This is a genomic window from Tateyamaria sp., from assembly GCF_039940735.1.
Taxonomy (GTDB): domain Bacteria; phylum Pseudomonadota; class Alphaproteobacteria; order Rhodobacterales; family Rhodobacteraceae; genus Tateyamaria.
The window spans coordinates 110,608-161,451 of the sequence record NZ_JBDVGB010000084.1; the positions used below are offsets into that span (position 1 = coordinate 110,608).

Below are 50,844 nucleotides of genomic sequence, written 5' to 3' on the forward strand. Positions count from 1 at the left end.
CGATGGAACTGCTGCGCCGCGCACCCGATCGCATCACACGTTTGGCGCTTTTGGATACCACACCTTTGGCCGATACACCGCAAGCTGCCGCCGCACGAGAACCACAGATTGTGAAGGTGCGCTCGGGTCGGATGCATGCGGTTATCCGCGATGAATTGATACCAAGTTATCTGGGGCCGGGTCCGTATCGTAACGAGATTTCTGAATTGGTTATGGACATGGCGGATGCCTTAGGGCCGGACATGTTTGTGCGCCAATCGCGCGCTCTGCAACGCCGTCGCGACCAGCAGGGAACCTTGCGCAAATGCCGTGTCCCGACCTTGGTCTTGTGCGGAGAACATGATGTGTTGTGCCCTGTAAAACGCCATACATTCATGGCCGAATTGATCCATGGGGCGGAATTACGGGTCTTGCCAACGGCGGGCCATTTACCCACGCTCGAAGCGCCGGCCGAAACGACACAAGCCCTGCGTGACTGGCTGCGCCAACCGCTGATTTTACGTTAAGGTATTCGCCGTCTCGCGGCGCAAACAAACCGCGAAAAAGCTAGGCCGCGGTGGCTGCTTTGCGTTCATCTTTGCTAAGAACATAGATGTCGGCCACAGGTTTTAGCGTCTCAGCATCGAAAAACGGTGTGTTCTTCCATTTTCCGCTTATACGGCGCGACACGGCGCGGGATGCAAAGCGATAGATGAATGTCCCAAGCCGGTCGTGGCCGATTTTCCCGTTTGGTTTACGCACAAATGCGCGGGCAATAACCGGGCCAAGGGCATCGGGGTCCGTCAATCTGTCCGTGCGGATCGAGGCAAAAGGGATTTTGGGCGAGCGCATGGTGAAAAACATGATCGCTCCGCAGCATTTCGCCTGCCAACGCAGCAACCCTTTTTCTGATAAAGAGAACACGGCCAATTGTTCGTGGCCAGCATCGAAGCGAACCTGGTCAGGCATGGCTTGAAACAATTGCACCCCATTTGGGGCCGGATCGGGTTGGCGTGCATAGATTTCAGAGGCGCGGCAGTCGGCGCAGAAACATTCTGCACGCGTGCCCTCGGTTGCGGACGCCCCCACAAGGGCGCCGCGCACAGTGCCGCACGTACAGGCAAATGTCAGCTCAGGCGCAGCCATCGCGTTTACGCCGCTGCGTTTTTGTTAGCGGTTTTCTTGCGCGCCGGTTTCTTATCTGCCGTTTTGGGCGAATTTGCGTCGATGAAATCCAGCACCAAGGGGCGGATGTTGTTACGCCAGCTTTTGCCTGCAAAAATACCGTAGTGGCCGGCCCCGTCTTCGACATGGCTGGCCTTTTTTTCGTCGGGCAGGCCTGTGCACAGATCAAGGGCCGCGATACATTGGCCGGGGGCAGAAATGTCGTCGTTTGAACCTTCGACAGTTTTGACGGCCACCGTGGTGATCTTGCCGATATCAACCTGTTTGCCCGCAACGGTAAATTCGTTCTTCGCGATTTCGCCGTTCTTAAAGATGCGGTCGACGGTCGACAGATAGAATTCTGCCGTCATGTCCATAACGGCAAGGTATTCGTCATAGAACTTGTTGTGCTTGTCGTGATCGCCCGCTTCGCCTTTGGCGACGGCACTGATCTGGTTTTGGAACGCTTTGGCGTGTGTTTCGCCGTTCATCGACACAAAAGACGCCAGTTGCAGCAGACCGGGATAAACTTTGCGCCCAACACCGGGGTGTTTAAAGCCGACGCGTTGGATCATGGTCTCTTCGAGCTGGCCCATGGTGACGCGGTGACCAAAGTCGGTGACATCCGTTGCGTTGGCATCGGGATCAATTGGGCCACCAATCAGGGTCAGCGAGCGGGGCTGGGCCTGTGGGTCTTCTTCGGCCAGATAGGCAGTTGCCGCCAGCGTCAACGGTGCGGGTTGGCACACGGCGATCACGTGGGTGTCAGGCCCCATATGGCGCATATAATCAACAAGATAGAGAGTGTAATCTTCGACGTCGAACTTACCTGCGCTGACGGGAATGTCGCGGGCATTGTGCCAATCGGTAATATAGACTTCGCAATCGGGCAGCAGCGACATCACGGTTGAACGCAGCAATGTGGCGTAGTGGCCCGACATGGGCGCAACGACCAGCACTTTACGTGGGCGTTCCGGGCGACCGACCACATCAAAGTGGATCAGGTCGCCAAACGCGCCAGGAATGACCATTTCGACATTAACCGGGTGGTCTTTGCCGTCTTCTGCGGTGATGGAAGGGATGCCCCAATCGGGTTTGACCACCATGCGCTGGAACGTGCGTTCGGTGACTTCGCCCCATGCGCGCATCCATTCCATGCTTGGATTGGGGATCATCGAGAACGCAGGATAGCCGCCGATTGCTTGGGCCGTAGCGCCCAGCCATTGGTTCGTGGTTCGCATGGTTTCCATGAAGTCGTAACTGGCCATGTAACGCATTGCACTCTCCTTCGTTCTCATTATGGGGCGGGCGTAAATAAAATACCCGTATGGGACGGTGTGTCGCTTTGCCCCCAGAAACATGCGACAATATTAAGGGGCTAAAGTCAGCCTAAACCTAAATGCTGCATGTGCAAAGTCTACGAGGAACACGTTAATATGACAACCGCAGACACTACGGGTGGTGCTCCTACCGGCGAAAACCTCGATAAATTGACTGCAAACTTGCGTAAAGTCGAGGAACTGAGCCAACGTCTTACGAAAGTCATGACGCACCGCAGCATGCATAACGAAGCCTTGGATGGTCCGAATCAGGAATTGTTTCAAAAAGCTGCAAGTGCCTATTGGACCGAAGCCTTGCGTGATCCGGCCAAAGTGTTGGAACATCAGCTGCAATTCTGGTCCAAATCGGTCACCCACTTTGTCGAAGCCCAGCAAGCCTTGGCCAGCGGCAAGCTGACGGCACCCCCAGATCCCGGCCCGTCGGATCGTCGCTTTGCCAATCCGTTGTGGGACACGCATCCTTATTTCAACTTTGTCAAACAGCAATACTTGATCAATGCCGCCGCCGTGGAGCAGGCCATTGATGACGTCACGGAAATGGATGACCCTGAAAAGCGCCGCCTTGCATATTTCAGCCGTCAAATCCTTGATATGATGTCGCCGACGAACTTTTTGGCCACCAACCCGGATGCCTTGGAAAAAGCGGTGGCGACGGAAGGGGACAGCCTTGTTCAAGGGCTTGAGAACCTAATTTCCGATCTTGAGGCAAACAACGGCGAATTGATCGTTAAACTGGCTGATGACAGTGCCTTTGAGTTGGGGCGCAATATTGCTACTGCCCCCGGCAAGGTCGTGTTTCGCAACCGCATGATGGAACTGATCCAGTACACGCCCACCACCAAAACGGTACACAAAACTCCGCTGGTGCTTTTCCCGCCGTGGATCAACAAATACTACATCCTTGATCTAAAAGAACAGAACAGCATGGTGCGTTGGCTGGTGGATCAAGGGCACACGTTGTTTGTCGTGTCGTGGGTCAACCCGGACGCGGCGTATGCGGGTGTGGGTCTTGAGGACTATGTGCAAGATGGATATCTGGCCGCGATCGAAGCGGCCAAGGCCATTACGGACGAAAGTCAAGTCAACGCCATCGGGTACTGCATCGCAGGCACTACCCTGACTTTGACGTTAAGTTTGCTGAAACAACGTGGTGATACGTCGATCAAGTCCGCCACATTCTTTACCGCGCTCACAGATTTTGGCGATCAGGGGGAATTCCAGCCGTTCTTAACGGACGATTTCATTGATGGGATCGAAGCCGAATGCGCAGATAAGGGCATTCTGCCATCTATCATCATGGCGCGTACGTTTACGTTCTTGCGCAGCAATGATCTGGTCTATGGCCCTGCGATCAAAAGCTACATGATGGGGGAAACACCGCCAGCTTTTGATTTGCTGTATTGGAATGGCGACGGGGCGAACCTGCCAGCCAAGATGGCGATGCAGTATCTACGAGGCTTGTGCCAGCGCAACGAACTGGCGACCACTGGCTTTGATCTCATGGGGCATCACTTGACGCTTGGGGATGTCGACGTACCTTTGTGCGCCATCGCCTGCGAAACGGATCACATCGCACCGTGGAAAGACAGCTATCGCGGCATTCAGGCAATGGGGTCCAAGGACAAGACCTTTATTATGACCCAGTCGGGCCACATCGCGGGCATCGTCAATCCACCATCTCGCAACAAATACGGACACTATACCAATACCGACCTCAATCTTGACCACAAGGCGTGGGCTGAAGGCGCGGAATTCCACGACGGGTCGTGGTGGCCGCGGTGGGGCAAGTGGTTGAAATCGCGGGCAGGGGCGCAAATGCCAGCGCGAGACCCCGGTGATTCCGCGCATCCCGTGCTGTGTGATGCGCCAGGAACGTATGTTGCGATCAAAGCCAAACCTTAAGGTTTTGAAAAATTACACGTACTTACAGGTAGTTAGGAATTTATTGCTGCGCTGCGGCAGAAAAAACTTGAAATGCTGCGTCGCGGCATTTAGATAGGTGTCAGACGAGAAACGGTGGGGATGTCCCACAGAGAACCTGAAGGACTGACACAATGGCTAAGACACAAGATATGACCGCGATGCTGAAAGACGTAATGGGCGCATTCCCAGTGGACACAGCTTCCATGGAAGACGCATTCAAAACAGCCACATCGCTGAACGAAAAACTCAGCACTGTCGCCATCGACGCCGCTGAAAAATCCACTGAAATCTCCTCCAAGTGGACAAAAGAGACATTGGCCAAATTGACAGACATGTCCAAAGCCAAAACAGAGCCAGCTGACTATGCCAAAGCGATGACCGACTTTGCATCTTCTTATGCCGAAGTCACAGCCGAGCACATGGCCGCATTCGCCGAAGTTGCGAAAAGCGTTCAAATGGAAACAGTTGAACTGATGATGGCCGCAGGCAAAGACATCAGCGAAGACACATCCAAAGCCGTGAAAAAAGCCACTGGCGATATGACAGCTGCTGCCAAGAAAGCCGCAACTGCTAAGTAATCTTACGATTAACGAGTGTACTGACGTTAACGATTAAACTTAAAGAATATCGCGTTTCCTTCCTCCCAGAAATGATGCGATGACTTTGGCGGGCCCCTTTAAAGGCCCGCTTTTTTTGTTGTGCAAAGGTTGCAGCTTTGCGCTTTCGCCGCACTCGCTGCGTCATTGCTTTGTAAGCGACCGAATGAAGCTTGGGACATGTCGGGCGTCCACACATGCCTCGCGGACAAGCCAGTCAAAGTGATTTGAGAGTGACTTAACGCGTTCAACCTCACGAAATGCGAGGTAGCATTGTCCGATATATACGACCGCTAAATTTGGACCAAAAACGGTGACAGGGGAACTGAACACCCGATGCGCGTCAAATAAGAACACCCGAAGACGTGGAAACATCTGATCACATTGATCGGCAATGAAATTCAATTGCTCATGCCTGATGCCTTCATCAACACCCTTGTAATATGCGGTACCCGCCGCGCAGGCTTCGACTTCGTGAATGGGAATGGCTATTTCATAATCCGAAACGCCTGAAGACAACCATTCAAGCTGATCCTGCATCGCATCAAATGCTTCGGGTAAACGGCGTTCCCGTACGGATGCGTATTCCCACTTCAACATGCTTTTTGTCTTTAGAATATCTGGCAACGTTGCCGGCACATGGCGCACTTTGTATCCCGCTGCCTCACGATGCCATTCAAGAAGTTGTTCATCTGCCGACGTGCGTTCCGCAGGGCTAAGAGACAACGCCGCCGCAACGATATCGCCGGGTGTTTCCGGCCTATTTGTCAGACCAAGCAGCCAGTCTGTGCTCACGCCCAATGCATCTGCGGCATCGGCAGCCAATTGTGCGTTTGGCAGGCGCGGATGGTCGTCCTTAAGGAGTTGCCCAATCGTTGAACGATCCACTTTCGTTTCTCTGGACAACGCACTTTTGGACAAGCCCTTGCGCAACATCGCTTCCTCAAGGCGGTTTCGGAAAATGGTTGCGCGGTCCCGTTTGTCCACTGAAAATTCCTTTGCAGTTTAAAATCTACAGTAGAGAGCAAGCGCAGCAAATTCCCATAATGTCCATACATCCATATCCGCAGTAGCAAAGCCGCAGTTAAATACATCCCGAGGCACCCCCCCAATGGACAGCACAATCAGACTCTTTACCAAAGCCGTGACCTGGCAAGTCGCTGGGTTCTTCTCAATGATGTTGATTGGATTTCTGTTTACAGGATCAATTGCCGCAAGCGGTGGCATCGCCTTTGTCGGAGCCATCACCGGCTTTGCTGCATATTTTGTGCACGAGTTGGTCTGGTCAAGAATCCCTTGGGGCAGAGGCGTTGTCGATTCCGCTGGTAAATGATCACCAACCAAAACTTCTGCTTGGTTCAATTAGGTTTGGTTTACCAAGAACAAGCCGACCCTAGCCGTGAAGCCAAAATGTAGTAAGTAGAACGAATTCGATGCGACCAACGCCTTACACGTCACATGTGTCAGGACAGTTTGTGTGCTGCCAACAGATCACCAACCGGCGCAGGCAGCGTTTTGTGTAACGCGACTGCGACGGCCTCTGGTGCTGATGAATATGGTTGGAAGCTGCTCGATCTTACTGGCGAAATCGTGGCAAGTTTGACGCTTAAGGCTGTGCTTACCTTCGAAACGGTTACGCGCGTTGGCCCCCCTACTGATCCGCAGGGACCCAATCGGGCAAAGGCGTTCCGCCAGTATAGTGGTTTTCGGCCGGGTTTTCGCGAAACAGTACATAAAGATCGACGGGGTCAGAATTGAGTTCTTGTTGCAAAAGCACGGCAATTGCATCCGTAAGCGCCTTTTTACGCCCTGCGTCCCGGCCCGGGCGCAGGTCGACAGTGACCAGCGGTAAACCATCGCCCAATTCGCCAAATACTTCGCGCACGCCAACGTAGTCGTATTTGACCTCCTTGGGGGCAAGGGTGTCGAGAACGGCTTGTTTCACGCCGTCCCGAATGCGCCGTTTGGTGTCTTGGGGCGTGCCTTCGGGGACTTCAATGCGGATGACTGGCATGATCTACTCCTTTGACGGTGCTGCATATGGTTGTGAAATGTGGTTTCAATTTAACCGCTTAGGCGATCGAAACGCGATATCCCGCGCGTGGAAAGTGAACGCAAACAGTGCCGACGTCGTCGGTTGTCCGCTCGATCCCGATTGTGTCAGCATCGGCAAAGCGCACTTTGCCGTCAACAGGTTGCTCACCGCCATCAAGGTCGGGGCTGACGGTTACCATTGTCCCGACGTGCAGGTCTTGCGGATCGTGTGCAGCGACACCCGTAGGCGAAGCCGGTTCCAACAATTTGGCCCGTGCAATCGCTTCCTGAGCATCCATTGCGTTGGACGTTCCGTGGCCAATCGCTCGGACATTGTCTTCCCAGCGGACAAGGTCGGGAAACTCGGACAACATCGCCGCGCCGCCGCTCCAACGTCCGCGGATGAACCAGATATTGTGATACATCTGCGCATCGATCGCAGCCGGATCTGCGCCTAGCAAAAATGCGCGCCCGTCGCCCAGCTGATTGTTCATCCACGACAAGGGCGCACGCATTTGGGCAACAAGATGCGGAAGGTCTTCGTTGGCGCGTTTCAGCCCTTCAACCCAATCTTGGCCCAGATACAATCGCCCACGATCCTCGGCAAAATCGCTAGGCAGATCACTGCCGGCAGAGCCAAGAACAAGTTTCACAGCCAACGTGAACAGATCGCCATCGGTGTAACGGCTAAGGCACCACATTAAACCGGCCTCGGATGTCGGCATAAAGGACGGCTTGGGATTGCGGCGTTCAAGTTCGCGCAGAATGCACTGGCTGTCGCAATAGATGTCGGCACCGATTTGCATGACTGGGGTCCGTCGATAACCACCGGTCAGCGCCGTCAACATCGGTTTTGGCGGCAGACGCGGGATTTCAACATCACGCCAAGACACATTCTTGATGCCAAAAGCGACGCGCACTTTTTCTGCCACAGGGGATTGTGGGTAATTGTGAAAGACAATTTCTGTGGCTGGATCAGTCATGCTGTTTCTCTTTTTTCGGGGCTTGTTGAACATTGGACGCTATCGGAGGCACGTATGTGGTTCAACCAGGGTTGGCAATCTGCACGGTCAAACACTGATGGGCGTGATCGTTTGCTTTGGGCTCAGAACGTTGTGGTTCGTAGTGGAATGGCTTGCAAACGGGTCCGTATGTTTAGTGCGCAATTCTTCTTGAGTAGAACCCAGCGTTGCACCCTTTCTTTTTAAACGTACCCGTCCTAAGCTGCAATGCAGCACGCCGCATCGGGGAGATTAGGCACGTGACAGAGAAATCAGCACCACTTTTTATCAAACGCTATGCCAGCCGTCGGCTTTATAACACCGAAACCAGCGATTACGTGACGCTTGAGGACATCTCGGGGTTCATTCGTGATGGGCGCGAAGTTCAGATTGTCGACCTGAAAACCGGAGATGATCTGACCCGTCAATACCTGCTGCAAATCATTGCGGAACACGAAAGCCGGGGCGACAATGTCTTGCCAACGGATGTTCTGACGGACCTTGTGCGCAGCTATATGGGCGGTGGCGCGTCTGTTGTGCCGCAATTTCTTCAAACCTCGTTCGATATGTTGCGCGAAGGTCAAAGCAAGGTGATCGAGAACGTCTCGGCCATGAACCCGATGACCAAGATGCCCGGTTTTGAGATGATGCAAGCGCAACAAGAGGCGTTCATGAAGGCAATGACCGGCGGCATAACACCGGGCTGGAGCGCAAGCGAGGAGCCTGAACCTGAAACCAAGGAAGAAGCCGAAGATTTGGCCACGATCAAAAAGCAGTTGGCCGAATTGCAGGCGAAGCTTTCGAAAATGTCGTAACGCCTAGAGCGCGCGCATCTTCACCCGCGATCGACGAGCAGGCTTTAAACCTGCTCTGGGAGTGCGACGCTTGCGGCTGCGTTCAACAGAATGTCAGCTACCGCATTAAGGGTGTTCGTCGGTAAATGCGTCGGCAACCGCACATCGCATGCGCGCATCAACATGGCGCGGGTGTGCGGCAGTTCGGGCAAGTCGGGGATGAACTGCCAATTCCAGAAAGCGCGTGCGTTGTCGGCACTTGCCCCAAACACCTGTACTTTGACCCCAGCATCTGCGGCCTTTGCGACGAAGCGGGTGACTTGATCGTCGTTTAAGCCCGTAAGGTTAAATTGAATGCTGTCGGGTGCACGGATTTCACCGGGCAGGGGGGACGGCACTTGCATGTGCGGGCTTTGCTCTAGCCGGTCGGCCACAAGGTCATGGTTGCGCCGCCCGTCTGCCACACGTTGGTCAAGATGCTGAAGTTGCGGGCGAATTACGGCTGCCGACAGATTGGACATACGCAGGTTATAAAGCGGCAAGCGATTTTGGTGAGCGGCAAACGCGTCTTGCAGGACGGCATGCTTTTTCCAGTTATGTTCGTAAGCGCCCGACATGATGATGGCGCGCGCAATCAGGTCGGCGTCATCGCTGATCATGATCCCGCCTTCGCCGGCATTAATCATTTTGTAGGACTGAAACGAAAAACACCCCATCCGGCCCAACGTGCCGATTCTGCGCCCATTCCATGTGGTGCCCAATGAATGGGCTGCGTCTTCGATCATGGGGATATTGGCGGCGTCGCACATCTGCATGATCGCATCCATATCCGAAGTGTGGCCGCGCATGTGGCTGATGATCACCGCCTGAACGCCGGGCAGCTTGGCGGCGAAATCTTGCAGGTCGATGCGGTAGGTGTTGTCCACTTCGCACAAAACGGGCCGACAGTTGGCATGCAGCACCGCCGAAGGCACAGCGGCGAAGGTAAAGCCGGGGATCAGAACAGGTGCATCCGTCGGTAGGTTTAACGCTTTCAACGACAAGAAAAGCGCGGCCGAGCAGGATGACACAGCAAGCGCGAATTTTGCGCCCAAAAGCGCTGCAAATTCGGATTCAAGCAAGGATACAGGGGCTTCGCTTGCCGCAGTGTAGCGAAACAGGTCGCCAGAGTTGAGAAGGCGGTCAATTTCGACGCGCGCCGCTTCAGGGATCGCTTCAGAACTGTGCATATCAGGAAGGCTCATATTTCAGATTCCTTATGAATAGATTTCAGTTTTTTAAATCCATGTATCAAGAAAGCAAAGCTTTTTTGCGACGGCATGGTAAAATGCCGCCCATGTGATGTGCGAAATTTTGGAAAATCAAAGCCCGAGGCGGTCTCGCAATGCATACCACGTCATCGCCAACATCAAGAGAGGCGTGCGCATGCGTGGTCCGCCGGGAAAGGGTTGCGTTGGAATCGCAGCCATTGTGTCAAAGCCACGCGCATTGCCATCAATGGCCTGTGCCATCAATTTGCCAGCATGGGTTGCGGTGCCCACGCCGTGCCCAGAATAGCCCGACGCAGACAACACTCCCGGTGCAACCCGTGCCAGATAGGGCAGGCGTTTCATCGTGATACCTAAGGTTCCGCCCCACGCATAGTCGATGGGGACATCATGCAGATGCGGAAAAATCTGCGTCATCGGTTTGCGCACTTTGGCGGCGATGTCGCTTGGAAAGCGATAACCGTAACTTTCGCCGCCCCCGAACAGCAGGCGATTGTCGTGAGACAGGCGGAAATAGTTCACCACAAATCGGCTGTCGGCAACGGCCACGTTTTGGGCCAGCACCCGTTCGGGATTTTCTAACGGGGCTGTGGCGGCGATGAAGTTGTTGATGGGCATAACCCGGCGCGCAACACGTTGATCAAGCCCACCAAGATAGCCGTTACAGGCAAGGATCACATGATCGGCACGCACGTGGCCAGTGGTTGTGTGCACGGTGGTTTGCTGCGCGTTCTCAATACGCGTAACGGCGCTGCGTTCATGGATAGTCGCACCTGCGGCCTCGGCAGCACGGGCCAAGCCAAGGGCATAGCGCAAGGGATGCAAGTGGCCGCCGTCGTGGCACATAACGCCACCTTTGTAGGCGGGCGAGGGGCAGATGGCTTGCAATCCCGGCCCGTCCAACGCCTGCATTTCATAGCCGTAATGGCGGTGCATATGCTCGGCATAGGCGTGTAATTCGTCCACTTCGCCTGCACTTTCACCTGTCCACGCGATGCCGGGGCGTAGATGGCAGTCAATGTCATGTTCAGCGATCAGGGATTTGACCAAAGCCGTCGCGTCTTGCCCCAAGGCCCACAGGTCGCGCGCGCGCTCCATTCCGACCATTTTCTCAAGCCCGGGTTGTTCAACCCGTTGGCCCCAACCAAGTTGCCCGCCATTGCGCCCCGATGCCCCGAAACCCACGCGGTGTGCCTCTAGCACAATGACTTTGTGGCCCGCCTGCGCCAGATGCAAAGCGGCGGACAGGCCAGTGTAACCTGCGCCGACGATGCAAACGTCGGCCTGAATGTCACCAGCCAAGGGCGGGCGATCAGGTGAAATATCAGCCGTCGCCGCATACCAACTGTCGGGGTAAGCCCCCTCGCGATCGTTTGCGTAAAGAAGGTCCACGGATCAAACTCCTAAGCTTCATCTTGCCAAGAAAACCCGCCCCGCAGGGCCGGGTGCCAATTAGACGTTGATCAGCAAATGTTCGCGTTCCCAAGGGGAAATCACTTGCAAGAATTCGTCATATTCTGCCCGTTTCACGATGGCGTAAACGCGGGCAAATTCAGGGCCCAATACGTCATGCAAAGGTTGGCATTCCTCAAATAGACTAAGGGCAGAGCCCAGAACGCGGGGAATTTCGCCGTCGCCTTCATAGGCGTCGCCTTTGAACTGCGCCGAGGGGCGTTTTTCTTCCATCAGCCCCAGATAGCCGCACGCGAGCGACGTCGCGATTCCCAAGTAGGGATTGCAATCCATGCCTGCGATGCGGTTCTCGACCCGGCGGGCTTGGGGTTCGGACAGTGGCACGCGGATGCCAGTGGTACGATTGTCCCGCCCCCAAGCAAGGTTGATCGGGGCGGCGTGATCCTTGACGTAACGGCGATAGCTGTTGACGTAGGGCGCCATCACCGCCAAGGCCGCCGGCATGTAATTCTGAAGGCCTGCGATAAAATGAAAGAATGCGTCGGTGTCGCCTTCTTGTGGGCCGACAAAGATGTTTTGGCCGGTTTCCATATCCAGAATGGAATGGTGAATATGCATGGCTGACCCGGGTTCGTCTTCGATGGGCTTGGCCATGAAGGTGGCGAAACAATCGTGGCGCAGGGCGGCCTCGCGGATCAAACGTTTGAAGTAAAACACTTCGTCGGCAAGCTTTACCGGGTCGCCGTGCAAAAGGTTGATTTCCAGCTGACCGGCCCCGCCTTCTTGGGTGATGCCATCAATCTCGAATCCTTGGGCTTCTGCGAAATCATAGATGTCGTCGATCACGGGGCCAAATTCATCGACCGCCGTCATGGAATAAGCCTGGCGCGCAGCCGCCGGGCGACCCGAACGGCCGGTCATCGGCTTGATTTCTTGGGCAGGGTCCAGATTTCGCGCAATCAAAAAGAATTCCATTTCAGGCGCAACAATGGGTTCCCACCCCTGATCGTGATACAATTGCACAACGCGCTTTAGCACATTGCGCGGGGAAAACGGCACCGGCGCGCCATTGCGGTCAAAGGCGTCGTGGATCACTTGCAATGTCCAATCCCCGGTCCACGGGGCGGCCGTCGCGGTGGACATATCCGGGCGCAGGACCATGTCCTTTTCGATGAACCCTTCGTCGCCTGCCGCTTCGCCCCAACCGCCGGTGATGGTTTGATAAAAGATGCTATCGGGCAAGTGGAAATAGTCTTGCTTTGCGAACTTCGACGCAGGCACAGCCTTGCCACGCGCGATGCCGGGCAGGTCCGAGATGACGCATTCCACCTCATCCAGCCGCCGTCCTTCAAGGTACTGTTGGGCGGCGTCAGGCAAATTGTTTAACGTGGGGGTGTTGGCCATGGATTAGGACTCTTGCTTGAGGAAAGCGGCCATATCGGCTGCAACTGCGCTTTGATGCACGGGTTTAGACAGATCGGCGCGTGCCGCATCTAACACAGCATCCGGCACCACGCCGGGGCCACGGTGCGTGGCAAGCGCATCCACCACCGTTGCGTTGAATTCCGGATGGGGCTGAATAGTCCAAATGTGGTTGCCGTATAAAAGGGCGGCGTTTTCACAGGCGTCGTTTGAACCAACCACGCGGGCACCGGGGGGCAATTCGACCACCTGATCCTGATGCCATGCGTTGATGACCCGCGTTTCGTCACCAAAGTCATAAGTCTGTCGCCCGACGATCCAACCGCCATCAAATTTCACGACCTTGCCGCCCATTGCCTGCGCTATGATTTGGTGGCCAAAGCAAATCCCCACCATGGGGCGTTTGGTGTCGGCAACATTGCGGATCAAATCCTCAAGCGGGGGAATGAACGCCAGATCCTCATAAGCGCCGTGTTTGGAACCTGTGACGATCCACCCATCGCAGGTTTCGGCGTTCGCGGGGAACTCCATGTCGACCACATTATAGGTTTCGAACTCAAAGCCGTGCCCGCCCAGAAGCTGCGCAAACATGACGTCGTAATCGCCGATTTGCTCCAAAAGAACGTCAGGGGCGTGACCGGTTTGCAAAATGCCAATTTTCATAGATCACCTGAGGGTTACGCAGCAAAGCTAAAGCATGGCCTAAACTGTGTCGAGGTAGATTTCCGTTTGTTCTTCGGCGCTGAGATCGGCCATAGATCGCACTTCTTGCCGCTTGGTCATCACAAGATTACGGACAAGTTCTGCGTCAAAAATACGTTTGATGTGCGGATCAGTTTCAAAGGCATCAATGGCAGCGTCCCACGTCATTGGCACACTGCGCAGGTCCTGTGCATAGGCGTTTCCAGTGATCGGAGCGGGCGGTTCGATTGCGTCCTCGATACCATTCATGGCGGCACCCAAGACGGCGGCGATCGACAGGTAGGGGTTCACGTCGCCCCCAGCAAGACGGTGTTCGATGCGCCGCGCGGGCGCTGGCCCGGACGGAATGCGGATGGCGGCGGTGCGGTTTTCATAGGCCCAGGCAATGCCGGTGGGCGCGTGCGCGCCGGGCACGAACCGGGCATAGGAATTGGCATGCGGCGCAAAGACCAGCGTTGATCCGGCCATCCCGCTTAGGCACCCCTGCACCGCGTGGCGCAGCATGTCACTGCCAGTGTCCGACCCGTCGTCAAAGACATTTTCGCCGTTCGCGTTCAGCACGGAAAAGTGCATGTGCAAGCCGTTTCCGGCATAGTCTTCGTAGGGTTTCGCCATAAAGGACGCCGCAAAGCCGTGTTTGCGCGCCATGCCTTTGACCAGCATCTTGAACAACCACGCATCGTCGGCCGCCTTAAGCGCGTCAGGTTGGTGCATGAGGTTGATTTCGAACTGGCCCAAACCGGCCTCGGAAATCGAGGTGTCCGCGGGAATGTCCATCGCCTCGCAGGCATCGTAAAGTTCCGAGAAAAAATCGTCGAACTGATCTAGCGCCCGCAATGACAAGATTTCGCCAGCCACCCGCCGCTTGCCCGACCGCGGAGAGACAGGCACCCGCAGTCGCGTACCAGCATCATCGATCAAAAAGAACTCAAGCTCTACTGCAACAACGGGTGTTAACCCACGGTCCTTGTAGCGTTTTACAACAGCGGCTAAGGCATGACGCGGATCACCCATGAAGGGGCGGCCATCTTCGTGAAACATCCAAATCGGCAACAATCCGGACGGATTGGCAAGCCACGGCATCGGCATAAACCCGCGCTCTGTTGGTTTTAAAACCCCGTCGCGGTCACCGGTTTCCATCACTAGCGGGCTGTCTTCAATGTCTTCCCCCCAGATATCGAGGTTCAGGACCGACATGGGAAATCGGGTGCCATCGCCTGCAACTTTGTCGGCATAGCGCACAGGCATCCGTTTGCCACGCGCGACGCCGTTCAGATCAGATGCGGCGACGCGGATCGTGCGAATGTCTGGGTTGTCGATCAGCCATGGGTGCATGGGTCTTCTCTTATTTGTTTGTCTTTCAGTCCCGACAGGCACGCCTTAACCACCTTAGCGGATAAGATTGGGGCGCGGGCGTAGTCTTTGGCGGGTGTTGGCTGGAAGGTGGCGGTTGAGGCGCGCATTTACCAGCCCAAAGACGCTGATAATGACCAAGGTAAGCAAAATAAAGTACATTGCCAGAATGGGGTAAGGGACAAAGGGGTTGAACGTCTTGTCCGCAAAATAGCTGGCGTAATAGAGCGCGTCGCCACGTTGCTGCCACGCAGGAAACCCCGAAAAATAGACCAGCGTTGTGGCGTGGAACAAAAAGATCGCTTCGTTCGTGTAGGCCGGCCATGCAAGGCGCAGCATGGTGGGCCACACGATGCGGCGAAAACGCGACCAACCGGATAGGCCATAGGCATCTGCGGCTTCGACTTCGCCTTTGGGTATGGATTGCAGTGCGCCGTAAAAGATTTCGGCACTATAGGCGGCTGTATTCAAAAACAGCACGATCAACGCACCCAACCATGCGGCGGTAAACGGCGAAAAGAACGGGTACGTGCCCTTGAGGCTGAGGAAAAAGAAGTAAGCAAAGAAGAATTGGATGAACAGCGGCGAGCCGCGAAACACAAAGATGAACCACTCAGCAGGTTTGCGCACCCATGGGTTGGCCGCACCTTTGGCGACCGCGATGGCCGTGGCGAATAAGAATCCGGTGCACAAGGCCATCACGCCGAAATAGACGTTCCAGATCATGCCGGATCCGATCAGGGTGAACTGCTCGCACAGTGTAAAGTCGGACCGGGGCAGCAGGCGTTCACCAATGCCGATGGCGCGCAAGCCGTAGTCTTGGATGGTTTGGATGCAAGACATCAGGTCGCCGCCCCCTTGCGTTGCGCTTCGCCACCGGATGTGGCTTGGCCACGGGTCAGACGCGTCATAATGCGGGCTAAGATTTTCTCAGACCCCCAGGTCATGAACAAGTAAAACAGCAGCAGGGCCAAGAAGTACCACATGCGCAAATCGCCGTGCGGATAGGCGGTGAATTGCGGGGTTTTGGTGCCACCAAGTTCGCGGGCCCAATAGACCACGTCCTCGATCCCCAGAAGAAACAGCAGTGGTGTGGCCTTGATCAGCACTTGCCAAAGGTTGGAAAGGCCGGGCAGGGCAAAGACCCACATTTGCGGTACCAGTATACGCCAAAAAGTCTGACGCGGTGACATGCCGTAAGCTTCGGCCGTTTCAAGCTGCGCTTTGGGCACAGCGCGCATTGCGCCAAACAACACATTGGCCGCGAAAGCGCCAAAAACGATGGCAAAGGTGGTGACCGCCAAAGCAAAAGCATAAAGCTGATGCACCGTTTGGGGGGCGGTTCCAAGTGGCAGTTTAGCTTGCGGGCAGACCAGAAAATCGTTGCCTTGGCGGATCGGGTCCGTCCAGTCAGGGCACAGAGCTTGGTGGCGCATCCATTCAAAACCCTGATCCAGCGCAATCACGAAGAACAGAAAAAATGCAATGTCGGGCACGCCGCGCACAACTGATATGTAGCCTTTGCCAAACCACGATACGGGCGCAATTTGCGACCGCGCAGCCATCGCGCCGCCAAAACCAAAGGCCAATGCGACAGGGGCAGTGACGGCCAGTATGCCGATCACTTTGAAGAAACTGTAATAAAATGAAAAATGCACACCTGTTGTCAGGTAGCAAGTTAGCCACCACACGCGGTTCAGCGTGTCAGGGTCGGTACAATGGGCAAACATCTGGGGTCAGCGGTAGGGCGGGAAATAATCCCCGCCCAAGCCTTTTGATCAATACTGGGCCGTTTCTTCGCCGAACCACTTCACCAACAGCGCATTAAGCGAACCATCGGCCTTCATTGCGGTGATGGCGGCGTCAAATTTCCCTTTCAACTCGGCGTCGGATTCGCGCAGGCCCATCCCTACGCCACCGCCAAGAGGGACGTCCGGACCGATAAAGACCAATTCGCCACCAGAGGCTTCGACCAATGGTGCGAGGTAGTCTGCATCAGCAAACACCGCGTCCGCTTCGCCGTTGCGTACGGCTGCGACTGTTTCTTCGGGTGTAGCGAATTCAACCAGCGTTGCGCCACCTTCAGCGATGTGACCGGCTTGAATGGTCGCAGTCTGTGCAGCGACTACGCCGCCTTCCCAATCGGCACCGTCAGCGGCACCTACATAGGCAGAAGCCGTGGGTGGGAAATAGTCTTGTGTGAAATCAATGACTTCGTCGCGCTCATCCGTGATGCTCATGCCGGCCATGATGGTATCATAGTTCGAAGACACGAGGTTAGGGATGATGCTGTCCCAGTCGTTCTTGACCCATTCGCAGGTCAGTTCCGCGCGGGCACACATTTCGTCGCCCAGCTCGCGTTCAAAGCCGTCGACTTCGCCCGCATCGTTGATGAAGTTGTAAGGCGCATAGGCGCCCTCGGTGCCCATGCGCACGACGGAATGTCCGTCGGCAGCGGCGAAAGTGGCCGTAATTGCGACAATAGCAGTGCTAAGAAGGATGGATTTCATAAGTATTACTCCCGTTGGTTTTTTATAATTTACGCGGCGTGGGTTGCAGATAGAAACCCGCGCAGACGTTCGGATTTGGGCGCGCCAAACAGATCAGTTGGCGCCCCTTGTTCTTCGATCAAGCCTTGATGCAGGAACACAACGTGGTCAGACACATCAGCGGCCAGTTTCATATCATGGGTGACGATTAGCATGGTGCGTCCTTCACCGGCCAAGTCTTTGATCACGCGAATAACTTCCTGTTCCAGTTCGGGATCAAGGGCGGATGTCGGTTCGTCAAACAGCAAGGCTTCGGGTTCCATACACAGCGCGCGCGCAATCGCGGCACGTTGTTGTTGGCCACCCGATAATTGAGCCGGGTAAACGTCGCATTTGTCACCGATGTCGACTTTGTCCAGATAGGCCCGCGCGGCCTTTTCGACCTGGGCAGGGTCGCGGCGCAATACGGTTACGGGGGCTTCCATCACGTTTTGCAAGATCGTCATATGGGCCCAAAGGTTGAACTGTTGAAACACCATGGACAGGTTCGTGCGAATGCGAAGCACTTGTTTGGGATCAGCCGGGCGTCGGCTGTGGTCTGCGCCCTTCCAAGTGACGGGTTCGCCCTTGAACAGCATTTCGCCTTGCTGGCTGTCTTCAAGCAGGTTGCAACAGCGCAAAAGCGTGGATTTGCCAGACCCGGATGATCCGATCAGCGTCACCACGTCGCCGCGTTTGGCGGCGATGTCGACGCCTTTCAATACCTCTAGCTGGCCATAGGCCTTGTGTAGGTTGCGAATTTCGATGACGGGCTGATCTGACAAAATCACAGTCTCAATTTGTTCGTTGTCGATTATATGGGCGCAATTTTGACACTGAGTCTACGTCCAAATTGACGGATTGGCGGGTAGAATACCCAATTCGGCAGGCTCTGGCGACAGAATGATCAGAATGCTGGCGGAATCGGCAGAGCAAGGTAGTCGGCTTTGGGAACCTGGATCAGCCCTTTTAGGCGCAGATCATGACGGTCTTCATGCGCCAGTGAGGCGATGGCACGCTTTATGGCTGTCGCGATGGGTGCCGTGTCGCGCCCCTGCGCCGTGATAAAGGGCAATGCGGGTGTTGGATCTGTGCGCTCAAACGCATCAAGCAAGGCAACGGCGTCGGTGTCATTGGCCCCCCACAACAGCAGGGTAAGCGCGTCGATGGCCGCATAATCCGCCCGTTTGTCCAGAACTGCGTTGATGCTTGCAATGTGTGCGTGGGTTTGAAGTGTACGTATGGGCCGCAAATCGTGTTGCGCCATATGCGCCAAAGGGGCGGCCCAGCCAGATTGGGACAATGGCTCGTTGTAGGCCAAGGTTCCGCGTGCGCTAAGTTCGGCCAAGTCGCGCGGATCATCACGCCGCCGGATCAGATAGCTAAAGTAATATCCCGCAGGGCAATCGGGCAGGTCGTAGTCAGGCGTGCCCACAAGTGCGACTTGATCATGCAGGCGGGCACGATAGGGCAAGCCGCAAGTCTGTCCCAGCAGCAGATCGCTTGATTGCCATTCCACCCAAGGGTCGCCGCCTCGGGTCAAGGCGCGGGGGCCAAACCCCAGTTCGGATCGGATGGCGCGCCACAGTCTGTCATGGGCGTTCTTAAGGTGCGCCATGTCGTACATACCGAGTGACGCTATCACTAGGATACCTGTTGACGTGCTCTGGCGCTGTCGGGGTCGGATACACCTAACAGATTGGTAACAAGGCGCAAAAGCGCGTCTTCTTCCTTGGCGCGTTTGCCATCGGCCAGCACGACTTTCCAAAGCGCTTTGATCACCGCGAGGCGGTCTTCATAGGCGACGCTGTCTTTGATGGCACGGGTAAAGCGGACGGTATCGGGGGCCGCAGCCTCCATCGCCTCACCTTCGGTGCGCAGAGCTTGGGCCTCGGCAAGCGACAGCCCATAGCGGTCTTGCGTGATTTGGTCGATCAACTGCTGTTCGTCGCTGCTATAATCGTTGTCCGAACGGGCCACGCGCACCAGCAAAGCCGTCAGCGCAAGGCGCGCGTCTGCGTCCGCGATGGGGGCAGGGTTAGGTTGAATTAGTCTTTTGAGGAGGTCTTGGAACATAAAATGTACTTAGTCCTTGAGTGGCTTTATCCAAGCGCACGCTTTTTGATTTCTACGCTGTCTTCAGGAGTTATACCGATTGCAGCCTCGATTTGATGCAAGGTTGCCTCTTCAATCGCGACCAGCTCGCCGTCTGCAAGCATCACCGCCCACATCGCGTCCGCAAGTGACAGGCAATCCTCGTAGGGCACAGCGCCGCGCAGGAGTTCGGCAAATTCCGGTGTGCCGGGGGCGTCGCGTTCAAGCGCTTCGCAGGTGGCGCGCAATTTGGCAGCTTCGATAGGGTTGAGAGAGAAGGTCGCCGTAAGTATCTTGTCGATGGCCCCGATTTCCGACGCGCGGTAATGTCGATCCGCCATCGCGATCCGCACAAGCAGCGCACCAAGTGCAAGCTGCGGCGTCGGTTCGGGCAGAGTCGGCTTTTCCTTGGGGCGTTTCGGAAACAGGCGTTCGAACATGGCAGATGTCCCCTTAATTTAAAGCATCAAAGCGAGTTTTCAATTTTGCGCCCTCTTCGGCAAGTCCAAAGGGCGGTCGAATCACAAACAGGCCCGATCCGATCATGCCGTGACCTGGGCGAGCAGGGGGGAACCGGACTTCGTGGCGGAGCGCGTCAGGGTGGTTACTTTCTAGTATTTTCAGCATGTTGTGGTGTGACCCTGCGGTTAAAATTGGATACCACAATGCAATGACACCCACGTTCCATGCACGTGCGTATTTTTTTATGTGACCGGGGATGGTGTCGTAGTCATCTTTGATTTCAAAGCTCGGATCGATCAACATAAGACCACGACGCGGCGTTGGTGGACACATGGAATGGCCCATCATAAAGCCGTCGGTGCGCCAGCATTTTGCTGTCGGCAACGCCAGTTCGAGGTTCAAATGTTCGGTCGGGTGCAATTCGGCCAGCGTGATTGTGTCACTTTCGCGCAAGGTTTGCACCGCAATCATCGGAGACCCGGGGTAGGCATTTTCACCATGGGTTTCGGTGGTTTGGTTCAAGGCCTTGGAATAGGGATGATCGGGCGAAAACCATGTTTTGGCCCGTGCAATCCCTTGGGCGGCTTCGCCTGTCTTGACCGCCTCATCCGAGGTCAAATCATAAAGAGCACGCCCCGCATGGGTTTCAATATAGCTGACGGGTTTGTCCTTGCGCGTGAGATATTCAAGCATCCACGCCAAAAGGCTGTGCTTGTGGACGTCCGCAAGGTTTCCGGCGTGATAGATGTGTTGATAGCTAAGCATACGGTGGGGTGTAGCGCACTGGCGCGTACGCGCAACGGCTAAGGGGGGCGTTTTGGGGTGGCGGCACGAATCAACGGTTAACGGACCGTGCGGTGGAGTTTGTTAAGGTAAGGTTAAAGTCGGTTGTGCGCGACCTAACTGCCGTTCGAACCGAAGAAATCAACGTCTGCTTTCTTCGGTCGATCAAATCGTTAAGCTGTTTGTACATTGTTAAAGAAGCTTGGGAATCTATGTCTTTAAATTATACCGCTGCCCGTCGGGCAAAATTTGAGGACCTGGCCGAGATGTCACGCTTGCCAAAGCGACCTGGCCATACTTCCATTGGGTCTAGATCACTGGCATTTTGTCACCCGAACCACAGCAAGGAAACGCTCGAAGCGTACTTTTCGATGTACCCGCAAGGTATTTTCGTAAGCGAAGAAGACGATCACATTATCAGTTTTGCATGTGCTGTTCGTACTTCCATAAAGGCAATAGAAGAACCAATCGCTTGGTCAGATGCTACAGCGGGTGGAAAAACTTTGGGCCATCAAAAACGGGGGCAATGGCTGTATGTCAGCCGCTTAGCGTACACTGCTGGTCCTGGACATGCCCACGTAACGAAGGAGATTGGCCCACTTTTGATCGCACTACAAAATTTGGCGGTCAAACAGGGCTTGGCTGGTGTAGCGATAGCGACACGGTTCCCCGGCCGTAGAGAAAGATCCGGAACAACTCCATTCCAACGCTCATGCATCGATGACCCGCACGATCAAGTGCGTTCAGGGTTGAACCCGACTGGAATTGCATACCACGCAGGTTTTCGACATTGCCTCGCACTGCCAAATTATCTTGGAGATGGAAGGCACTTTGCATTGATGGTCTGGCGAAGGAATATCGACCAGTAGCTGATCACAAAAGATCAGAAAGCTGACCTTCAAACGACTTGCAGCATCGGTCAAATTGGGCTCAAACCAGACTTTGCCGCGGCCTTACACTAGTCGCGATACTTCCGTCGCAGCACGCACAAAATCCTCAAACAGCGGGTGCGGCTCGAAGGGTTTTGATTTGAGTTCAGGGTGGAACTGCACCCCGATGAACCACGGATGGTCGGGCCATTCCACGATTTCGGGCAGTTTGCCATCTGGCGACATACCCGAAAATTTCAAGCCTGCTTTTTCCAGCTGTTCGCGGTATTTTACGTCAACTTCGTAGCGGTGGCGGTGGCGTTCGTCGATTGAGGTGGTGCCATAGGCGTCCGCAACGCGGGACCCTTCGCTCAAGACGGCATCGTATGCACCCAGACGCATGGTGCCGCCCTTGTCATCGCCCACTTTGCGTTCGACTTTGTGATTGCCCTGCACCCATTCTTTGAGGTGGTAAACCACGGGTTCAAAACGCTTTTTACCCGCTTCGTGGTCGAATTCTTCGGAACCGGCGGTGGTCATGCCAGCCACATTGCGGGCCGCTTCGATGACAGCCATTTGCATACCCAAACAGATGCCAAGATAGGGCACTTTGCGGGTGCGGGCGAATTCGGCTGCTTTAATTTTGCCTTCGGTGCCGCGTTCGCCAAAACCGCCGGGCACGAGGATGGCATGAAAGCCTTCGAGATATGGCGCGGGGTCTTTGTTTTCGAACAGTTCGGCGTCGACCCATTCGATTTTGACGCGCACACGATTGGCCATGCCACCGTGGGTCAGGGCCTCGGCGATGGATTTGTACGCATCTTCAAGCTGCACATATTTGCCCACAATCGCGACTTTCACTTCGCCTTCGGCGTTGTGGATGCGATCTGACACGTCTTCCCATTTGCTCAAGTCTGGCTTGGGCGCTGGGCTGATTTGAAAAGCATCGAGCACGGCCTGATCCATGCCTTCGCGGTGATAGGCGAGGGGGGCATCATAGATGGTCGAAAGGTCTTGGGCGGCAATCACGGATTCGGGGCGCACATTGCAGAACAAGGCCAGTTTTTCGCGTTCTTTCTTGGGGATCGGCCCTTCGGAACGGCAGACAAGGATGTCAGGCGCAATACCGATAGAGCGCAGTTCCTTGACACTGTGCTGCGTCGGTTTGGTTTTCAATTCGCCCGAGGCTTTGATGAACGGCAACAAGGTAAGGTGCATGAAAATGCACTGCCCACGCGGTTTGTCCTGAGAAAACTGGCGGATGGCTTCAAAGAACGGCAAGCCTTCAATGTCGCCCACCGTGCCACCGATTTCGCACAGCATAAAATCGACTTCGTCGTCGCCCACGTTGATGAAGTCTTTGATTTCGTTGGTCACATGGGGGATGACTTGGATCGTTTTGCCCAAGTAATCGCCACGGCGTTCTTTTTCCAGAACCGTGGAATACACGCGGCCCGAAGAAATCGAGTCGGTGTTGCGCGCAGCCACGCCAGTGAAGCGTTCGTAATGGCCCAAATCCAGATCGGTTTCGGCGCCGTCATCGGTAACAAACACTTCGCCATGTTCAAAAGGCGACATCGTGCCCGGATCGACGTTCAAATAGGGGTCAAGCTTGCGCAAGCGCACCGAAAAGCCACGGGCTTGCAACAATGCGCCCAAAGCGGCCGAGGCAAGGCCCTTGCCCAATGAGGACACAACACCGCCGGTGATAAAGATATAGCGCGCCATGGCTGGGTACTCCCGTGGTTCAATCTGGGCTCAAGGCCTGTTTGAGGACGCGCAAAAAATGCGTTCCCCACGGGACCTCAGTATAACAGGATTCGGTTTGCAGGGGCAAGGCATACGCAACATGATGTTGAAGCGCTTTGCCTTGTCTCAATATTTCGTAGGTTAAGCGGGGCGGTCGGGCCGGTTCAGGCCCGACGCACAGGATCAATCGGCGATTGGAACCAGCGGCGCGTCGTCTTCAGCCGTTGGTGGCAACAAGTCGTCCCCCGGTGGGACAAGATCGCTATCGGGTGCGTTTTGCGCAGGCGGCGTGATGCCCAATTGGTCGATCACAGAGTTGCCAGATGCATTTTCAGCGGCAAAGATGGTTAGGGTAATCGACGTGCCGATAAAGCAAATCGCCAGCCCCCATGTGATTTTGCCAAGAGCAGTTGCCGCGGATCGGCCTGCATTGGCGCCACCACCACCACCCATACCCAGACCGCCCCCTTCGGAGCGCTGCATCAGCACAACGGCGATCAAACCGAGGGCGAGGAACAGATGGACGATAAGAACGACAGTTTCCATGAGGTGGATTAGCCCTTTGCTGCGCGATGGGCGGTATCTATGCAGAAACGCTTTGACCCGCAAGCCGTCTTTCACGCTAATCCGCACGCTTGCACATTTGGATGTGCGTTTGGGGGCTGGATTTGTCACGACGCCTCGCGCAAACTCGGATTTATGCCCCATGATCATTCAGACCACGACCACCCGCACAGCCTGTTGCCGCCAGAACCCGCATTGCGCGTCAAGGCACTGGAAACGATCCTGACTCAAAAAGGGTTGATCGACCCCGCAGCTCTAGACGAAATCATCGACACCTATGAAAACCGCATCGGCCCGCGCAATGGTGCGCAGGTCGTGGTGCGCGCTTGGATGGATGCGGATTTTAAGGCCGCATTGCTGGCCGATGCCGATCCCTTGTTGGTAGAGATGGGCTTTTACGGCCGTCAGGGCGAACATATGGTTGTGGTCGAAAATACCGACACGCTGCACAACATGGTCGTTTGCACGCTGTGTTCTTGCTATCCGTGGCCATTGCTTGGCATTCCGCCGGGTTGGTACAAGTCGGATGCATACCGCGCACGCGCCGTACGTGAGCCGCGCAAAGTGTTGGCAGAATTTGGCGTAACCTTACCAAAGGACAGCGCCGTGCGTATCTGGGATTCGACCGCCGAGGTACGTTATTTGGTGCTGCCGCAACGCCCGCCCGGCACTGAAGGGTTGGATCAAGCCGCATTGATGGACCTCGTCAGTCGTGATTCGATGATCGGTTGCGGATTGGCTGGTGCGCCGTGACGCGTCCGCATGACATGGGGGGGCGATTTGGGGATGGCCCTATCGAGCCCGAAGCAGAAGACGTGCGTTTTCACGCTGACTGGCACCCACGCGCATTAGCGCTGACGCTGGCATGTGGCTCTTTAGGTTTGTGGAACATCGACATCTCGCGCCACTCCCGTGAACGCCTTACCCCCAAAGATTACGCGCGTTTTTCCTATTACGAAAAATGGATCGCAGGACTTGCAGACTTACTGGTCGAAAAAGGGGCAGTCAGCCGCGACGAACTGGCCACAGGGCAGGGGCAAGGCATTAGTGATTTGACATCGAGACAGCTCAAAGCCGACGCTGTGGCCGCTACATTGTCCGCGGGTGGTCCCGCGACGCGGCCAGCTGTGATGGAACCACGCTTTACGGCGGGTGACACAGTGGTTTTGCGCACACTGCCTGAAAACCTTACAGTTCCCGGCGGGCACACCCGGCTTCCGGCCTATGCCGCAGGTGCCACGGGGCACGTCGTGCGCCTACATGGGCACCACGTTTTGCCTGACCGCAACGCGCATGGGCAGGGCGACGCGCCTGAACCTCTTTATGCCGTCGCAATCAAGGCAGGCGATCTGTGGGCACATCCCGAACACCCAAGCGATGAAGTGATCCTTGATCTGTGGGACAGCTATCTGGAGCAGCCATGAGACCGGAACCCGCTTTTGAAGCACCATGGCACGCGCAACTTTTTGCACTGACAGTACACCTGAATGAGGCCGGGCTGTTTGCATGGCCTGACTGGGCCGTACGCTTTGGGGCGACACTAAAGCAGAACGGGCTGGAGCGTGATCTGAACGGTGGCGACGACTATTTCGCCGCATGGTTGGAGACTCTGGAAGCGCTTTTGGCGGATTCGGGCGCTGCCGCCCCTGATGCTGTTCAACAGATGCGCACCAAATGGGAAGCCGCATATTTGCGGACGCCGCATGGCATGGCCGTGAAACTTTAGAGCGCCAAAAGCCGACATAGAAGCATTTGTAAATTCACGGCCAGCCGAGGGCTATTTCGTTTTTTCGGCAGTTTTCTTGAGCTCGCCCAAGAGCTTTTTTTGCTGCGCCTGCATTTTCTGCAATTCCTGCACCATTTTTTTAATCTTGGGATCGTTGTTTGACTCTTTTTGAACTTCGGTGAACCCTTTTTTCAATTCTTTTTCGTGTTTGGTTACACTCTGCATAATTTTCCCGATTGACGCAAGCATTTGATATTCCTTTATTTTTTAAGTGCATTGATAAATTTAGTCATGAATAATCTGAGGAAACCAACAGTTCGCCAATTGGTCAAGGGACGTTCGCGATTTTCCGCCTAACCGGAAACCCGTTGCGCCCGTTATTCGTCGACGTCGTCGATGTCTGACTGACCAGACAGATAACGACGCACGTGGCTCCAACTTAGGCCGATGCCCAACACCAGTGATAGTGCAAGCAATGCAAGCCACGTGATCAAACCGGGATCATCCAGACGTAAAATCCCCAGATCATAAAGTACCCAAATCATTGCACCGGCGACGGCCAGCACCAGCAACATGCCGAACGTCCCAATCGACCGGAGAGTGGCGCGTAAGTAAATGATGTAACCGATCAGTAAGAACAGCCCGACAAGCACGGCTATCGAAAGATTGTCGCGCCCGAAATCAAGAATCCAGCGGACATAGTTATATTGCGTTGGGTTATAGGTGACCGCCAAAAGCCCAAATGCACAAAGCCAGCGCCAAAAAAATCCCATATCGTTACTCATTCCTGATGGTTTCGCTGCCTTGATGGCGTGAAATCTGCGCGTGCTCAAGCGGTGGAAGCCTGTGACATGGATATTTTCAGCCCGTCGAGTCGCAGATAGCGGTTTTCCAATGCCGCGCGCATCGCTATAGGTGCGCGGGTTTGAAGCAAAAGGGGTCCAGCATGGCCAATGTAGTGGTTGTCGGCGCGCAATGGGGCGATGAGGGCAAAGGCAAGATTGTCGATTGGCTGAGCGAGCGTGCCGATGTGATCGCGCGCTTTCAGGGCGGGCACAACGCGGGGCACACGCTGGTCATTGATGGCAAGGTTTATAAACTGAATGCGCTGCCTTCGGGTGTGGTGCGCGGTGGCAAGCTGTCTGTCATTGGCAACGGGGTGGTGCTGGATCCATGGCACCTTCTGAAAGAGATCGATTCGATCCGTTCTCAGGGGGTCGAAATCACGCCCGAAACATTGATGATTGCGGAGAACACGCCGCTCATCCTGCCGATCCACGGCGAACTCGACCGCGCACGCGAAGATGGCGCACAGGCTGGAACCAAGATCGGGACGACCGGACGCGGCATTGGGCCCGCCTACGAAGACAAAGTGGGGCGTCGTTCGGTGCGCGTTGCCGATTTGGCCGATGACGCAACTTTGGTCGCTCGCGTAGACCGCGCTTTGCAACACCACGACCCGCTGCGCCGCGGTCTTGGCATTGATCCTGTTGACCGCGATGCGTTGCTGGAACAGTTGCGCGCCGTTGCGTCCGAAATTTTGTCCTATGCGGCCCCTGTCTGGAAAGTGCTGAATGAAAAGCGCAAAGCAGGCAAACGCATCTTGTTTGAAGGGGCGCAAGGCGCGCTGTTGGACATCGATTTTGGCACTTATCCCTTTGTGACGTCTTCGAACGTGATTTCGGGCCAGGCGGCTACGGGAACTGGCCTTGGGCCGGGTGCGATCGATTACGTGCTTGGCATCGTCAAAGCCTATACAACCCGCGTTGGCGAAGGACCGTTTCCAACGGAACTGGACGATGCGGATGGGCAGCGTTTGGGCGAACGGGGCCATGAATTTGGCACTGTGACCGGGCGCAAGCGGCGCTGTGGCTGGTTTGATGCCTGCCTTGTGCGCCAGACTTGCGCGACGTCGGGCGTGAATGGCATTTCGTTTACCAAACTGGATGTTTTGGACGGCTTTGAGACATTGAAAATCTGCGTCGGCTATGAGCTGGACGGCACCACGCTGGACTATTTGCCAACAGCCGCTGACCAACAAGCGCGCTGCACGCCGGTTTACGAAGAAATGCCCGGCTGGTCCGAATCGACCGAGGGCGCGCGCTCTTGGGCGGATCTGCCGGCCAATGCCATCAAATACGTGCGCCGCGTTGAAGAGTTGATTGACTGCCCGGTTGCGCTACTGTCCACCTCACCCGAGCGGGAGGACACGATTCTGGTCCGTGACCCGTTTGCGGATTAAGGGAGGTTTGCGGTGAGCTATAAGGCGCGCAAATGGCTGGCAGGTTTGATTTTGGTCTTCGGCCTGCCGCTTTATATCGTGATGGCCGTGAGCGTTGTGGGGCTGTTTGAACGCCCTTCGATATTGGTCGAGTTGCTGATTTACATCGGCCTTGGCGTGCTTTGGGCATTTCCGCTTAAGTACGTTTTTAAGGGAATTGGGCAGCCTGACCCGGATGCCTGATGGGCTTTGAACGACGCTCGCCCCGCCTATGATGCGCGCTGCGCATGCCGATTTGGTGGTCAAAGCCAGGCGAGCGTCACTGCAGCAAGCCCAATGTATCGCGCGGCTTTTGCGATTGTGACCAGCACAACAAACGAACTGATGGGTTCCCGCATGAGGCCCGCAACAACTGTCAGCGGGTCTCCGATCACTGGAAGCCAACTGCCCAAAAGCGTCCAGCGCCCGTAGCGGCCATACCAACTTTGGGCACGTTCAAGCTGGGTTTGTGAACATGGGAACCAGCGGCTTGTTTTATACTTCAACAGGTGCCGCCCAAGGAACCAGTTGATCAAGGATCCAAGGACGTTCCCGGTCGTGGCGATCAAAACCAAGAACAATGCTGGATGTATTTCGGCGATCAACAGGCCGACCAATACAGCCTCGGACTGCATCGGCAAGATGGTCGCCGCCAAGAAGGCGGAAAGGAAGAGGCCGAAATATGCAATCATGCGTTCGTAAAAATCCGGCGTTCGACCGCTAAGATACTGGTGGAATGCAAAGGCTGACCTCGAAAATCAAACGTGTTCCCGCTGATATGTCGTTTCGCGAGAACTGCAAAGGTCACATGATTGATTGCACTGGCAGATTAACACGGCCGAAAAAAAAGGCGCCCGATGAGGAGCGCCTTTTGGTCATTGATCATGGTTTGTCTTAGCTGGCGGCGCGTTCGTCGGGGCGAAACCCGATGTCGCCGGTCACAGCAAAGCGACCGCCCTTGGTCTTTTCGATCTTGCCCGCGCGAAGGAGTTGGCCAAAGGAACGCAAGCCATCTTCGCGGCTGAAATCGTCCTTTTCGACCTGGCGCACTTTGTTCATCAGTTGGGGGCGCGAGAATTGGTCGCGACCCTCGACAAAGCTAAGATAGCTGGCCGCCGCTTCCAAAAGAGCAGGGAGATCATGTGCGCCTTGATCTGCCGCGTAATCGGCAAAGCCACCTTGAGCGTCCATAGCAGGTTCGGGCGCTTGGACCGCCGTGACACGGCGTGGACGGACAGGACCGGCATCGACAGGTTGGACGTCCACACGTTGTTCGGCCACCAGTTTCAACGGCGTTGATTCCGAACTATCTGGGCGTTCGGCCCGTTCAGCACGTGTTCCATCGGCGGTAGGACGGCGAGGTTTGACGGCGGATGCCAGATCCGAACGGAATGCGCCCTCGTCCTTGATCGAATCGTTGCCGATGTCTGCGTCTGCCTTTTTCGCCATGACCGCAGCCTTAAGGTGCGCAAAGGCGCTACGGCGTCCGTGACCTTCGGGTTCGTCCATTTGGTTATCGGCTTCGGCCATCAGGCGCGTGACGTCATCATCTTTGACTTCGGCTTCTTCGACCACATGGCCGTCCTTGTCAGATTCTGCGATGATAGTATCGATGTCATTCGCCGTGTTTTCTGGCTGCGAGGTTTCGTCATCCAGTTCGGTTTCGACTTCGTCCAATTCGGCTTCGACTTCGGCCAGTTCGGCCAATAAATCGGCTTCGTCTTTACGCGACAGCGAGGTGTCCGCGGCGGAGTCCGCCTCATCGTCTTCGATTTCTTCCAACTGACCGCTTGCGAGGGCTTCGTCGATATCGGCGCGTTTGACTTTCACGATCCGGGTGCGACGTGGCTGGACTGGTGCTGCGACCTCTTCTTCGACAGCGGTGGTGTCTTCTGCGCCTTCTGCCTCTGACGCATCTTTAGCCTCTGGTGCGTCCTCGGCCTCAGTCAGTTCTGGGGCCGCGTGTTCGTCAAAGATGTTGTCGTCGGCGTCTTCGGGATCTGCTTGACCGTCATCCGCCGCCAAAAGGGCTGCGAGTGTGTCAAGGCCCAAGTCGTCCTCTTTTGTGTCGCTAGTTTCTTGTACGGGTTCAATTTCTTCGATGATGGCTTCTTCGGTGACTTTGAATTCAGCATCGTCGCCTTTGTCCAAACGTGCCAACATGGCGGCGATGTCGTCATCATCGTCATCTTCTACTTCGTCCTGAAGCGCGTCTTCGATGTCGCGTGCGGCGTCTGCGACCACGCTAGCCGGGGCCGGTTGATCCGCTTCAACGGTTTCAACAACTTCAGCGGCTACTTCGATTGTGTTTACACCGTTTTCGTCTACGTCGAGGTCTTCGGCATGTTGATCTTCGAGTAGTTCGTCTTCTTCGACGTCTTTTTGGCTTTGCGAAACGACGGCACGAATGCGCTGCAATTTGGCCGCGATATTGTCGGCAACGGCAGGTGACGGGTCAATGATGTCGTCGGTTTCTAAGTCTTCTTGCGAGTTTTCGTTTGATGGCGCGACTTCGAAACCGACTTCGGCGTCATCTGCTGGGACGTCATTCATTTCGCCTGCATCCGCAACATTTTCAAACAACGGGTCTTCATCTGTTGCGTCGTCTAAAGCCGTCATTTCGGCGGAGTCTGCAAAAAATGCTTCGGCGGCGTCTTCGACAGCTTCGTCGGCAATGGTTTCAGCGACGACAACACCATCGTCTTCTTCCGCTAAGTCGGGAGCTTTTGTGAGATCAGGTGAAACAGCGTGTGCTTCTGTATCATCTTTTGTTGCATCATCTTTTGGAGCGACGTCGTCTTTGATCGTGACGGTTTCACTTACTGCGACGGCTTCATCTGCTTGGGACGCGTTGCTTTCGATCTGTTCAGCTTCGTCCGCTGTGACCTGCGTCGCTGCAACGGCGGCAACCGCTAGGGCAGGGGCGGCTGTTTGCGCGTCAGAGGCGCTGAGGACGATTCGCCCTTCATGTTCACGCGCTTCGACACGGCGCGAAATCTCGCGCTCGGCGATTCGCGTCAGCATTTCTGCGTCTGGCTGTGCAGGTTCGGCGCCGAAATAGCGATCGTCCGCGGAAAGGTCGCGGAAGTACTCTGCTATGGCTTTCATGGTGCCAAAACTATCGTCAAAACCTTCCAACGTGCATGAAAACGTGCCGTAGGAGACTGTTAAAATTTTATTATTACTCATCATAGGATGCTCGTCCTCTGCCTGTCTGCGGAGGTTGGTTTAATGGGCATACCGGACCAAAGCGGCCCGAATTTGTGCCCTTGAGGGTATCATTTTGTGGCAACATTGTGATCTCTTTCCAGAAATTGCATTAAAATCGAATGAATGACAGCATTGTTCACAGTTTCGACCCGGTCACTCTTTTGGGAGGTGGAGAGGCATCGATCGCCGATGTGCACGCCGCACATGCGCTTGCACCGATGTGCGTTGGCGCAGATGGCGGCGCGGAATTGGCGCGGATTGCTGGGGTCGAGCTTGATGCGATTGTTGGGGATTTTGACAGTATTTCGCAAGAAACGCTTGAGACTGTACCATTGGCCCGCCGCTTGCACATGAGCGAACAGGACAGCACAGATTTTAGCAAAGCACTGCGATATATTCATGCACCTGTGGTCGTTGGGGTCGGTTTCTTGGGCGCGCGGTTGGATCATCAATTGGCGGCCCTGCATGTGTTGGCGGCGCACCCGGATCGCTCTTGTGTGTTGCTGGGTCCGCATGAGATCGCGTTTTTGTGCCCGCCGCAGGTGCATCTGAAACTTGAGAAAAGTGAGGTCGTGTCATTGTTTCCCCTCGCACCGGTTACAGGCACGTCCAAGGGATTGCGCTGGGACATCGAAGGGCTGGCTTTTGATCCAACGTCTTTTATTGGCACGTCGAACGAAGCGTTCGGCCCGTTGACGTTAACGATGAATACACCTGCGATGATCGTTATGTTGCCCCGCGCGCATTTGGCGCAAGTTACGCAGGCACTGGCCCGCGCGCCTCAAGCTGCGCGATGGCCCGTTCGCGCAGCACAATATAAAGCCCCGACGCAATTGTAATGGCGATGCCAATGGCCGCGAGGCCGTTGGGCAAGTCTGAAAATACGATGAAGCCGATCACCGTCGCCACCGGGATTTCGAGGTATTGCATCGGGGCCAATGTCGCCGAGGGCGCAAAGCGCAAAGACCACGTCATCAACAGGTGCGCCAACGTTCCAAGCACGCCAATCGCTGCGAGTAACATCATTTCTGTGTTTGTGACGGCATTGAACTGTAAGGCGGGGATGTTTGTGTTTTGTGTCAGCCAAAGCAGGGGCGCCATAAAGACGACGGCCATGACACCGCTGACGGCCTGAAGCCCGATTGGATCAGTGTCTTTGGCGATTTGTCGCGTGACTAGCATGAAGACGGCGAAATTAACCGCAACGATCAGCGGCAAGAACGCAGGCCAGCCGACATCGGCAAAGCTGGGTTGTATCACCAAAAGCGTTCCGATGAACCCGACGGCGCAAGCGATCAGTCGGCGGGTACCGACTTCTTCTTTGAGGACGTATTTACCAAGAAGTAGCATCAGAAACGGCATGACAAATGCGATGGCGACTGCATCCGCCAAAGGCAGGTATTGCAGGGCCATGAACATCGCACCGATCCCAAAGATGTGCAGCCCTGTTCGCAAAACGGTGAGCCGCAGAACACGCCCGCGCATTTTCCAAACGCGCCGCCCCAACCAAACAAGAGGGATCAGAACCACAGCTTGAATTGCAAAGCGCACCACCAGCAATTGTCCAAGTGGTACGGACTGGCCCAACAGTTTTGCAACCGCGTCCCCCATCGGGGCCACGACACAAAATCCAAGCATGAGCATGATTCCCAAAAGCGGGCGATCTTTTAACATAAGCAAAAGTTAGCAGGGAGAAATGGGATCGCAACGCTGCAATTGCAGCACATGTGACGCCAGTTGGCGTCAGGTGTGGTCGGTGGCCGGAACTGTTTCGCGCAAGGCGCGAAAAGCGCCCGCCCACCGACCCTACGCGGTTTGCGTCACAGGCGTTGGGAATTTGATGGGATATTTTGGAACGATGCATTGTGCGTGAGTTTCAATAGGCGACGTTTTGCAGGGTCTATTCGTATGAACATGACATTAGCAATTGGGCACATTCACCGCCAAACCGCCCAAGGAGGTTTCCTTGTACTTTTCGCTCATGTCTGCCCCGGTTTGACGCATGGTTTCGATGCAGGCATCCAGCGGCACCAAATGGGTGCCGTCGCCGCGCAAGGCAAGGGATGCCGCACTGACGGCTTTGATTGCGCCTAAACCATTGCGTTCGATGCATGGGACTTGGACGAGGCCTTTGACCGGGTCACAGGTCATGCCAAGGTGATGTTCCAACGCGATTTCGGCGGCGTTTTCGATTTGTGCAGTCGTGCCCCCCATTACCGCACACAGGCCTGCGGCGGCCATGGCGGCAGCGCTGCCGACTTCGGCCTGGCAACCGGCTTCGGCCCCCGAGATTGAGGCGTTGTATTTCACCAGCCCGCCGATTGCGGCGGCGGTCAACAGGAAGTCTTGGATATGGGCCGTGGATGCGCCGGGCACATGGTCAAGGTAGTACCGCAAAGTGGCAGGCAAAACGCCAGCGGCGCCGTTGGTGGGGGCCGTGACCACTTGGCCCCCGGCGGCGTTTTCTTCGTTTACGGCCATGGCGTAGACCGCCATCCAATCGTTGACCGTATGCGGGGCTGTTAGGTTCATACCGCGCTCGGCTTGTAGCTTGTCATGGATACCTTTGGCGCGACGTTTCACGTTTAATCCGCCGGGCAGGGTGCCGTCGGTCGTTAGGCCGCGATCAATGCAGTCGTTCATCACCTGCCAAAGCCGCGCGGTGCCGGATTTCAACTGCGCGGCCCCTCCGCGTGATTCTTCGTTGGCGCGCTTCATCGCGGCGATCGACTTGCCCGAAGCTTTGGCCATCCCAAGCATTTCTGACGCCGTTTTGAACGGAAAGGGGACGGGCGCGCCTTCGTCCGTCGCTTTCCCGTCGGCGAGCTCTTCTTCGGTCATCACGAAACCGCCGCCGATAGAGTAATAGACTTGGCGCAAGATCACGTCGCCTTGGGCATCGGTGGCCATCAGGATCATGCCGTTGGCGTGGCCTGTCAGTTGCGTGTCGTAATCAAAGACAAGGTCGGTTTTGGGGTCAAAGCGCAGCGGCGGCAAGGCGTCTGGGTGCAGGGTATGATCGGTCGCGAGGCTGCTTAGAACGTCTTCGGCGCGGGCATGATCGTAGGTGTCAGGCAAAAATCCGGCCAAACCAAGGATTGTGGCGCGATCCGTTGCATGGCCGACCCCGGTAAAAGCAAGGCTGCCGTGCAGTGAGGCGCGCACCCCTGCAAACTGAAACGGGGCGGCGCGCATCATGTCCAGAAAACGTGCGGCGGCGACCATTGGCCCCATCGTATGCGAGGACGATGGGCCGATGCCCACTTTGAACATCTCAAAAACGGAGAGGAACATGACCGCAGATCCTTTGATGAAGGCGTTGGTCTATCATAGCCCGGCGATGACGACTGGTATGGTCAAATTACGACCATTTCATCCGTGATTTACACGGACTTAAACTTCATTTTAACAAACATGGCGTTGCTTAGGGGCATGAAGGAGATGTCTCATGCGTTGGATTATTGCCATTCTTTCCATTGCCAGCTGTCTGATGCCATGGCGGATGGCCTTGGCGGGTGGAACCGGATTCGAACCGATGAGCGGAGCGGTTGAGATCGTGACCTATAGGCCGTGCAATGGCTGGCCGTTAACCCGCAAGGGTGAAGATACGGGGTAGGTTAGAAGGGCAACAGAATCATCAAAGCCGCGCAAACAATGATTGCCGACGGCAACGCCTTGGAACGTGCAATGTCGTGCGAAAGCGCCAGTGGCACACCGTATCGAATCTTTAACGCGGGTTGTGTGCTGGAATTGGTTGGTTCGACCGGCGATTGCTGAAAAGTGCAAGTGCGGTTCGTTTCACGGTCTAACTCTAAGTCAATCAAGCCGACTGAAGGGGGCAGGATCTGCCCGCTGATGCCTAGCCTTGTTACAGGCATGCCGCCTTTAACAAGTTAGGTGCTAAAACCATGGGCAAAACTGGTGATCGTGTCCCCGCCCAATGCCTGATCAAGCAGCCAATTCGTCATATTATCAAATAGGTCAGGCACGGTTGAACGCATCGCATTCCGAAATGTCGTTGCCATCCGCCCCATGGATTCGCCGCTTTGTTACCCTTTCCGGATCAATTGTCTGCGCCTTTAGGGTCGCAACGCGGCTGGCCTGCCTCTATAACCCCGGCAATCATCTACGGAGTCGCCGCCATGACCGGAGAATTGTCACCCATCGACAAGGCCAAATATGTCGCTGCCAAACGGGCGGCCGACTATGTCGAGGATGGCATGCGGGTTGGTCTTGGTTCTGGATCAACGGCGGCGTGGCTTGTACGTTGCCTTGGTGATCAGGTCCGTGATGGAGGTTTGCGCTTTAAGGGGGTGCCGACGTCTTCGCGCACGGCGGCTCTTGCACGCGATGTGGGCATCGACATCATCAGTTTGGACGAGGCCAAGTGGCTGGATTTGACCATCGATGGGGCAGATGAATTTGACGGCGATTTGAACCTGATCAAAGGTGGCGGCGGTTCACTGCTGCAAGAAAAAATCGTGGCGACGGCATCGGATCGGATGATCGTCATTGCAGACATCGGCAAAGAGGTCGAACACTTGGGCGCGTTTCCATTGCCCATCGAGGTGATCCCCTTTGGCTGGCAAACAACCCAGGCTTTGGCCGAAGAAACGCTGATTTCAATGGACGTGTTGGGGCGGCAATCGACGTTGCGGATGAATGGCGACCAACCTTACATCACAGATGAGGGCAATTATATCCTTGATCTGCACTTGCAACGTGTTGGAAATGCACGACAACTCAGTCTTGTGATGAACCAGATGCCGGGTGTGGTTGAAAACGGACTGTTCATTGATATTTGTGATGCAGTTGTCATCGGTTTTGGCGACGGTCGAGTCGAAGTGCGCGACATAAATGAAGGCACAGTGGAACAAGATCGGTTGGACTTTCTGGAAACAGACAATCTGTTCACCGATTTGGCGGAATAAAAAAGGCGGCACTTATGGCGGAATATGATTATGACCTGTTTGTTATTGGCGGCGGGTCGGGTGGCGTGCGCGCCGCGCGCGTCGCAGCAGGCGATGCAGGCGCAAAGGTGGCACTGGCCGAAGAGGACCGCTATGGCGGGACCTGTGTGATCCGAGGCTGTGTGCCCAAAAAGCTGATGGTGTTTGCAAGCGAATTTGCCGATACGGCAGCGGTGTCTGCGGCCTATGGTTGGGACATCAAAAAGGGCGATTTCAGCTGGCCCACCTTGCGCGGCAATATCGAAAATGAGCTGGACCGCCTTGAGGGCATCTATCGTCGATTGCTGAAAAATTCCGGCGTCGAGAGCTTTGATGCCCGTGCGCGCTTAAAGGATGCCCACACGGTTGAACTGTCGACCGGCGAAACCAAGACCGCCAAGACCATTTTGGTCGCCACGGGCGGTCGTCCGACACGCCCCGATATCGAAAATGCCGAACTGGGTATCGTCAGCGACGATATTTTCCATCTTGATGCGCTGCCCAAGTCTATCTTGGTCATTGGCGGCGGCTATATCGCATGTGAATTCGCCTGCATCCTGCACGGGTTGGGCGTAAAGGTGACGCAATATTATCGCGGTGATCAGATCCTGCGCGGCTTTGATGACGAAGCCCGCGGCTTGGTTGCAGATCAGATGCGCGAACGCGGGATTGATTTGCAGGTCAACACCAACATCGCGTCCATGAACGGCACCAAAATCGGCGAACCTGTCAACGTGACAGACACGCACGGCAAAGATCATGTGTTTGACATGGTGTTCTTTGCGACGGGTCGCGCGCCCAATTCCAATGAATTGGGTCTGGAAGAGGCCGGCGTCGTCTTGGGCCGTGGCGGTAAGGTTGAGGTCGATGCGACCTCTAAAACCGCTGTGGACAGCGTTTATGCCATCGGTGACGTCACTGACCGCGTAAACCTGACACCTGTCGCGATCCGCGAAGGCATGGCGTTTGTGCAAACCGTATTCCACGACAACCCAACCGAGGTCGATCACGATCTGATCCCTTCGGCCATCTTTACGCAGCCTGAAATGGGCACTGTGGGCCTGAGCGAAGAAGACGCGCGCGCTCAAGAACCGATCGAAGTGTACGCAACGGACTTTAAACCGATGCGGACCTCGTTTGCGGGTCAACCGGATCGCGTGTTGATGAAGCTTGTGGTGTCCAAAGCGACGCGCAAAGTGCTGGGCTGTCACATCGTCGCACCCAATGCAGGCGAAATGATCCAATTGGCCGGCATCGCCCTCAAAATGGGCGCAACCAAAGAAGATTTCGACCGGACTGTGGCGGTTCACCCGACCATGTCCGAAGAAATCGTAACAATGAAGACACCCGTGCGCACCGCTTGATTTTCTGATAAAAAAGCACAGGTAACAGACCAACTTGCAGCAAGACTGCACGGATCAACAGGAGAACAGTACCAAATGGCTGGCAATACGGGCGGCCCCTGGGGGGGTGGCGGAAATTCTGGTGGCGGTGACGATGGACGTGGCAAAGGCCCACGCGACACCGACCATGGCAATGGCGGTCAACGCCCGAACGGCGAAGGCCCCCAAATTCCTGAGATCGACGAGTTGGTCAAAAAGGGCCAAGAGCAACTGCGCGTTTTGATGGGCGGTCGCGGTGGCGGTAATGGCGGCGGAACAGGCGGTTCCGGCGGCGGCGCTGGGCCGTTTCTGACACGTGGTACGGTTGCTTTGGGGATTTTGGCGGCCGTTGGTTTGTGGCTGTTTTCATCCTTTTACACAGTCCGCCCTGAACAGCGCTCGGTTGAATTGTTCTTGGGTGAATTTTCTTCGATCGGCGATCCGGGTCTGAACTTTGCGCCATGGCCCTTCGTCACCAAAGAGGTGATTCCGGTCACAACGGAACGGACCGAAGAGATCGGTGTGGGCCGTGCTGGGTCCGAGGCTGGCTTGATGTTGACTGGCGACGAAAACATCGTCGATATCGACTTTCAGGTGCAGTGGAACATCAATGATCCTAGTGCTTTCTTGTTCAACCTGCGTGACCCTGGTCCGACGATTCGCGCCGTGTCGGAATCGGCCATGCGTGAGATCATTGCGCAGTCAGAACTGGCACCAATTCTTAACCGTGACCGTGGTGTGATTGGGGATCGTTTGCAGGATCTGATCCAATCGACGCTGGACAGCTATGACAGCGGTGTAAACGTCATTCGTGTGAACTTTGACAAGGCTGACCCGCCCGAAGAAGTGATCGATGCCTTCCGCGACGTGCAAGCGGCAGAACAAGAACGTGACCGTTTGCAAAACGTTGCGGACGCTTATGCCAACCGGGTTCTCGCCGAAGCGCGTGGTCAATCCGCGCAGCTTTTGGAAGAGGCCGAAGGCTATCGCGCCCAGCAGGTCAACCAAGCGGAAGGTGAAGCATCGCGCTTTAGTGCTGTTTTGGCAGAGTACGCTAAAGCACCCGAAGTGACACGCAAACGTCTGTATCTGGAAACGATGGAACAGGTGTTGGGGCAAATGGACAAGATCATTCTGGATGAATCCGCAGGCGGCGGTGGTCAAGGCGTCGTGCCTTACCTGCCGCTCAACGAACTTCGTCGCAATTCAGGGGAGTCAAACTGATGAACCGCTCAACTTATCTGTTGCCCGTTGTCGTCATTCTGGTCGCGGCGCTGATGTCATCGGTCTTTATTGTGGACGAACGTGAAAAAGCGCTTGTTTTGCAGTTTGGCCGTGTTGTCGCCGTGAAAGAAGAGCCCGGTCTCGCTTTCAAGATCCCGCTGATCCAAGAAGTCGTGCGGTATGACGACCGTATCCTTAGCCGTGACATTGACCCGCTTGAGGTCACGCCTTTGGATGATCGTCGCCTTGTTGTGGATGCGTTCGCGCGCTACCGCATCGTGGATGTAAACCAGTTCCGCCAAGCGGTTGGTGGCGGCGGTATCGCCTTTGCCGAAGATCGCCTTGATTCGATCCTGCGCTCTGAGACGCGCGAAGTTCTGGGTTCGGTGTCGTCCAACGACATTCTAAGTTCTGATCGTGCAGCGCTTATGCTGCGCATTCGCAACTCGTCCATTCCGCAGGCCCGTGCCTTGGGGGTTGAAATCATCGACGTTCGCCTGAAACGCACTGACCTTCCATCGGAAAACCTTGATGCGACGTTTGAACGGATGCGTGCAGAACGTGAGCGTGAAGCCACCGATGAACGCGCCCGTGGTAACGAAGCGGCGCAACGTGTGCGTGCCCAAGCCGACCGGACTGTGGTTGAATTGGTATCCGACAGCGAACGCCAAGCCGAGATCATTCGCGGTGAAGCAGATGCCCGTCGCAACGCGATCTTTGCCGATGCCTTTGGTGCGGATCCTGAATTCTTTGAATTCTACCGCTCATTGACGGCCTATGAACGCGCGCTTCAGGGCAGCAACTCGACCATGGTGATGTCGCCAGACAGCGAGTTCTTCAACTATCTGCGCTCCGATCAAGGATCGCGCAGCGCTGAAGGTGAATAATCAATGGCGTGGGTGCTTTTGGCACTTGGGCTTGTGATGATCGTAGAGGGGCTGGCCTATGTGCTGGCCCCTTCGCTTATTGAGCGTATGCTTGAAGCGTTGCGCAGCCTGCCGGAAGCGGCACGGCGTCAATTGGGCGCTTTGGTGTTGGTCTCTGGGCTGATTTTTGTGTGGTTGGCGTTTTTTATGGGAATTTGAGCTGATCTGTTCACACAATCGTAACGAGATGTTGAAAGCGTCGACGACAAAACCATCTTTAATGTTGCAAGGGGGCAACCCTACATGCACCTTGTAAGTAGATGTACGCAGATGCGTGCAAGACTGGCCAGTACGGCCAAATGAAGACTCAGGAGAAACTTGATGCAACGACAGGCAATCGCCATTTCCAAGCAGCTTCCAAACCTTAATGCGATGCGAGCCCTTTGGCTTGGCGCGCTGGCTTTGGCCTTTGTGGTGGTGCAGGCTGTGATGGCGCAAGCGCGCCCCGACAGCCTTGCCCCATTGGCCGAACAAATCAGCCCCTCAGTGGTGAATATCACCACCTCGACAGTGATCGAAGGGCGCACTGGCCCCGAAGGCGTCGCGCCTGAAGGTTCACCGTTTGAGGATTTCTTTCGCGAATTTCAGGACCGTGACGGGCAAGACGGCCGTCCGCGCCGATCTTCGGCCCTTGGGTCGGGTTTTGTGATTTCCGAAGATGGTTTCATTGTCACCAATAACCACGTGATCGATGGTGCAGATGAAATCCTTATCGAATTTTTCAACGGCGACGAACTTGAAGCGACGTTGATCGGTACAGACCCCAACACAGACATCGCATTGCTGAAAGTCGACGCTGATGGGCCACTGCCTTTCGTGCCCTTTGGTGACAGTGACGTTGCGCGTGTTGGCGACTGGGTTGTGGCGATGGGCAACCCGCTGGGTCAGGGTTTTTCCGTCTCAGCTGGTATCGTTTCGGCCCGCAACCGCGCGCTAAGCGGCACCTATGACGACTACATCCAGACAGATGCCGCGATCAACCGTGGTAACTCTGGCGGGCCGTTGTTCAATATGGACGGTCAGGTAATTGGTGTGAACACCGCGATCCTGTCGCCCAATGGTGGCTCGATCGGGATTGGTTTTTCCATGGCGTCAAATGTGGTCACCAACGTTGTTGATCAGCTGCAAGAATTTGGCGAAACCCGTCGTGGTTGGCTGGGCGTGCGCATTCAAGACGTAACGGAAGACATCGCAGAAGCCATTGGCCTTGATCCTGTGGCGGGTGCGCTTGTGACGTCTGTGCCGGATGGTCCTGCGCTTGATGCCGGAATGAAGGACGGCGACGTGATCACGTCCTTTGCGGGCGTCGATGTGCAAGACACCCGTGGTTTGGTCCGTCAGGTGGGCAACAGCCCTGTTGGCGAAACAGTACGTGTTGTGGTGTTCCGCGATGGTGAAACGGTGACTTTGCGTGTGACCCTTGGCCGCCGTGAAGAAGCCGAAGGTGCAGTTCCTGCCGTGGCCGTCGAAGAAGATGAAGCCCCGGAAGCCCCTGCGACCAAGGAAGTACTTGGCCTGACGCTGAGCACGCTCACGGATGAGATGCGCACAGAACTTGGTGTCAACGAGGACCAAGAAGGTTTGGTTGTCACTGATGTGGTCGAAACGTCAGAAGCCTACGAGAAAGGCTTGCGCGCTGGCGACGTGATCACTGAGGCGGGCCAGCAAAAGGTCACCTCGATCGCGAGTTTCGAGACACGTCTTGCAGAAGTCGAAGAGGCCGGGCGCAAATCTTTGTTGCTTTTGGTTCGTCGCGGAAGTGATCCACGCTTTGTAGCCTTGAGCCTTGAAAAATAAGCGGCAGTTTATAAAGAATAACGGATTAAGGCGCTCCTTGTGGGCGCCTTTTTCTTTTGGGAATTGCGGCCCAATCATTCCGCGTTGCCAATGGAAATCCTGGTGATCACAGAAGGCGGGTGCCAGTGATGGTTACATTGGAACGCGCGCCACATCTTGTTGAAGTATTATCGCTATGTCGCGCAGACTGCGCCCGTCACAAACAGAATTCAGCATGTTGACGAAGCGACGGGATTGAGTGCTGCGCTTATGCGTTTGGTGTGCGTTCGACGGCGATCAATCCTAATGTGCGAGCGCCAGCGACGGTCAGGACCTTTTGCTTTAGCCCTTGGTCTTTTTGATAGCGACGTACAGCGTCGCGCGTGCGGGCATCCATTTCACCGGTGACCGTGCCGCGATGATAGCCGCGTGCCTGTAATGCACGTTGTAAGGATGAGACGAAATCAGGCGTCAGTTGCTCTGCGCAGGGGATTTCAAACCATGCGTTCTTGCGCGGTGTAATGACCTCGGCCTTGGTTTCTTCTTTGTAGATCGGCGGGGCCTGTACGCGGCCATCACTGCTGACCTGTGCGGGTTGCACTAGTACTTTTCGCGTGACCGTTTCCACGATTGCGGGGCTGGACGTTTTGCCCCAGCACGAGCCGGGGGCAGCACCGGGCGGCGCGGTGGCCAGCGAAATGGGGTCGACGTTATTGGCGGACGTTACGGTGCCGTTTTCAGCACAGGCCGTCAGAAACAGCGCTGCTGTAAGGGCAGGGACGAGGATTGATGATGTCATGCTCGGGCCTCTGATTGGGCTTTTGCGGCATCATAGCGCGATGCGGGCTGTCTGCATAGTCCTGCGGTCTATCGGTCCTTGCTGTGCATATCCCATGTTTCGGTCCGCGTGTCGGTGGCCATTTTGCTGCCGGTATCTTCGGCCAGAAGTTGATCGAGTAGGGGCGAAATGTCTTCGATCTGTTCGGCCAGCACGTGGGTCACGCTGTGCGCGCGTTGCATGCGCCCCGTCACCCGCAGCATTCGTCCGGCGACCACAGCGCGCCGGAATCGTTCATAGATGTTACGCCACACGATAATGTTGACCACACCGGTTTCATCCTCAAGCGTAAGAAAAATCACACCTTTGGCAGTGCCGGGCCGCTGGCGCAGGATCACAAGGCCCGCCACGGCCACAAGCGCGTTGACGGGCGGCAGTTCTAAATCGCAGGCGCGCAGGCAGGATGGCGGACGCGGCCAGTGCGCTTGTTTGCCAGAAGGGGGACTTTGGGCAATTTGCATGAGAACAAAAATAGAACATACATCACATGTTGCAAGTCGAAAAGGGTAAGGGTGCAAAAGGGGGTGGCGGGGCGAAATCGGGGCGGTTAGAACTTTCGCAACTGTAAAATTAAAGGGGCTCAATCATGGCCAAGATCACCTATATCGAACACAGCGGCACGGAACATGTGGTTGACGTGGCCAACGGGCTAACGGTCATGGAAGGCGCGCGCGACAACAATGTCCCTGGCATCGAAGCCGATTGCGGCGGGGCCTGCGCCTGTTCGACCTGCCACGTGTATATCGCGCCTGATTGGGTCGAAAAACTGCCCGCCAAGGATGACATGGAAACGGACATGTTGGATTTCGCCTACCAGCCGGATGAAGCGCGGTCGCGTTTGACGTGCCAGTTGAAGGTGACGGATGCGTTTGATGGGCTGATTGTCCAGTTGCCTGAAAAACAAATATAATGACCAAGAGGGCGCCGCGTCCACTGTTGCGCTTTTTACGCGGTTCTTTGCGCGGCGCACGGCTGGCATCGTGTGTGTTGTGGGTTGGGCTGGGGGCAGCGCCTGCTTTTGCCGAAGGCATCACCTCGGCCCGTTATACGAAGCCGACGGACAGATATGCGCATGGCGTTCTAGGTGATGCCATCGAATGGGGCACGCTGGAGATTGACTCTGCGGACAATGACAAGGCTGGGCTGGGGCAGGACGCGGTTCTTAAAACACAAACCCATATAATCACATTGCCTTTGGATCATGTCTTTGAGGATGTGGCCCCGCGCCTTGTAGATGTCGATAATGACGGAGATATGGAAGTCATGGTGGTCGAAAGCGACGTGCGTCAGGGCGCGGCGCTGGCACTGTATGACGCGGGTGGAAAGATCACCGAAACACCGCACATAGGCACGCGCAACCGTTGGTTGGCCCCGGTTGGCGCGGCTGATTTGGATGGGGATGGCTTGGTCGAAGTCGCTTTTATTGATCGCCCGCATTTGGCGAAAAGCTTGCGTATCTGGCGGTATCAAGACCGTGCGCTGACGCTGGTGGCGGCCCTTGACGGTTTGACCAATCATCGCATTGGCGAACGGGACATCGCCGGTGGCATCCGCACCTGCAATGGCACACCTGAAATGATTGTTGCGTCGGCCAATTGGTCGCAATTGGTGGCCGTGACATGGCAGGGCGAAGAATTTGACTGGACTGTGATTGGCTCCGACACCTCGCGCCCAGCCTTTGCCCGCGCGATGGCCTGCGCAGGCTAGGCGTTGGCGTTCTGCCCTTAGTCGTCCAGCGCGCGCCAGCCGATATCGCGGCGACAAAACCCACCGGGAAAGTCGATGGCGTCAACCATCTCGTAGGCACGGGTCGCGGCCTCTTTCAGTGATGCACCGCGCGCTGTGACGTTCAGGACGCGCCCACCTGAAGCCGTAAGTGCGCCATCTTTTGTTGTGGTGCCTGCGTGAAACACCATTTGGCTGCTGGTTTGGGGCAGCGCGTCGAGCCCCTTGATCACCGCCCCTTTGTGATAGGCGCCGGGATAGCCATTGGCGGCCAGCACAACAGTAATCGCATGATCGTCGGCCCAGTTGACTTGCGCGCTGGCCAACTGCCCTTTGGCGGCGGCTTCTAGCAGATCAAGAGCCTGTGCACCCAAGCGCATCATCAAGACTTGGCATTCGGGGTCACCAAAGCGGGCGTTGTATTCCACAAGCCGTGGCGCGCCGTCTTTGATCATAAAACCGGCATAAAGGACGCCTTGATAGGGTGTGCCACGCCGCGCCATTTCGGCCATGGTGGGGCGGATGATTTCGGCAAGCGCGCGTTCGGCTACAGCGTCGCTAAGCACGGGGGCAGGGGAATAAGCGCCCATGCCACCTGTGTTTGGGCCAGTGTCGCCTTCGCCCACACGCTTGTGGTCTTGGGCGGTGCCAATAGGCAGCACGTCGGTGCCGTCGCACAGCACAAAGAATGATGCCTCTTCACCGGTCATGAATTCTTCGATCACGACTTCGGCGCCCGCACCGCCGAATGCGCCGCCAAACATGTCGTCGATGGCGGCGTGAGCCTGTTCAACTGTGTCGGCCATGATCACGCCTTTGCCTGCGGCCAAGCCGTCGGCCTTGACGACGATCGGCGCGCCTTGGGCCGTGACATAAGCTTTGGCTGCGGCGGCGTCGGTAAAGTGGCCATAGGCGGCAGTGGGTGCGTTTGCGGCGTCGCAGATTTGCTTGGTGAAAGCTTTGGAGGCTTCAAGTTGCGCGGCGGCTTTGCTGGGACCAAAGACCAACACACCAGCTTCGCGCAAGCGGTCAGCAACGCCGGCGGCCAGCGGTGCTTCGGGACCGATGATCACAAAATCAATGGCCTCTTCTTCGACAAAACCAGCGACGGCCGCGCCATCCATGATGTCGAGGTCCGCGCAATCGGCGATCGCTGCGATACCTGCGTTGCCGGGGGCCACCACAAGGCGGTCGCATTTGGGGTTTTGCAAAACAGCCCACGCAAGTGAATGTTCGCGACCACCGCCGCCTAGAATGAGGATGTTCATTTGGGACACTCCTTGGCCTTTGTTGGTTTGCGTTCTAAGCTGCGCGCGAGGCGCACACAAGGACATGCCATGGACCTGCTTGACGATCCCATCCCCGGCTCGAACACCCCTGAATTTTCGGTGTCGGAAATCGCGGGGCGGGTCAAAAAACTGATCGAAGGCGAACTGGGCTGGGTGCGCATTAAGGGCGAGGTGGGGCGCGTTGTTTTGGCGCGTTCGGGGCATTTGTATTTCGACCTTAAGGATGATCGCAACGTGCTGTCTTGCATGACCTGGAAGGGGCAGGTGAGCGGTTTGGGAACGATGCCCGAAGAAGGCATGGAGGTCGTCGCCGAGGGGCGCATGACCGCGTCTGGGTTTCAATCTAAGTTTTCGCTGAACGCCGAGCGCATTGCCATTGCAGGCGAAGGCGCGCTGATGGCGCTTTTGGAAAAACGCAAAAAGGCGCTGGCGGCAGAGGGTTTGTTTGACGCGGAGCGCAAGAAAGCACTGCCTTATCTGCCGGATGTGATCGGAGTTGTGACGTCGCTACAGGGGGCTGTGATCCGCGATATTTTGCACCGATTGCGGGATCGTTTTCCGCGAAAGGTGCTGATTTGGCCCGTTGCGGTCCAGGGTGCGGCATGTGCGCCGGAGGTGGCGCGTGCCATTGCCGGGTTCAATGCGTTGGAACCGGGCGGGGCGATGCCACGACCTGATTTGATTGTCGTCGCGCGCGGCGGTGGATCGGTCGAGGATCTGTGGGGCTTCAATGAAGAAGCTGTGGCGCGTGCGGTGGCGGCCTCGGAGATCCCGCTGATTTCGGCTGTTGGCCACGAAACGGATACGACGTTGATTGATTTTGCGTCCGACCAGCGTGCACCGACGCCCACGGCGGCCGCCGAGATGGCAGTGCCTGTGCGCCATGAATTACTGGCCTGGGTCGAACAGGCCGGCGGGCGAATGACGTCATCGATCAGTTCTGGCCTTTTGCGCCGCTCGCAACGCATGCGCGATTTGACGCGGGCTTTGCCGCGCCCGGATGCGTTGGTTGAGGGGCCGCGGCAGCGTTTGGATGTGCTGGGGGGGCGGCTGGGACCGGCCTTGATTTCCGGTGTGCAGCGCCGTCGCGTACGGTTGTCTGATGTGTCGGGCAGTTTGCGTCCTGTGATGTTGGGTCGCCAGCTGCGTGCCGAATCGCAGCGATTGGATGCTATGTCGGATCGACTTGCCCCGGCGCTTGGGCGCATTGCGGCCCATCGCCGCGAACAGTTAGAGGCCCGATCCGCGCGCTTAGCCGCCCGTTTGTTGATGCAGGATGTCGAACAGGCGCAGGTGCGTCTTGGGACGGTGAGTTCACGATTGCAGGCTGTGGGCACACGTCAGATCACAGAATTACGTGCACGACTTGAGGCGATGGACCGTCTGCGCGAAACGTTGAGCTACAAAGCGACGTTGGCGCGGGGTTACGCGGTAGTGCGTGGCGGTGGAGAGATTGTCACGAGCAAAGCGGATGCGGAAGCGGCGTCGGGACTAGAGATCGAGTTTTCCGATGGAAAGCTCAAGCTGGGCGGGGGGGCGACGAAAAAGGCCAGGGCAAAGCCGCCCGAGCAAGGATCATTGTTCTAAAGGCCGTAGGCGTACCATAGGTACGCCTTACAGTTGTGCTAAGATGCAAAGTTGTGCCTCAGACGCCGATTTTCGGGCCCAAGCAGATCAGCTTTTCGCCGACGTCCTGCGCCTCGTAGAGGTCTTGGCTTGCGGAGTTGTTTTCAAACGTAGCGACCAATCCGCCCGCGCTTTGTTCAAAACTCCAACATTGCGGATCGGGTCGGTCTTCGTACACGAAGCAGATGTTGGTTCCTTCGTTATACCAGCGGCCATCTTTACATTCGCCGTCCAGAAACGACCACGTGACGCGTCGATTTTCGTGATAAATTTCAGCGCCATAGGCTTCACCGGCGCGACCATAATATAGCGTCTTGCCTGTGACGTAGGCTTCGAATTCGGCGGCGGACATGGGTTCGGCGGTGGCCGCAAGCGGTGCCGTAAAAAGCGCAAGGGTCAGTGTAATGTATTTCATGACGCGAGTGTGGCAGAGCGTGCGCAGCTGTGCGAGTCGATTACGCGCGGTCATGGTGTGGTTGGCATCATATCGCCGTGAATTTTTGAGCGCCGGCGTCGCAGATATCGGCAAGGGTCCACATCCCGCCCTAGATACAGCCCCTAATCAGCATAGTGGCAGGCAAAAGAGACGCGACCGTAAATCGAAGCATGCAGACCATCAGGCAGAATCATTCCGAATTTGAAGAGCGAGAGCTATCACAACACGGTTGCGCATTTCTTAATCGGAAGCGGCGGTTCTCATGCACGCCTTTATGACGCGCATCGGCGCGGTATTTTCGCGTCATGGGGTCGTTTTTGGACTGATCGGACCTCTGGTCGGCTGATAAGTTTACCTCAAATTAAACGCGCAACTGATGAGTGTACCGCGACAAATTGAGCTGGGGAGATACGGCATGGCGCTGGATGAATCGCAAAAAGGTAAAGGCGTTTGGAAGTCCGGCAAAGGCAAGGGACGGGTGCGGCCCAAAGGGCGTGCCCTTGAGGATCAGCCTTGGGACGAAATTCGCCACCTGCTCGCAGGACGGCCTCGTCGCCGCGATCTGCTGATCGAATTCTTACATCTCATTCAGGATGCATACGGCCATCTGAGCGCGGCGCATTTGCGCGCCCTAGCCGAAGAAATGCGCCTGAGTATGGCCGAAGTTTACGAAGTGGCGACGTTCTATGCCCATTTCGATGTGGTCAAAGAAGGCGAGGTCGCGCCGCCTGCATTGACCATTCGTGTTTGCGATTCACTGTCGTGCGAATTGGCCGGCGCGCAGGCGTTGAAAACCGCGCTCGAGGACGGCTTGGATGCCAGTGAGGTGCGTGTGCTGCGCGCGCCCTGCATGGGGCGTTGTGATGCGGCGCCTGTTTTGGAGTTGGGTCACAATCACATCGACAATGCCACGTTCGACAAGGTCACATCGGCGATCGCGGCGGATGACACGCATGCGCACGTGCCTGAATATGAAGGCTTTGAAGCATATTTGAAAACAGGGGGGTACGAGGCACTTCGCACCCTTCGGATGAACGGAAATTGGGAAGACGTCCAAACCAAAATCAAAGAAAGCGGTTTGCGTGGACTTGGTGGGGCGGGTTTTCCATCTGGCACCAAATGGGGCTTTGTGCGCGGCAACGCTGGTCCGCGTTATCTTGCCGTGAACGGGGATGAAGGTGAACCTGGAACTTTCAAAGATCGCTACTATTTAGAACGCGTTCCTCATCTATTTCTTGAAGGCATGTTGATCGCGGCATGGGCGGTCGAGGCAGACACGGCGTTCATCTATATGCGCGATGAATACCCCGCCGTGCTCGAGATTTTGACGCGTGAAATCAAAGCTTTGGAGGCGGCAGGCATTGTCGCGCCGGGCTTTATCGATCTGCGCCGTGGTGCGGGCGCCTACATCTGTGGCGAAGAATCCGCGATGATCGAAAGTATTGAGGGCAAGCGCGGCATGCCGCGTCACCGCCCGCCTTACGTGGCGCAGGTCGGAATTTTTGGCCAACCGACGCTGGTGCACAATGTCGAAACCTTACACTGGATCGCACGCATCTGCCGCGAAGGGCCAGAGGTTCTGAACAGCACGGAGAAAAACGGGCGTAAAGGTTTGCGCAGTTATTCGGTGTCGGGCCGTGTGGCCGCACCGGGGGTCTATCTGTTGCCCGCCGGTTCGACGATCACTGACGTTATCGCAGCGGCGGGCGGCATGGCCGAGGGCCACGTATTCAAAGCCTATCAGCCGGGTGGGCCGTCTTCTGGTTTGTTGCCTGCGTTGATGCACGATGTACCGCTTGATTTTGACACGTTGCAGCCGCATGACACCTTTATCGGGTCGGCTGCTGTGGTCGTTTTGTCTGATCAAGACCGGGCGCGCGATGCAGCGCTGAACATGTTGCGCTTTTTCGAGGATGAAAGCTGTGGGCAATGTACGCCGTGCCGTGTGGGGTGTGAAAAGGCGGTCAAGCTGATGCAGGCGGATGCGTGGGATCAACCTTTGCTGGACGAGTTGTGCACAGCCATGGCTGATGCCTCAATCTGCGGCTTGGGGCAGGCGGCGCCAAACCCGATCCGACTGACGATGAAACACTTCGCAGACGAAATTTAGGGCACTCGTTAACTGGGGTTGCGATAAACGCGGCAGATGCAGCCCGCGCGCGAGATGGCGCGGCATAGGTCGTTTGCCTCTTGGCGCGAGGATCGCCCTAGGCGTGCCATGATGTAGGGTTTGCGACCCTTCACCCGCGACGAGACAGGGATGTACTCCATCGCGCCGTCGTTAATTTGAGCGGAACAAGATCGCGTAAACCGTGCGACTCGGGCGCGCGCGTCTTTTTCCGTCACGCCGTATCCGACTTGCACACCCCAAGGTTTCCAGCGCGAAGGGGGCGGGCCAAGCGGAGAAACCTTGCGCCCCTGCGCCATCGCCAGACATGCCGGCAAAAAAGGCTTGGTTTTATCAAGGCGAAAATCGTGGTCTTTGGGCGGACGATCACGCCAATCTTCGGCATTCAGCCCGGTGACGATGCGCACATAATTGATGGTTTCACGCGCCAACCCACCGCCGCGTAAAAAGCCGTCTGCACGACCTTCGCCGCCATTATAGGCCACGGCTGCCATACCTTGGTTGCCATAGCGCCGGGTCAGTTCCGCTAAATAATGGGCTGACCTTTCAAGGGCTTCTGCGGGATTGTAGCTGTCCTTTAGGTCGCGCAACTTGGCTGTGCCGGGCATAAATTGCGCAATGCCTTGTGCCCCTGCAGGGCTTAATGCGTTAGGATCAAACCGGCTTTCTTGCCAGATCAAGCGTGCAAAGAACCCCGGATCCAAGACATGGCGATGGCTTGCGCTTTCTATCTGCTGGCAGATGTCAAAGGCTACGTGATCGGGACGAATACAAACGACAGGCCCAAGGCGGCCCGTACTGCACATCGTGCCTTGAGCTTGTGCAAAAACAGGCAACGGTAAGAACAGTAAGACCAGCAACAGGACAATGCGCATAAACTCATACCTTTTCATGGCGCGATGCCCGTATTAGGTCAGTAACAGATTTAGTACCGGGGCATCATGGCATTTTTCAAGAAACTCAAGGATCGTTTGTTCAAATCTTCGTCTAAAATCGACGAAGGACTAGAAGCGATTATCGTAGACGGTGGTGTCGAGGCCGCGGCCGAGGCGGATGTGACGCCTGCTCAAGATGCCGTTGTTGAACCCGCGTCTGTTGTTAACCCGGCCCCGACGCCGGTGCCTGAAGGCATACAAGAACCTGTGCTTGACGTGGTGTCGACAACGGAATCTGTTCCAGAGCCAGAGCCAGAGCCAGAGCCAGAGCCAGAGCCAGAGCCAGAGCCAGAGCCAGAGCCAGAGCCAGAGCCAGAGCCAGAGCCAGAGCCAGAGCCAGAGCCAGAGCCAGAGCCAGAGCCAGAGCCAGAGCCAG

At 56.1% G+C, this 50,844-nt stretch carries 55 protein-coding genes and 1 pseudogene (1 of these 56 only partly in view); 24 read left to right on the plus strand and 32 right to left on the minus strand.

What is annotated here, in order from left to right; genetic code table 11:
• Window positions 1-506 carry the 3' portion of an alpha/beta fold hydrolase gene (locus ABJF76_RS17530; protein WP_413820997.1) on the plus strand. Its footprint begins 205 nt before the window's first position, so only the last 506 of its 711 coding nucleotides appear in the window; the start codon falls outside the window, past its left edge; its stop codon occupies window positions 504-506.
• 40 nt (window positions 507-546) lie between these two features.
• Here ABJF76_RS17530 and ABJF76_RS17535 read toward each other — a convergent pair whose 3' ends face one another.
• Together ABJF76_RS17535 and phaZ are read right to left on the minus strand one after the other, a co-directional pair.
• Entirely contained in the window at window positions 547-1,125 is a 579-nt protein-coding gene (locus ABJF76_RS17535; protein ID WP_413820998.1) for a DUF6151 family protein, read from the minus strand.
• Window positions 1,126-1,130: 5 nt separating this feature from the next.
• A complete protein-coding gene (phaZ, locus tag ABJF76_RS17540) occupies window positions 1,131-2,420 on the minus strand; it encodes a polyhydroxyalkanoate depolymerase (RefSeq protein ID WP_413820999.1) in 1,290 nt (429 codons plus the stop codon).
• A gap of 159 nt (window positions 2,421-2,579) precedes the next feature.
• Here phaZ and ABJF76_RS17545 point away from each other — a divergent pair, with 159 nt between their 5' ends.
• Window positions 2,580-4,385, plus strand: coding sequence for a PHA/PHB synthase family protein (locus tag ABJF76_RS17545; RefSeq protein WP_413821000.1), 1,806 nt, complete (start codon window positions 2,580-2,582; stop codon window positions 4,383-4,385).
• 152 nt (window positions 4,386-4,537) lie between these two features.
• Window positions 4,538-4,984, plus strand: coding sequence for a phasin family protein (locus ABJF76_RS17550; RefSeq protein WP_413821001.1), 447 nt, complete (start codon window positions 4,538-4,540; stop codon window positions 4,982-4,984).
• A gap of 162 nt (window positions 4,985-5,146) precedes the next feature.
• Here ABJF76_RS17550 and ABJF76_RS17555 read toward each other — a convergent pair whose 3' ends face one another.
• The gene (locus ABJF76_RS17555) at window positions 5,147-5,989 is read right to left on the minus strand and encodes a helix-turn-helix domain-containing protein (protein WP_413821002.1); all 843 of its coding nucleotides are present in this window, start codon (window positions 5,987-5,989) and stop codon (window positions 5,147-5,149) included.
• 124 nt (window positions 5,990-6,113) lie between these two features.
• Here ABJF76_RS17555 and ABJF76_RS17560 point away from each other — a divergent pair, with 124 nt between their 5' ends.
• Window positions 6,114-6,335: a DUF2061 domain-containing protein gene (locus ABJF76_RS17560; RefSeq protein ID WP_413821003.1), complete on the plus strand. Its 222-nt coding sequence runs from the start codon at window positions 6,114-6,116 to the stop codon at window positions 6,333-6,335.
• A gap of 318 nt (window positions 6,336-6,653) precedes the next feature.
• Here ABJF76_RS17560 and ABJF76_RS17565 read toward each other — a convergent pair whose 3' ends face one another.
• Window positions 6,654-7,016: a tautomerase family protein gene (locus ABJF76_RS17565; protein WP_413821004.1), complete on the minus strand. Its 363-nt coding sequence runs from the start codon at window positions 7,014-7,016 to the stop codon at window positions 6,654-6,656.
• A gap of 58 nt (window positions 7,017-7,074) precedes the next feature.
• Window positions 7,075-8,019 carry a glutathione S-transferase family protein gene (locus ABJF76_RS17570; protein WP_413821005.1) on the minus strand — a complete coding sequence of 315 codons (945 nt, stop codon included), beginning with the start codon at window positions 8,017-8,019 and terminating at the stop codon, window positions 7,075-7,077.
• A 278-nt stretch (window positions 8,020-8,297) separates the two neighbouring features.
• Between ABJF76_RS17570 and phaR the strand changes: the two genes are divergently transcribed.
• Window positions 8,298-8,852: a polyhydroxyalkanoate synthesis repressor PhaR gene (gene phaR, locus ABJF76_RS17575; protein ID WP_413822629.1), complete on the plus strand. Its 555-nt coding sequence runs from the start codon at window positions 8,298-8,300 to the stop codon at window positions 8,850-8,852.
• Window positions 8,853-8,896: 44 nt separating this feature from the next.
• Here phaR and ABJF76_RS17580 read toward each other — a convergent pair whose 3' ends face one another.
• The 13 genes from ABJF76_RS17580 to rlmJ all read right to left on the minus strand — a co-directional run bounded on the left by ABJF76_RS17580 (window position 8,897) and on the right by rlmJ (window position 20,838).
• The gene (locus ABJF76_RS17580) at window positions 8,897-10,075 is read right to left on the minus strand and encodes a DegT/DnrJ/EryC1/StrS family aminotransferase (protein ID WP_413821007.1); all 1,179 of its coding nucleotides are present in this window, start codon (window positions 10,073-10,075) and stop codon (window positions 8,897-8,899) included.
• Between the two features lie 117 nt (window positions 10,076-10,192).
• Window positions 10,193-11,491 carry an NAD(P)/FAD-dependent oxidoreductase gene (locus ABJF76_RS17585; RefSeq protein WP_413821008.1) on the minus strand — a complete coding sequence of 433 codons (1,299 nt, stop codon included), beginning with the start codon at window positions 11,489-11,491 and terminating at the stop codon, window positions 10,193-10,195.
• 60 nt (window positions 11,492-11,551) lie between these two features.
• Complete coding sequence (locus tag ABJF76_RS17590; protein WP_413821009.1) at window positions 11,552-12,916, minus strand: glutamine synthetase family protein; 1,365 nt, start codon at window positions 12,914-12,916, stop codon at window positions 11,552-11,554.
• Window positions 12,917-12,919: 3 nt separating this feature from the next.
• Window positions 12,920-13,597, minus strand: coding sequence for a type 1 glutamine amidotransferase (locus ABJF76_RS17595; protein WP_413821010.1), 678 nt, complete (start codon window positions 13,595-13,597; stop codon window positions 12,920-12,922).
• A gap of 39 nt (window positions 13,598-13,636) precedes the next feature.
• Window positions 13,637-14,971 (minus strand): glutamine synthetase family protein, encoded by a 1,335-nt coding sequence (locus tag ABJF76_RS17600; protein WP_413821011.1) that lies wholly within the window; start codon window positions 14,969-14,971, stop codon window positions 13,637-13,639.
• Between the two features lie 54 nt (window positions 14,972-15,025).
• Window positions 15,026-15,832, minus strand: coding sequence for an ABC transporter permease (locus ABJF76_RS17605; protein WP_413821012.1), 807 nt, complete (start codon window positions 15,830-15,832; stop codon window positions 15,026-15,028).
• Window positions 15,832-16,719 (minus strand): ABC transporter permease, encoded by an 888-nt coding sequence (locus ABJF76_RS17610; protein WP_413821013.1) that lies wholly within the window; start codon window positions 16,717-16,719, stop codon window positions 15,832-15,834. The genes ABJF76_RS17605 and ABJF76_RS17610 overlap by 1 nt, the downstream gene beginning before the upstream one ends.
• A gap of 48 nt (window positions 16,720-16,767) precedes the next feature.
• Window positions 16,768-17,499: a transporter substrate-binding domain-containing protein gene (locus tag ABJF76_RS17615; protein ID WP_413821014.1), complete on the minus strand. Its 732-nt coding sequence runs from the start codon at window positions 17,497-17,499 to the stop codon at window positions 16,768-16,770.
• Window positions 17,500-17,528: 29 nt separating this feature from the next.
• Complete coding sequence (locus ABJF76_RS17620) at window positions 17,529-18,302, minus strand: ABC transporter ATP-binding protein (protein ID WP_413821015.1); 774 nt, start codon at window positions 18,300-18,302, stop codon at window positions 17,529-17,531.
• A gap of 122 nt (window positions 18,303-18,424) precedes the next feature.
• Window positions 18,425-19,162, minus strand: a complete 738-nt coding sequence (locus tag ABJF76_RS17625; RefSeq protein ID WP_413821016.1) for a phosphate/phosphite/phosphonate ABC transporter substrate-binding protein — start codon at window positions 19,160-19,162, stop codon at window positions 18,425-18,427.
• Entirely contained in the window at window positions 19,162-19,593 is a 432-nt protein-coding gene (locus ABJF76_RS17630) for a TerB family tellurite resistance protein (RefSeq protein WP_413821017.1), read from the minus strand. The genes ABJF76_RS17625 and ABJF76_RS17630 overlap by 1 nt, the downstream gene beginning before the upstream one ends.
• Before the next feature lie 26 nt (window positions 19,594-19,619).
• Entirely contained in the window at window positions 19,620-20,051 is a 432-nt protein-coding gene (locus tag ABJF76_RS17635) for a TerB family tellurite resistance protein (RefSeq protein WP_413821018.1), read from the minus strand.
• A 13-nt stretch (window positions 20,052-20,064) separates the two neighbouring features.
• Window positions 20,065-20,838 (minus strand): 23S rRNA (adenine(2030)-N(6))-methyltransferase RlmJ, encoded by a 774-nt coding sequence (gene rlmJ, locus ABJF76_RS17640; RefSeq protein WP_413821019.1) that lies wholly within the window; start codon window positions 20,836-20,838, stop codon window positions 20,065-20,067.
• A 92-nt stretch (window positions 20,839-20,930) separates the two neighbouring features.
• Between rlmJ and ABJF76_RS17645 the strand changes: the two genes are divergently transcribed.
• Window positions 20,931-21,725, plus strand: a complete 795-nt coding sequence (locus ABJF76_RS17645; protein ID WP_413821020.1) for a hypothetical protein — start codon at window positions 20,931-20,933, stop codon at window positions 21,723-21,725.
• Between the two features lie 84 nt (window positions 21,726-21,809).
• Here ABJF76_RS17645 and ABJF76_RS17650 read toward each other — a convergent pair whose 3' ends face one another.
• Both ABJF76_RS17650 and secG read right to left on the minus strand, forming a co-directional pair.
• Window positions 21,810-23,453: a CTP synthase gene (locus tag ABJF76_RS17650; protein WP_413821021.1), complete on the minus strand. Its 1,644-nt coding sequence runs from the start codon at window positions 23,451-23,453 to the stop codon at window positions 21,810-21,812.
• Window positions 23,454-23,657: 204 nt separating this feature from the next.
• On the minus strand, window positions 23,658-24,020 hold the full coding sequence (gene secG / locus ABJF76_RS17655; protein ID WP_413821022.1) for a preprotein translocase subunit SecG: 363 nt from the start codon (window positions 24,018-24,020) through the stop codon (window positions 23,658-23,660).
• 153 nt (window positions 24,021-24,173) lie between these two features.
• On the opposite strand from secG, the gene nthA reads away from it, so the two are divergent.
• Genes nthA through ABJF76_RS17670 form a run of 3 tightly spaced genes read left to right on the plus strand, consistent with a single transcriptional unit; the run spans window position 24,174 to window position 25,764 of the window.
• On the plus strand, window positions 24,174-24,791 hold the full coding sequence (nthA, locus tag ABJF76_RS17660; protein ID WP_413821054.1) for a nitrile hydratase subunit alpha: 618 nt from the start codon (window positions 24,174-24,176) through the stop codon (window positions 24,789-24,791).
• Entirely contained in the window at window positions 24,788-25,462 is a 675-nt protein-coding gene (nthB, locus tag ABJF76_RS17665) for a nitrile hydratase subunit beta (protein WP_413821023.1), read from the plus strand. The genes nthA and nthB overlap by 4 nt, the downstream gene beginning before the upstream one ends.
• Window positions 25,459-25,764: a nitrile hydratase accessory protein gene (locus ABJF76_RS17670; RefSeq protein ID WP_413821024.1), complete on the plus strand. Its 306-nt coding sequence runs from the start codon at window positions 25,459-25,461 to the stop codon at window positions 25,762-25,764. The genes nthB and ABJF76_RS17670 overlap by 4 nt, the downstream gene beginning before the upstream one ends.
• A gap of 51 nt (window positions 25,765-25,815) precedes the next feature.
• Here ABJF76_RS17670 and ABJF76_RS17675 read toward each other — a convergent pair whose 3' ends face one another.
• Complete coding sequence (locus ABJF76_RS17675) at window positions 25,816-26,013, minus strand: hypothetical protein (protein WP_413821025.1); 198 nt, start codon at window positions 26,011-26,013, stop codon at window positions 25,816-25,818.
• A 128-nt stretch (window positions 26,014-26,141) separates the two neighbouring features.
• Complete coding sequence (locus ABJF76_RS17680) at window positions 26,142-26,537, minus strand: DUF6524 family protein (protein WP_413821026.1); 396 nt, start codon at window positions 26,535-26,537, stop codon at window positions 26,142-26,144.
• Window positions 26,538-26,710: 173 nt separating this feature from the next.
• Between ABJF76_RS17680 and ABJF76_RS17685 the strand changes: the two genes are divergently transcribed.
• Both ABJF76_RS17685 and ABJF76_RS17690 read left to right on the plus strand, forming a co-directional pair.
• Entirely contained in the window at window positions 26,711-28,006 is a 1,296-nt protein-coding gene (locus tag ABJF76_RS17685; protein ID WP_413821027.1) for an adenylosuccinate synthase, read from the plus strand.
• A gap of 12 nt (window positions 28,007-28,018) precedes the next feature.
• The gene (locus ABJF76_RS17690; RefSeq protein WP_413821028.1) at window positions 28,019-28,228 is read left to right on the plus strand and encodes a DUF2842 domain-containing protein; all 210 of its coding nucleotides are present in this window, start codon (window positions 28,019-28,021) and stop codon (window positions 28,226-28,228) included.
• A gap of 59 nt (window positions 28,229-28,287) precedes the next feature.
• Here the strand turns inward: ABJF76_RS17690 and ABJF76_RS17695 are convergent, their stop codons facing one another.
• Together ABJF76_RS17695 and ABJF76_RS17700 are read right to left on the minus strand one after the other, a co-directional pair.
• Window positions 28,288-28,716, minus strand: coding sequence for a YqaA family protein (locus ABJF76_RS17695; RefSeq protein ID WP_413821029.1), 429 nt, complete (start codon window positions 28,714-28,716; stop codon window positions 28,288-28,290).
• Between the two features lie 202 nt (window positions 28,717-28,918).
• Entirely contained in the window at window positions 28,919-31,213 is a 2,295-nt protein-coding gene (locus ABJF76_RS17700; protein WP_413821030.1) for a hypothetical protein, read from the minus strand.
• 140 nt (window positions 31,214-31,353) lie between these two features.
• Here ABJF76_RS17700 and ABJF76_RS17705 point away from each other — a divergent pair, with 140 nt between their 5' ends.
• Window positions 31,354-32,073, plus strand: a complete 720-nt coding sequence (locus tag ABJF76_RS17705; protein ID WP_413821031.1) for a thiamine diphosphokinase — start codon at window positions 31,354-31,356, stop codon at window positions 32,071-32,073.
• Here ABJF76_RS17705 and ABJF76_RS17710 read toward each other — a convergent pair.
• Window positions 31,991-32,908, minus strand: coding sequence for a DMT family transporter (locus ABJF76_RS17710; protein WP_413821032.1), 918 nt, complete (start codon window positions 32,906-32,908; stop codon window positions 31,991-31,993). The genes ABJF76_RS17705 and ABJF76_RS17710 overlap by 83 nt on opposite strands.
• A 246-nt stretch (window positions 32,909-33,154) precedes the next feature.
• Window positions 33,155-34,528: an L-serine ammonia-lyase gene (locus tag ABJF76_RS17715; RefSeq protein WP_413821033.1), complete on the minus strand. Its 1,374-nt coding sequence runs from the start codon at window positions 34,526-34,528 to the stop codon at window positions 33,155-33,157.
• A gap of 154 nt (window positions 34,529-34,682) precedes the next feature.
• Between ABJF76_RS17715 and ABJF76_RS17720 the strand changes: the two genes are divergently transcribed.
• Window positions 34,683-34,850, plus strand: a complete 168-nt coding sequence (locus tag ABJF76_RS17720) for a hypothetical protein (RefSeq protein WP_413821034.1) — start codon at window positions 34,683-34,685, stop codon at window positions 34,848-34,850.
• 277 nt (window positions 34,851-35,127) lie between these two features.
• Here the strand turns inward: ABJF76_RS17720 and ABJF76_RS17725 are convergent, their stop codons facing one another.
• The gene (locus ABJF76_RS17725; RefSeq protein WP_413822630.1) at window positions 35,128-35,268 is read right to left on the minus strand and encodes a hypothetical protein; all 141 of its coding nucleotides are present in this window, start codon (window positions 35,266-35,268) and stop codon (window positions 35,128-35,130) included.
• Between the two features lie 108 nt (window positions 35,269-35,376).
• Between ABJF76_RS17725 and rpiA the strand changes: the two genes are divergently transcribed.
• The 6 genes from rpiA to ABJF76_RS17755 all read left to right on the plus strand — a co-directional run bounded on the left by rpiA (window position 35,377) and on the right by ABJF76_RS17755 (window position 41,512).
• The gene (rpiA, locus tag ABJF76_RS17730) at window positions 35,377-36,165 is read left to right on the plus strand and encodes a ribose-5-phosphate isomerase RpiA (RefSeq protein WP_413821035.1); all 789 of its coding nucleotides are present in this window, start codon (window positions 35,377-35,379) and stop codon (window positions 36,163-36,165) included.
• Between the two features lie 14 nt (window positions 36,166-36,179).
• Window positions 36,180-37,547 carry a glutathione-disulfide reductase gene (gene gor / locus ABJF76_RS17735; RefSeq protein WP_413821036.1) on the plus strand — a complete coding sequence of 456 codons (1,368 nt, stop codon included), beginning with the start codon at window positions 36,180-36,182 and terminating at the stop codon, window positions 37,545-37,547.
• 75 nt (window positions 37,548-37,622) lie between these two features.
• The gene (gene hflK / locus ABJF76_RS17740) at window positions 37,623-38,789 is read left to right on the plus strand and encodes an FtsH protease activity modulator HflK (protein WP_413821037.1); all 1,167 of its coding nucleotides are present in this window, start codon (window positions 37,623-37,625) and stop codon (window positions 38,787-38,789) included.
• Window positions 38,789-39,676: a protease modulator HflC gene (gene hflC, locus ABJF76_RS17745; RefSeq protein WP_413821038.1), complete on the plus strand. Its 888-nt coding sequence runs from the start codon at window positions 38,789-38,791 to the stop codon at window positions 39,674-39,676. Before hflK ends, hflC begins: the two co-directional genes overlap by 1 nt.
• Window positions 39,677-39,679: 3 nt before the next feature.
• On the plus strand, window positions 39,680-39,874 hold the full coding sequence (locus tag ABJF76_RS17750; RefSeq protein ID WP_413821039.1) for a DUF2065 domain-containing protein: 195 nt from the start codon (window positions 39,680-39,682) through the stop codon (window positions 39,872-39,874).
• Between the two features lie 162 nt (window positions 39,875-40,036).
• Window positions 40,037-41,512 carry a Do family serine endopeptidase gene (locus ABJF76_RS17755; protein WP_413821040.1) on the plus strand — a complete coding sequence of 492 codons (1,476 nt, stop codon included), beginning with the start codon at window positions 40,037-40,039 and terminating at the stop codon, window positions 41,510-41,512.
• A gap of 247 nt (window positions 41,513-41,759) precedes the next feature.
• Here ABJF76_RS17755 and ABJF76_RS17760 read toward each other — a convergent pair whose 3' ends face one another.
• Together ABJF76_RS17760 and ABJF76_RS17765 are read right to left on the minus strand one after the other, a co-directional pair.
• Complete coding sequence (locus ABJF76_RS17760) at window positions 41,760-42,290, minus strand: peptidoglycan-binding domain-containing protein (protein WP_413821041.1); 531 nt, start codon at window positions 42,288-42,290, stop codon at window positions 41,760-41,762.
• A 68-nt stretch (window positions 42,291-42,358) separates the two neighbouring features.
• On the minus strand, window positions 42,359-42,790 hold the full coding sequence (locus ABJF76_RS17765) for an OB-fold nucleic acid binding domain-containing protein (RefSeq protein WP_413821042.1): 432 nt from the start codon (window positions 42,788-42,790) through the stop codon (window positions 42,359-42,361).
• 125 nt (window positions 42,791-42,915) lie between these two features.
• On the opposite strand from ABJF76_RS17765, the gene ABJF76_RS17770 reads away from it, so the two are divergent.
• Both ABJF76_RS17770 and ABJF76_RS17775 read left to right on the plus strand, forming a co-directional pair.
• Window positions 42,916-43,239 carry a 2Fe-2S iron-sulfur cluster-binding protein gene (locus ABJF76_RS17770; protein WP_413821043.1) on the plus strand — a complete coding sequence of 108 codons (324 nt, stop codon included), beginning with the start codon at window positions 42,916-42,918 and terminating at the stop codon, window positions 43,237-43,239.
• Entirely contained in the window at window positions 43,239-44,036 is a 798-nt protein-coding gene (locus ABJF76_RS17775) for an FG-GAP repeat domain-containing protein (RefSeq protein ID WP_413821044.1), read from the plus strand. The genes ABJF76_RS17770 and ABJF76_RS17775 overlap by 1 nt, the downstream gene beginning before the upstream one ends.
• A 17-nt stretch (window positions 44,037-44,053) precedes the next feature.
• Here ABJF76_RS17775 and purD read toward each other — a convergent pair whose 3' ends face one another.
• A complete protein-coding gene (gene purD / locus ABJF76_RS17780; protein WP_413821045.1) occupies window positions 44,054-45,322 on the minus strand; it encodes a phosphoribosylamine--glycine ligase in 1,269 nt (422 codons plus the stop codon).
• Window positions 45,323-45,391: 69 nt separating this feature from the next.
• On the opposite strand from purD, the gene xseA reads away from it, so the two are divergent.
• Window positions 45,392-46,930 carry an exodeoxyribonuclease VII large subunit gene (xseA, locus tag ABJF76_RS17785; RefSeq protein WP_413821046.1) on the plus strand — a complete coding sequence of 513 codons (1,539 nt, stop codon included), beginning with the start codon at window positions 45,392-45,394 and terminating at the stop codon, window positions 46,928-46,930.
• A gap of 58 nt (window positions 46,931-46,988) precedes the next feature.
• Here the strand turns inward: xseA and ABJF76_RS17790 are convergent, their stop codons facing one another.
• The gene (locus ABJF76_RS17790) at window positions 46,989-47,384 is read right to left on the minus strand and encodes a hypothetical protein (RefSeq protein WP_413821047.1); all 396 of its coding nucleotides are present in this window, start codon (window positions 47,382-47,384) and stop codon (window positions 46,989-46,991) included.
• 436 nt (window positions 47,385-47,820) lie between these two features.
• On the opposite strand from ABJF76_RS17790, the gene ABJF76_RS17795 reads away from it, so the two are divergent.
• Window positions 47,821-49,515 carry an NAD(P)H-dependent oxidoreductase subunit E gene (locus ABJF76_RS17795; protein WP_413821048.1) on the plus strand — a complete coding sequence of 565 codons (1,695 nt, stop codon included), beginning with the start codon at window positions 47,821-47,823 and terminating at the stop codon, window positions 49,513-49,515.
• Window positions 49,516-49,523: 8 nt separating this feature from the next.
• On the opposite strand, the gene ABJF76_RS17800 is transcribed toward ABJF76_RS17795, so the two are convergent.
• The gene (locus ABJF76_RS17800) at window positions 49,524-50,408 is read right to left on the minus strand and encodes a transglycosylase SLT domain-containing protein (RefSeq protein WP_413821049.1); all 885 of its coding nucleotides are present in this window, start codon (window positions 50,406-50,408) and stop codon (window positions 49,524-49,526) included.
• A 66-nt stretch (window positions 50,409-50,474) separates the two neighbouring features.
• On the opposite strand from ABJF76_RS17800, the pseudogene ABJF76_RS17805 reads away from it, so the two are divergent.
• Window positions 50,475-50,844, plus strand: a pseudogene (locus tag ABJF76_RS17805) (signal recognition particle-docking protein FtsY); the annotation flags it as partial.

Coding starts and splice junctions, on each gene's coding strand:
- secG (WP_413821022.1), bottom strand. CDS start 24,020: ATGGAAACTGTCGTTCTTATCGTCCATCTGTTCCTCGCCCTCGGTTTG.
- hflK (WP_413821037.1), top strand. CDS start 37,623: ATGGCTGGCAATACGGGCGGCCCCTGGGGGGGTGGCGGAAATTCTGGT.
- hflC (WP_413821038.1), top strand. CDS start 38,789: ATGAACCGCTCAACTTATCTGTTGCCCGTTGTCGTCATTCTGGTCGCG.
- phaZ (WP_413820999.1), bottom strand. CDS start 2,420: ATGCGTTACATGGCCAGTTACGACTTCATGGAAACCATGCGAACCACG.
- ABJF76_RS17545 (WP_413821000.1), top strand. CDS start 2,580: ATGACAACCGCAGACACTACGGGTGGTGCTCCTACCGGCGAAAACCTC.
- ABJF76_RS17650 (WP_413821021.1), bottom strand. CDS start 23,453: ATGGCGCGCTATATCTTTATCACCGGCGGTGTTGTGTCCTCATTGGGC.
- rlmJ (WP_413821019.1), bottom strand. CDS start 20,838: ATGCTTAGCTATCAACACATCTATCACGCCGGAAACCTTGCGGACGTC.
- ABJF76_RS17700 (WP_413821030.1), bottom strand. CDS start 31,213: ATGAGTAATAATAAAATTTTAACAGTCTCCTACGGCACGTTTTCATGC.
- ABJF76_RS17725 (WP_413822630.1), bottom strand. CDS start 35,268: ATGGGGCGGATGGCAACGACATTTCGGAATGCGATGCGTTCAACCGTG.
- ABJF76_RS17715 (WP_413821033.1), bottom strand. CDS start 34,528: ATGTTCCTCTCCGTTTTTGAGATGTTCAAAGTGGGCATCGGCCCATCG.
- ABJF76_RS17680 (WP_413821026.1), bottom strand. CDS start 26,537: ATGGGATTTTTTTGGCGCTGGCTTTGTGCATTTGGGCTTTTGGCGGTC.
- ABJF76_RS17580 (WP_413821007.1), bottom strand. CDS start 10,075: ATGAGCCTTCCTGATATGCACAGTTCTGAAGCGATCCCTGAAGCGGCG.
- ABJF76_RS17760 (WP_413821041.1), bottom strand. CDS start 42,290: ATGACATCATCAATCCTCGTCCCTGCCCTTACAGCAGCGCTGTTTCTG.
- ABJF76_RS17570 (WP_413821005.1), bottom strand. CDS start 8,019: ATGACTGATCCAGCCACAGAAATTGTCTTTCACAATTACCCACAATCC.
- ABJF76_RS17685 (WP_413821027.1), top strand. CDS start 26,711: ATGGCCAATGTAGTGGTTGTCGGCGCGCAATGGGGCGATGAGGGCAAA.
- ABJF76_RS17535 (WP_413820998.1), bottom strand. CDS start 1,125: ATGGCTGCGCCTGAGCTGACATTTGCCTGTACGTGCGGCACTGTGCGC.
- ABJF76_RS17750 (WP_413821039.1), top strand. CDS start 39,680: ATGGCGTGGGTGCTTTTGGCACTTGGGCTTGTGATGATCGTAGAGGGG.
- xseA (WP_413821046.1), top strand. CDS start 45,392: ATGGACCTGCTTGACGATCCCATCCCCGGCTCGAACACCCCTGAATTT.
- ABJF76_RS17610 (WP_413821013.1), bottom strand. CDS start 16,719: ATGTTTGCCCATTGTACCGACCCTGACACGCTGAACCGCGTGTGGTGG.
- ABJF76_RS17695 (WP_413821029.1), bottom strand. CDS start 28,716: ATGATTGCATATTTCGGCCTCTTCCTTTCCGCCTTCTTGGCGGCGACC.
- ABJF76_RS17770 (WP_413821043.1), top strand. CDS start 42,916: ATGGCCAAGATCACCTATATCGAACACAGCGGCACGGAACATGTGGTT.
- gor (WP_413821036.1), top strand. CDS start 36,180: ATGGCGGAATATGATTATGACCTGTTTGTTATTGGCGGCGGGTCGGGT.
- ABJF76_RS17675 (WP_413821025.1), bottom strand. CDS start 26,013: ATGCTTGCGTCAATCGGGAAAATTATGCAGAGTGTAACCAAACACGAA.
- ABJF76_RS17765 (WP_413821042.1), bottom strand. CDS start 42,790: ATGCAAATTGCCCAAAGTCCCCCTTCTGGCAAACAAGCGCACTGGCCG.
- ABJF76_RS17600 (WP_413821011.1), bottom strand. CDS start 14,971: ATGCACCCATGGCTGATCGACAACCCAGACATTCGCACGATCCGCGTC.
- ABJF76_RS17710 (WP_413821032.1), bottom strand. CDS start 32,908: ATGTTAAAAGATCGCCCGCTTTTGGGAATCATGCTCATGCTTGGATTT.
- ABJF76_RS17635 (WP_413821018.1), bottom strand. CDS start 20,051: ATGTTCGAACGCCTGTTTCCGAAACGCCCCAAGGAAAAGCCGACTCTG.
- ABJF76_RS17615 (WP_413821014.1), bottom strand. CDS start 17,499: ATGAAATCCATCCTTCTTAGCACTGCTATTGTCGCAATTACGGCCACT.
- ABJF76_RS17560 (WP_413821003.1), top strand. CDS start 6,114: ATGGACAGCACAATCAGACTCTTTACCAAAGCCGTGACCTGGCAAGTC.
- ABJF76_RS17565 (WP_413821004.1), bottom strand. CDS start 7,016: ATGCCAGTCATCCGCATTGAAGTCCCCGAAGGCACGCCCCAAGACACC.
- ABJF76_RS17595 (WP_413821010.1), bottom strand. CDS start 13,597: ATGAAAATTGGCATTTTGCAAACCGGTCACGCCCCTGACGTTCTTTTG.
- rpiA (WP_413821035.1), top strand. CDS start 35,377: ATGACCGGAGAATTGTCACCCATCGACAAGGCCAAATATGTCGCTGCC.
- ABJF76_RS17790 (WP_413821047.1), bottom strand. CDS start 47,384: ATGAAATACATTACACTGACCCTTGCGCTTTTTACGGCACCGCTTGCG.
- ABJF76_RS17590 (WP_413821009.1), bottom strand. CDS start 12,916: ATGGCCAACACCCCCACGTTAAACAATTTGCCTGACGCCGCCCAACAG.
- ABJF76_RS17605 (WP_413821012.1), bottom strand. CDS start 15,832: ATGTCTTGCATCCAAACCATCCAAGACTACGGCTTGCGCGCCATCGGC.
- nthA (WP_413821054.1), top strand. CDS start 24,174: ATGCCCCATGATCATTCAGACCACGACCACCCGCACAGCCTGTTGCCG.
- ABJF76_RS17705 (WP_413821031.1), top strand. CDS start 31,354: ATGAATGACAGCATTGTTCACAGTTTCGACCCGGTCACTCTTTTGGGA.
- ABJF76_RS17800 (WP_413821049.1), bottom strand. CDS start 50,408: ATGCGCATTGTCCTGTTGCTGGTCTTACTGTTCTTACCGTTGCCTGTT.
- ABJF76_RS17775 (WP_413821044.1), top strand. CDS start 43,239: ATGACCAAGAGGGCGCCGCGTCCACTGTTGCGCTTTTTACGCGGTTCT.
- ABJF76_RS17755 (WP_413821040.1), top strand. CDS start 40,037: ATGCAACGACAGGCAATCGCCATTTCCAAGCAGCTTCCAAACCTTAAT.
- ABJF76_RS17550 (WP_413821001.1), top strand. CDS start 4,538: ATGGCTAAGACACAAGATATGACCGCGATGCTGAAAGACGTAATGGGC.
- ABJF76_RS17630 (WP_413821017.1), bottom strand. CDS start 19,593: ATGTTCCAAGACCTCCTCAAAAGACTAATTCAACCTAACCCTGCCCCC.
- purD (WP_413821045.1), bottom strand. CDS start 45,322: ATGAACATCCTCATTCTAGGCGGCGGTGGTCGCGAACATTCACTTGCG.
- ABJF76_RS17795 (WP_413821048.1), top strand. CDS start 47,821: ATGGCGCTGGATGAATCGCAAAAAGGTAAAGGCGTTTGGAAGTCCGGC.
- ABJF76_RS17720 (WP_413821034.1), top strand. CDS start 34,683: ATGCGTTGGATTATTGCCATTCTTTCCATTGCCAGCTGTCTGATGCCA.
- ABJF76_RS17670 (WP_413821024.1), top strand. CDS start 25,459: ATGAGACCGGAACCCGCTTTTGAAGCACCATGGCACGCGCAACTTTTT.